This window comes from Rahnella sp. JUb53 (assembly GCF_004346065.1).
GTDB lineage: Bacteria > Pseudomonadota > Gammaproteobacteria > Enterobacterales > Enterobacteriaceae > Rahnella > Rahnella variigena.
This window is the reverse complement of the sequence record NZ_SLYT01000009.1, coordinates 173014-230684: the sequence shown is the minus strand read 5'-3', so window position 1 is coordinate 230684 and position 57671 is coordinate 173014. Positions and strand designations below refer to the sequence as shown.

At 51.6% G+C, this 57671-nt stretch carries 52 protein-coding genes (1 of these 52 running past the window's edge); 19 read left to right on the top strand and 33 right to left on the bottom strand.

From position 1 onward, the window contains the following. The first annotated feature begins 145 nt into the window (after window positions 1-145). The 4 genes from EC840_RS20005 to EC840_RS19990 all read left to right on the top strand — a co-directional run bounded on the left by EC840_RS20005 (window position 146) and on the right by EC840_RS19990 (window position 4483). Entirely contained in the window at window positions 146-367 is a 222-nt protein-coding gene (locus tag EC840_RS20005) for a DNA-binding transcriptional regulator (protein WP_112151099.1), read from the top strand. A gap of 1084 nt (window positions 368-1451) precedes the next feature. Beyond that, on the top strand, window positions 1452-3377 hold the full coding sequence (locus EC840_RS20000) for an autotransporter outer membrane beta-barrel domain-containing protein (RefSeq protein WP_207914776.1): 1926 nt from the start codon (window positions 1452-1454) through the stop codon (window positions 3375-3377). Between the two features lie 342 nt (window positions 3378-3719). Then, on the top strand, window positions 3720-4076 hold the full coding sequence (locus tag EC840_RS19995) for a DUF6516 family protein (RefSeq protein ID WP_181955503.1): 357 nt from the start codon (window positions 3720-3722) through the stop codon (window positions 4074-4076). Window positions 4077-4102: 26 nt separating this feature from the next. Beyond that, window positions 4103-4483 (top strand): MarR family transcriptional regulator, encoded by a 381-nt coding sequence (locus EC840_RS19990; protein ID WP_132966726.1) that lies wholly within the window; start codon window positions 4103-4105, stop codon window positions 4481-4483. Window positions 4484-5215: 732 nt separating this feature from the next. On the opposite strand, the gene tssD is transcribed toward EC840_RS19990, so the two are convergent. The 12 genes from tssD to cueO form a co-directional block, all read right to left on the bottom strand. Beyond that, complete coding sequence (gene tssD / locus EC840_RS19985) at window positions 5216-5707, bottom strand: type VI secretion system tube protein TssD (protein WP_113876379.1); 492 nt, start codon at window positions 5705-5707, stop codon at window positions 5216-5218. Between the two features lies 1 nt (window position 5708). Next, a complete protein-coding gene (locus EC840_RS19980) occupies window positions 5709-6206 on the bottom strand; it encodes a hypothetical protein (protein ID WP_240783369.1) in 498 nt (165 codons plus the stop codon). After that, window positions 6203-6562 carry a tlde1 domain-containing protein gene (locus tag EC840_RS19975; RefSeq protein ID WP_113876378.1) on the bottom strand — a complete coding sequence of 120 codons (360 nt, stop codon included), beginning with the start codon at window positions 6560-6562 and terminating at the stop codon, window positions 6203-6205. The genes EC840_RS19980 and EC840_RS19975 overlap by 4 nt, the downstream gene beginning before the upstream one ends. Before the next feature lie 262 nt (window positions 6563-6824). Next, a complete protein-coding gene (gene hpt / locus EC840_RS19970; RefSeq protein ID WP_101075215.1) occupies window positions 6825-7361 on the bottom strand; it encodes a hypoxanthine phosphoribosyltransferase in 537 nt (178 codons plus the stop codon). 111 nt (window positions 7362-7472) lie between these two features. Then, a complete protein-coding gene (gutQ, locus tag EC840_RS19965; RefSeq protein WP_113876377.1) occupies window positions 7473-8438 on the bottom strand; it encodes an arabinose-5-phosphate isomerase GutQ in 966 nt (321 codons plus the stop codon). Further along, a complete protein-coding gene (locus tag EC840_RS19960) occupies window positions 8431-9204 on the bottom strand; it encodes a DNA-binding transcriptional repressor (RefSeq protein WP_112286898.1) in 774 nt (257 codons plus the stop codon). The genes gutQ and EC840_RS19960 overlap by 8 nt, the downstream gene beginning before the upstream one ends. Before the next feature lie 79 nt (window positions 9205-9283). Next, window positions 9284-9646 (bottom strand): transcriptional regulator GutM, encoded by a 363-nt coding sequence (gene gutM / locus EC840_RS19955; protein ID WP_113876376.1) that lies wholly within the window; start codon window positions 9644-9646, stop codon window positions 9284-9286. An 85-nt stretch (window positions 9647-9731) separates the two neighbouring features. Then, window positions 9732-10511: a sorbitol-6-phosphate dehydrogenase gene (srlD, locus tag EC840_RS19950; RefSeq protein ID WP_113876375.1), complete on the bottom strand. Its 780-nt coding sequence runs from the start codon at window positions 10509-10511 to the stop codon at window positions 9732-9734. Between the two features lie 22 nt (window positions 10512-10533). After that, complete coding sequence (srlB, locus tag EC840_RS19945; protein ID WP_112286901.1) at window positions 10534-10896, bottom strand: PTS glucitol/sorbitol transporter subunit IIA; 363 nt, start codon at window positions 10894-10896, stop codon at window positions 10534-10536. A gap of 9 nt (window positions 10897-10905) precedes the next feature. Then, the gene (locus EC840_RS19940; protein WP_129639743.1) at window positions 10906-11895 is read right to left on the bottom strand and encodes a PTS glucitol/sorbitol transporter subunit IIB; all 990 of its coding nucleotides are present in this window, start codon (window positions 11893-11895) and stop codon (window positions 10906-10908) included. 48 nt (window positions 11896-11943) lie between these two features. Then, a complete protein-coding gene (locus EC840_RS19935) occupies window positions 11944-12492 on the bottom strand; it encodes a PTS glucitol/sorbitol transporter subunit IIC (protein WP_112286903.1) in 549 nt (182 codons plus the stop codon). A 262-nt stretch (window positions 12493-12754) separates the two neighbouring features. Next, on the bottom strand, window positions 12755-14359 hold the full coding sequence (gene cueO / locus EC840_RS19930) for a multicopper oxidase CueO (RefSeq protein ID WP_132966724.1): 1605 nt from the start codon (window positions 14357-14359) through the stop codon (window positions 12755-12757). Between the two features lie 209 nt (window positions 14360-14568). On the opposite strand from cueO, the gene EC840_RS19925 reads away from it, so the two are divergent. The 5 genes from EC840_RS19925 (at window position 14569) to yddG (ending at window position 19101) form a co-directional block, all read left to right on the top strand. Then, window positions 14569-14916, top strand: coding sequence for a YacC family pilotin-like protein (locus EC840_RS19925; RefSeq protein ID WP_095924682.1), 348 nt, complete (start codon window positions 14569-14571; stop codon window positions 14914-14916). 199 nt (window positions 14917-15115) lie between these two features. Further along, window positions 15116-15991, top strand: a complete 876-nt coding sequence (gene speE / locus EC840_RS19920) for a polyamine aminopropyltransferase (RefSeq protein ID WP_112286905.1) — start codon at window positions 15116-15118, stop codon at window positions 15989-15991. 28 nt (window positions 15992-16019) lie between these two features. After that, window positions 16020-16814: an adenosylmethionine decarboxylase gene (gene speD / locus EC840_RS19915; RefSeq protein WP_112286906.1), complete on the top strand. Its 795-nt coding sequence runs from the start codon at window positions 16020-16022 to the stop codon at window positions 16812-16814. Between the two features lie 436 nt (window positions 16815-17250). Next, window positions 17251-18120, top strand: coding sequence for a hypothetical protein (locus tag EC840_RS19910; protein ID WP_243701097.1), 870 nt, complete (start codon window positions 17251-17253; stop codon window positions 18118-18120). A 102-nt stretch (window positions 18121-18222) separates the two neighbouring features. After that, window positions 18223-19101 carry an aromatic amino acid DMT transporter YddG gene (yddG, locus tag EC840_RS19905; RefSeq protein WP_132966720.1) on the top strand — a complete coding sequence of 293 codons (879 nt, stop codon included), beginning with the start codon at window positions 18223-18225 and terminating at the stop codon, window positions 19099-19101. A 22-nt stretch (window positions 19102-19123) separates the two neighbouring features. Here the strand turns inward: yddG and yacL are convergent, their stop codons facing one another. The 7 genes from yacL to acnB form a co-directional block, all read right to left on the bottom strand. Next, complete coding sequence (yacL, locus tag EC840_RS19900) at window positions 19124-19489, bottom strand: protein YacL (RefSeq protein WP_132966718.1); 366 nt, start codon at window positions 19487-19489, stop codon at window positions 19124-19126. A 34-nt stretch (window positions 19490-19523) separates the two neighbouring features. Further along, a complete protein-coding gene (fucR, locus tag EC840_RS19895) occupies window positions 19524-20249 on the bottom strand; it encodes an L-fucose operon activator (protein WP_240783367.1) in 726 nt (241 codons plus the stop codon). A 101-nt stretch (window positions 20250-20350) separates the two neighbouring features. After that, window positions 20351-22141 (bottom strand): L-fucose isomerase, encoded by a 1791-nt coding sequence (locus EC840_RS19890; RefSeq protein WP_132966716.1) that lies wholly within the window; start codon window positions 22139-22141, stop codon window positions 20351-20353. Next, window positions 22138-23478, bottom strand: coding sequence for an APC family permease (locus tag EC840_RS19885; protein ID WP_165353191.1), 1341 nt, complete (start codon window positions 23476-23478; stop codon window positions 22138-22140). The genes EC840_RS19890 and EC840_RS19885 overlap by 4 nt, the downstream gene beginning before the upstream one ends. A 62-nt stretch (window positions 23479-23540) precedes the next feature. Continuing rightward, window positions 23541-24713 (bottom strand): PatB family C-S lyase, encoded by a 1173-nt coding sequence (locus EC840_RS19880; RefSeq protein WP_132966714.1) that lies wholly within the window; start codon window positions 24711-24713, stop codon window positions 23541-23543. 23 nt (window positions 24714-24736) lie between these two features. Beyond that, the gene (locus tag EC840_RS19875) at window positions 24737-25381 is read right to left on the bottom strand and encodes an L-fuculose-phosphate aldolase (protein WP_129639738.1); all 645 of its coding nucleotides are present in this window, start codon (window positions 25379-25381) and stop codon (window positions 24737-24739) included. Between the two features lie 362 nt (window positions 25382-25743). After that, complete coding sequence (gene acnB, locus EC840_RS19870; protein WP_112286910.1) at window positions 25744-28341, bottom strand: bifunctional aconitate hydratase 2/2-methylisocitrate dehydratase; 2598 nt, start codon at window positions 28339-28341, stop codon at window positions 25744-25746. Window positions 28342-28773: 432 nt separating this feature from the next. Here acnB and EC840_RS19865 point away from each other — a divergent pair, with 432 nt between their 5' ends. Then, window positions 28774-29442, top strand: coding sequence for a helix-turn-helix domain-containing protein (locus EC840_RS19865; protein WP_132966712.1), 669 nt, complete (start codon window positions 28774-28776; stop codon window positions 29440-29442). 227 nt (window positions 29443-29669) lie between these two features. After that, window positions 29670-30185: a hypothetical protein gene (locus EC840_RS19860; RefSeq protein WP_113876366.1), complete on the top strand. Its 516-nt coding sequence runs from the start codon at window positions 29670-29672 to the stop codon at window positions 30183-30185. Window positions 30186-30300: 115 nt separating this feature from the next. On the opposite strand, the gene EC840_RS19855 is transcribed toward EC840_RS19860, so the two are convergent. From EC840_RS19855 to EC840_RS19820, 8 genes are all read right to left on the bottom strand, one after another. After that, window positions 30301-31284 carry a fimbrial protein gene (locus EC840_RS19855; protein WP_243701096.1) on the bottom strand — a complete coding sequence of 328 codons (984 nt, stop codon included), beginning with the start codon at window positions 31282-31284 and terminating at the stop codon, window positions 30301-30303. Window positions 31285-31291: 7 nt separating this feature from the next. Further along, window positions 31292-33805, bottom strand: coding sequence for a fimbria/pilus outer membrane usher protein (locus EC840_RS19850; protein ID WP_132966710.1), 2514 nt, complete (start codon window positions 33803-33805; stop codon window positions 31292-31294). An 8-nt stretch (window positions 33806-33813) separates the two neighbouring features. Then, window positions 33814-34527, bottom strand: a complete 714-nt coding sequence (locus tag EC840_RS19845) for a molecular chaperone (protein ID WP_132966708.1) — start codon at window positions 34525-34527, stop codon at window positions 33814-33816. A 96-nt stretch (window positions 34528-34623) separates the two neighbouring features. Further along, window positions 34624-35148: a fimbrial protein gene (locus EC840_RS19840; protein WP_113876363.1), complete on the bottom strand. Its 525-nt coding sequence runs from the start codon at window positions 35146-35148 to the stop codon at window positions 34624-34626. Between the two features lie 262 nt (window positions 35149-35410). After that, the gene (locus EC840_RS19835) at window positions 35411-36499 is read right to left on the bottom strand and encodes an extracellular solute-binding protein (protein WP_132966706.1); all 1089 of its coding nucleotides are present in this window, start codon (window positions 36497-36499) and stop codon (window positions 35411-35413) included. Window positions 36500-36523: 24 nt separating this feature from the next. Next, a complete protein-coding gene (locus tag EC840_RS19830) occupies window positions 36524-37360 on the bottom strand; it encodes an ABC transporter permease (RefSeq protein ID WP_129639733.1) in 837 nt (278 codons plus the stop codon). Next, window positions 37357-38220: an ABC transporter permease gene (locus tag EC840_RS19825; protein WP_113876360.1), complete on the bottom strand. Its 864-nt coding sequence runs from the start codon at window positions 38218-38220 to the stop codon at window positions 37357-37359. The genes EC840_RS19830 and EC840_RS19825 overlap by 4 nt, the downstream gene beginning before the upstream one ends. Beyond that, window positions 38207-39298, bottom strand: a complete 1092-nt coding sequence (locus EC840_RS19820) for an ABC transporter ATP-binding protein (protein ID WP_132966705.1) — start codon at window positions 39296-39298, stop codon at window positions 38207-38209. Before EC840_RS19820 ends, EC840_RS19825 begins: the two co-directional genes overlap by 14 nt. A 227-nt stretch (window positions 39299-39525) precedes the next feature. Here EC840_RS19820 and EC840_RS19815 point away from each other — a divergent pair, with 227 nt between their 5' ends. After that, window positions 39526-40356 (top strand): glycerophosphodiester phosphodiesterase family protein, encoded by an 831-nt coding sequence (locus EC840_RS19815; RefSeq protein ID WP_113876359.1) that lies wholly within the window; start codon window positions 39526-39528, stop codon window positions 40354-40356. A 22-nt stretch (window positions 40357-40378) separates the two neighbouring features. Next, window positions 40379-41491 (top strand): ROK family transcriptional regulator, encoded by a 1113-nt coding sequence (locus EC840_RS19810; RefSeq protein WP_132966703.1) that lies wholly within the window; start codon window positions 40379-40381, stop codon window positions 41489-41491. Window positions 41492-41546: 55 nt separating this feature from the next. On the opposite strand, the gene lpdA is transcribed toward EC840_RS19810, so the two are convergent. The 4 genes from lpdA to pdhR all read right to left on the bottom strand — a co-directional run bounded on the left by lpdA (window position 41547) and on the right by pdhR (window position 48700). Then, on the bottom strand, window positions 41547-42971 hold the full coding sequence (lpdA, locus tag EC840_RS19805; RefSeq protein WP_165353190.1) for a dihydrolipoyl dehydrogenase: 1425 nt from the start codon (window positions 42969-42971) through the stop codon (window positions 41547-41549). Between the two features lie 212 nt (window positions 42972-43183). Further along, the gene (gene aceF, locus EC840_RS19800) at window positions 43184-45091 is read right to left on the bottom strand and encodes a pyruvate dehydrogenase complex dihydrolipoyllysine-residue acetyltransferase (protein ID WP_113876357.1); all 1908 of its coding nucleotides are present in this window, start codon (window positions 45089-45091) and stop codon (window positions 43184-43186) included. A 13-nt stretch (window positions 45092-45104) separates the two neighbouring features. Continuing rightward, window positions 45105-47768, bottom strand: coding sequence for a pyruvate dehydrogenase (acetyl-transferring), homodimeric type (gene aceE / locus EC840_RS19795; RefSeq protein ID WP_112286924.1), 2664 nt, complete (start codon window positions 47766-47768; stop codon window positions 45105-45107). 161 nt (window positions 47769-47929) lie between these two features. After that, the gene (pdhR, locus tag EC840_RS19790; protein ID WP_112286925.1) at window positions 47930-48700 is read right to left on the bottom strand and encodes a pyruvate dehydrogenase complex transcriptional repressor PdhR; all 771 of its coding nucleotides are present in this window, start codon (window positions 48698-48700) and stop codon (window positions 47930-47932) included. Between the two features lie 428 nt (window positions 48701-49128). On the opposite strand from pdhR, the gene aroP reads away from it, so the two are divergent. The 3 genes from aroP to EC840_RS19775 all read left to right on the top strand — a co-directional run bounded on the left by aroP (window position 49129) and on the right by EC840_RS19775 (window position 53125). Then, window positions 49129-50499 carry an aromatic amino acid transporter AroP gene (gene aroP / locus EC840_RS19785; protein ID WP_113876356.1) on the top strand — a complete coding sequence of 457 codons (1371 nt, stop codon included), beginning with the start codon at window positions 49129-49131 and terminating at the stop codon, window positions 50497-50499. 213 nt (window positions 50500-50712) lie between these two features. Then, window positions 50713-52155: an MFS transporter gene (locus EC840_RS19780; RefSeq protein ID WP_132966701.1), complete on the top strand. Its 1443-nt coding sequence runs from the start codon at window positions 50713-50715 to the stop codon at window positions 52153-52155. Further along, window positions 52148-53125, top strand: coding sequence for a family 43 glycosylhydrolase (locus EC840_RS19775; RefSeq protein ID WP_132966699.1), 978 nt, complete (start codon window positions 52148-52150; stop codon window positions 53123-53125). The genes EC840_RS19780 and EC840_RS19775 overlap by 8 nt, the downstream gene beginning before the upstream one ends. Before the next feature lie 70 nt (window positions 53126-53195). Here the strand turns inward: EC840_RS19775 and ampE are convergent, their stop codons facing one another. Both ampE and ampD read right to left on the bottom strand, forming a co-directional pair. Beyond that, window positions 53196-54050, bottom strand: coding sequence for a beta-lactamase regulator AmpE (gene ampE, locus EC840_RS19770; protein WP_113876353.1), 855 nt, complete (start codon window positions 54048-54050; stop codon window positions 53196-53198). Between the two features lie 60 nt (window positions 54051-54110). Continuing rightward, the gene (ampD, locus tag EC840_RS19765; protein WP_129639729.1) at window positions 54111-54683 is read right to left on the bottom strand and encodes a 1,6-anhydro-N-acetylmuramyl-L-alanine amidase AmpD; all 573 of its coding nucleotides are present in this window, start codon (window positions 54681-54683) and stop codon (window positions 54111-54113) included. 94 nt (window positions 54684-54777) lie between these two features. Between ampD and nadC the strand changes: the two genes are divergently transcribed. The 3 genes from nadC to gspE all read left to right on the top strand — a co-directional run. After that, window positions 54778-55671 carry a carboxylating nicotinate-nucleotide diphosphorylase gene (nadC, locus tag EC840_RS19760; RefSeq protein ID WP_132966697.1) on the top strand — a complete coding sequence of 298 codons (894 nt, stop codon included), beginning with the start codon at window positions 54778-54780 and terminating at the stop codon, window positions 55669-55671. Between the two features lie 291 nt (window positions 55672-55962). Continuing rightward, entirely contained in the window at window positions 55963-56412 is a 450-nt protein-coding gene (gene ppdD, locus EC840_RS19755; protein ID WP_112286932.1) for a prepilin peptidase-dependent pilin, read from the top strand. Then, window positions 56409-57671 carry the 5' portion of a type II secretion system protein GspE gene (gene gspE, locus EC840_RS19750; RefSeq protein WP_132966695.1) on the top strand. 231 nt of this gene lie beyond the right edge of the window, so the window shows 1263 of its 1494 coding nt (coding positions 1-1263); it begins with the start codon at window positions 56409-56411; the stop codon falls past the right edge of the window. The genes ppdD and gspE overlap by 4 nt, the downstream gene beginning before the upstream one ends.

The window sequence follows — 57671 nt, the reverse complement described above, 5'->3', positions numbered from 1 at the left end:
CTTTGTATATCGTCCTGATTTGTCATCTCGTCTGCCTTGTGGAATTTGTCACCTGTAATGTAAAACACTGTAATCCCGGATGTATGTTTTGAGCAATAACATACAATGATTGCATCTGATTAAAAATGATTATATGGTGATTATTATGATGCACTGCCCGAAATGCCAGCACGCCGCCCACGCCCGTTCAAGTCGTTACCTGAGCATCAACACCAAAGAACGTTATCACCAGTGCCAGAATATTAATTGCAGCTGCACGTTCAAAACTCATGAGTCGATTGCTGACATCATTGTTGAGCCTGGGACGGTTCACGCCGTGCAGTTGCATCCAGACAAACACAGCCAGCAATCCCTACAGATGCACTAAAGAAAAAACCCCGAATAAACGGGGTTTAGTTGTCGATGTGGTCAATGTGTGGACACTGAAATGAATAAATCCATTTAATTCATGTAGTTAATATCGTTTCCTAAGGCACAAAAATGTGCCTTTTTTACCATTTTTTTTTCCTGCACTTACAACGCGATCACTATAAATCAATGAGTTATATGCGGTGTGTATTTGACGCCAATGCTGGCCTGAGCCGGGCGGGTAAATGACTGCGTCGGTAAAATCAACGATTACCTCCCTGGAATATCGTTATCCCATCCGAAATATAATCAATAGCCTTTTGGCTGGCTATTATCGTTTCCCCGCCTACTATTATCTGTGAGCATTACTTCTGGGGCGGTTCTGCACCCTTTTTGCTCATTATTTTTAATGATTAATTTTTCTGGGGAAGGATATATTTTTGAAAACAAAAATGAAGTTATTTCTCTTTAGTGGGATCGCTGGCAGCTATGGGTTATTTAACCCTGTGAATGCTCTGGCAGCCTGTAGTCCCGCAGCGGGGAATGACGTAAGCATAATCTGTGATGGAATAATAAATACGCAGCAATCCTTTACTGATGCAAGCGGTATCACAGCGACGATTATTCCTCGTACGCAAATTGCTCTTACTGCACAGGATACGCCTGCTTTTTATTTCACTACCTCATCCAGCAGCCTTCAAAACCAGGGCAATATTACAACTGACGCTATCACCAGTGATGGTGTGGCTTTAGAAACCCTCAGTGGGTTCACTTTAATCAACGACGCCTTCGTAGGCACTTCGGGCAGCAATTCCAACGCCGTCCATCTGTCTGGTGTTTTTGATAGCACGATTACCAATAATGGACAGTTAAGTACAACGGGGAACGTCAGTTCAGGGATCCTGTTAGATGCAAACATCGGCAATAGCACCTTAAATAACAATGGAGTTATTACCACTACCGGTGCTCAATCCCATGGTATCTGGGTAACAGGAGAGAGCCGGAACATCACAATTAACAATAGCGGAAGCATCACAGCAAACGGCCCGAGCGGTTCCGGTATCTTCGTTGATACGGCCACAACTACGGCTGACGACGTCGCGGTGGTAAACCGCTCCTCAGGTGTGATCTACTCTGAGACTGACGATGGTATTAACTTTAGCCGTGATTCAACCGGTACCATTGATAACGCTGGGATAATTGAAGCGGCAGACAGTGGCATTTCGTTGCAAGATAACGCGCAAGTTTCACACATTATCAACGATGGGATTATTGCTGCCGGGCGCGGAGGGATTACCCTTGACGATACCAGCGGAACCAATTTACTGCTTAACCGCGGCGTTATTGGTTCAATCGAAGGGGATGCGATCCGTGTCAGCGAAACCAGCACCGTGAATAACGGCATCAATAATGAAGGCATTATTATTGGCAGGGTTGATGCTCCCACAACGAATATGAGCAACAGTGGTCTGTTTGATTTGCTCAATAATAATTCCCCTTCACGAGTCGCCAACTACAGCCAGTCTTCAGATGCCTTCTTAGCTCTGCAGGCTGAGAATGCCACTAATTATGGGCAACTTCAGGTTGGCGGAACGGCATCGCTGGCGGGTAATACCATTGTGGTCACCAATGGTAGCCTGGACTTTAGCAATGGTGATGTATTGAGTGATGTGGTTACCGCCCCGAGTATTGTGGGCACACCGACATCGGTGATTGATGACTCTCTGCGCTTCCAGTTTGTGCAGGAGCTGACGCCCACGAGTTACTCATTACGCATCGTCGATACGGGACTTACCAGCGTAAAAGAAGCGGTCACCACGCAAACCGCCTCACCGACGGCTTCCCGTATCGGTGGCGCTATCGACCAGATTATAGCCAAAACGACTTCCGCTGGCGAAGGCACTGGTTCGGGTACTATTCCCGGCACAACCCCTGAAACCAGTGGCAACGGTAACGAGTCCAGCTATTGCTCTGGCGCGTTAGGAGCGACGGTCTGTGCCATCACGTCCTCATCCAATGCACAACAGGTTTACCGTAACGTGGTGCAGTTAGGGCCGTTGATGAACGGTATGCTGCCCTATGCCGAGTTAAATAATGCGCGTGCCTTTGGCGATATTGTGGACTCTCGTCAGGACTCCGTGCGTGAGTTTGGTCAATACGAAGAGTTTAATCCCGAGAAGTACTTATGGATCAGACCGGTAGGTCGCTGGGATAACCAGGAACAACGTGGTGGTCTGGATGGTTATAAATCTGATACTCGCGGTATCGCCATTGGTGCCGATGTGCCGGTATTAGAACAGCTTCGCGTGGGCGTGGCAGTGGGCACCAGCCGCACCGATGTGAAGGATACTTCAGACGATTTCCGCCATGATGCGCAGATTGAAAGCTGGAATACTTTGCTTTATGGCAGCTTTGACTTCACCCCGGCCACATCTCTGACCTGGAAAGCGGGCTACGGCCGCGACACCGTTGACGGTAATCGTTACCTGAACATCATTAACCCGTCTTCGTCTGACCTGGCTTTTGGCGGTGTGGCGCGTTCCAGCTATGACAGCCATAACGTGCAGGCGGGCCTCGGTTTACAGAGCATCTTCAATCTGACTGACAATTTGACCCTGACGCCGATAGTGCGTGGCGACTACTACAGTATCAAGGACAAAGGTTACACCGAGAAAAATGCCAGCGATCTGAGCCTGGATGTGGATGGGCAGACCCTTGAAGCGATGATTGTTTCCACCAAAGCCAAGCTGGGTTTACAGGTGTCTGACATTGTCAATGTGCATGCGACGGCTGGTGTGGGGTATGACACCATCAATGATCGTAGCGCCAACCGAATCGCATTTACCGGCAGCCCTGATACCCCGATCACCTACCAGAGCATGGAGCAGAGCCCGTGGATTGGGATGGCGGGTGTAGGCGTGACCGCCAAGTTCACTGACCAACTGGACGGCACCGTTCAGTACGATTCAGAGCAACGCTCCAGCTTCTTCAGCCAAAGCGTTGCCGTTAAGGTGCGTTACGCTTTCTGATAACAACCTGAATTCACTGACTCACCTAAGCCACCCGCATCCGCAGGTGGCTTTTTTCTTGCCTTACTCCAGAGGGCTATTATGGGGTCCGCCCGGGAAACGAAGAATATCCTACGCTAAGCCTTCTTTTATGCAGACAGCCCAGGCGAGGTGGGACCAACTCCAGCCCCGCCCCCTCAATGGATTGAAGGAAATTGCGTCCTGCAGGAAGTCCGGAGTATTGAAAGCATATAAATATAATTACTTTAAGAATCAACATATAACGAAACATTTAATTCTCATGACTTGAAAGGTTCCTTTATGCGGCTTATGCTCTGGTCATAAGGGAAAGGAACCATTTTGATGGATCATGATTTAGACACGTTACTTAACATGCATGGTACTAAGTACACATACGATTGCGGCTACTGGTTTGAGATAGTGGCTTATCAGGTAGAAGTCACATCATCCAGACCACATGGGATTCGTTACTCACTGACGTTTCATGATCACCATAATCAACGCATCTATGGGATGGATAACTCTCACGCAGTCGCCCCCACGAAGCAGGGAATGTACCGTGGCAGAATCCAGGAGTGGGATCACCTTCACCAATCCATCAGCGACAAAGGCACTCCATATGAATTTGTTAATGCTGCACAACTGATGGAAGATTTTTTCTCAGCGATTGACAAAATTATCGCCGGAATTTCAGAGTAAATGACATCACGTCACAGAGGTAAATTATGAAAGCACTCATCGGTATTATGCCAGAAAGCATGTTCCGCGAGCGTGTGATGGCTATTGCCAGAGGTCAGTACGTGCCGGCGGAAGGAGAACCTAAAGTATGGTTTTCTTCACTGGTAGCCCTGGGCCAGATCCTGAACAATGACAACATAGCACTGCTCTGCCAGATGGACAGTGAGAAACCGGAAACGATCAGTGAGTTGGCCAAAATCTCAGGCCGCGAAGTTAGCAATCTGTCAACCACCCTTAGTAGCCTTGAAAAACATGGATTTATTAAGAAAGTGAAAAATAAAGGTTCTGTTAAACCAGTGGCTATATTCACAGAGTTTGAGATTAGAACCGAAAGGTTCCCCCCTAAAGAACAGCGGGCGGCAGCATAAGAATACCCCGCTTAGCACTGAGAGATCCCCACAAACTCAGTGCTAATAAACCATCACCATACTTCGGTAGGCTCTGGCCAGGTGGGTAAGAATAGTGTCCAGCACCATTCTTTTTAAAACTAGCCCGCAAAAGAGGAGTTACTTGTCGTTATCTTTGATGTAAACGATGCGGGCAAAATCCATCGATTTCGGTGGGTAGCTCTTTAAGGAGCCAAACATGCATTTTGCGCATGGTTTTGCATGATCCCTAAAGTATCAAAACATTCCTGTTCGCCGTTCAGGCTTGGCTTTGAGGCGTACTAACAGATGCATTAAAAACAGTGAGCCGAGTCGGAAGCGCGTAGCCGGGTAACATTGCGAGCGCCGAGGTTCGAGATGTACATTTCGGGACGTAGATGAGGTTTAAGGCAGATACGTCTTGAACATAAGGATCGCTTCGCATCTTGGCATATAGATGATCCCGTCCGGCTTACCGTTTGGTGCGTAAATGAACAGGTTGCAGCCACCGTCTAATGGTTCACGCTGTTCAGTTGCATCCTGATAAACATCAGCAGCAATCCTTCCTGATGCACTAAAGCAAAAGCCCCGAATAAACGGGGCTTACTTGTCAATGTGACTAGTGTCTGGGCACTAAAATGAAAAAATACATTTAATTCATATTATTAAATTCGATTTTAGGCACAAAGATTATGCGTTTCAGTGAGGTTTTTTACATCATAGGCTGCGCGCTGGCTATGCCGTCGCCCTTTCGTTCCAGGCATCACTGTGTTGAATGTTTCCATCGAGGTAGAGCCAGGTAATCTTCTCATAACGAAATTCTGCGATTTCCATATGATTAAATTTTTCTCTTGCAGGATCTTTGATATCGAACATCACGGGCATCAGGTTAACGACTCTCACGTTTTCCAGCAGAATAGTAAAATATACCACCTCTTGCCCTGCATCGTTGATTCGATAATATTTCAGTTCCACACGCTTCAGCGTTTTCCCCGTAGAAAGCGCTTTGTAGAGATAGAGGGAAGATGAATCGATTTCTTTTTCTATCAGGAATGGCAGGTGCTGGCAGGTTCCGGTGAATTTACCGTTATGGTTATCGGTTGGTATATGTACACTGTGATGCAGTCCTGACACTTCCACACTGTATTCACGGCCTCGAATGTCAACGCCACCCTTAATAATATTGCCGCCATCATCATACAAAAACATATAAACAGGAATGCCCATATTAATTGTCCTCTGCAAATCCGTTTGATTGCCCGATAGCATTCACAATAGTATCGATACACGCTTTGCTGTTCGGAACCTTATAAAGAGCCTGAATTGCATCAACGACATATTGGTTAAATTCCGGTTCTTTGATGCTATAAAAGGGTAAAGCACATACATTATCGGTACTGAAGGGTAAAGCCCCACCTTTAAGAAGGGAGAGCACACCTGCGGGATTATGTGGAATTGCCGTGGCAGCGGCAGTAGCAAGCGACTCCGCTGAATCAGCATCACTACCGGGCGCTAATAATGCAGCCACGTCCAGCCAGTTTTGTTCACCACTGCCTATTTTAGTCAGCACATACAGCCATTGGGATTCGCCATCTTTGTACAAATCGGTGATAACCGCTCTGGCGCCCTGAGTTTTGATCTGCTGAGTTAACTCCACGGATGTTATTTGGGTCGTGGCGGCTGCTGAAAAAGAAAGTAAAAGCAAAAGAGAGAATACAATTTTCATTTGACCACCAAGATCGTGTCACCACTGTTCATGATTTGTTCGCGATTACTTACGCCATCGATGATAATGCAACCATTCGATGCAGTACGCCCCCCACTCCTTGAGCCGCCATGGATACGGAATAGATCTCGCCCATACGTATTAGTCCCCAGAATAGGCTCCAGAATAATAGTGACTGGCGTGACGGTGTTATGCGCACCCGTTATACGATAATACCCTTTTGGGATCGGACCCTGACTATTCACTGACTCCATAGCTGGATTATTTATCCCGGCACCGTGCCCACTATAACCCTGTCTGAAAAGTTGTCCGTTATGTTTCAATTCACCCGTGCTTTGGTTATATTCCCACGTCATAATATTCATCCTTGTAAAATAAGAACGCATTACCTATTCATTTAAAAAACTCACTTACTCATTGAATAATCATCCGCCACTTCAAAAACATACTCTTATAAAATAGCTATTACCACATGAAAAAACGATACTCGTTAATTATTCATGAGTTGAATTAAGTATTTATTTACCACACTGTTCATTGATTAAAAATATATTCGATAATGACATACAAAAACGGCTTCCATTAGGAAGCCGTTGCAAAAATACTCGTTGTGAATCGCTACTCGTCCAGCATCACAACCTTGCCAACATACGGCAGATGACGATAACGCTGGGCGTAGTCGATGCCGTAACCGACAACGAATTCGTCGGGGATCGGGAAGCCGACGTATTCGACTTTAACGTCAACTTCGCGGCGTTCCGGTTTATCCAGCAGGGTGCAGATAGCCAGAGATTTCGGGCCGCGCAATTGCAGGATTTCACGCACTTTGCTCAGCGTATTGCCGGAGTCGATGATGTCTTCGACGATCAACACATCTTTACCACGAATGTCTTCGTCGAGATCTTTAAGGATCTTCACGTCGCGGGTGGTGGACATGCCGTTGCCGTAGCTTGAGGCGGTCATGAAGTCCACTTCGTGCGGTACATCCACGGCGCGACACAGGTCAGCCATGAACATGAACGAACCGCGCAGCAATCCAACCAGCACCATTTCGCTGCCGCTGTCGCGGTAGTGTTCGGTGATTTCACGGCCCAACTCGGCAATTCGGGTTTTGACTTCCTGTTCGGAAATCATGACGTCAACGCGATGTTTCATATAAAGACTAACCACCTGATTTAAGAATATTTATCGCTGCTTTTTAGGAAAGCAGCGACCATATAGTGGAAAGGATTATATCAAAGAACCCGCCGGGGAGTAACGCCGGTGTCAGCCAATACCGGCCTGATGCAGGTCATGCAGGTTGATCGCACCGACCAGCACGCCTTCGCTATCGACCACCGGCGCGGCGCTGATATTTTGCTGATGCAGGGCTTCGAGTGCCTCGCCTGCCCGCCATTGTGCCGGAAGCTGATAACCGGGACGACTCATGGCATCGGCCAGCGGGTCGTGCAGGCTGTGGCCTTTGACCAGCCAGCGACGTAAATCGCCATCGGTGAACACGCCAACCACATGCAGGCTGGCGTCGCATACCGCAATCAGACCCAGGCCGGTGCGGCTCAGTTCCAGCATCGCGTCCATGACATTTTTCTGACTGTCGACCACCGGCAGACGATCGCCGGAACGCATCAGATGATGCACGCGATTCAGCAAACGCGCCCCCAGACTGCCGCCGGGATGTGAACGGGCGAAGTCTTCCGCGCCAAAACCACGGTGTCGCATCAGCGCCATCGCCAGCGCATCGCCCATCATTAAGGTATTTACCGCGCTCGAGGTCGGTGCCAGTCCCATCGGGCAGGCTTCGCGCTCAACGCTGATATCCAGCACACAATCGGCTGCCAGCGCCAGCGGCGAATCTTTGCCGCCGGTGATGGCAATCAGACGAGTTTGGTTTTCTTTTAACAATGGCAGGATCAGATCCAGCTCTTTTGCCCGGCCGGAATAGGAAATAAAAATCATCACGTCTTCACTGCCGATCATGCCCAGATCGCCGTGCAGTGCTTCGGCGGGATGCACAAAGAACGCCGGTGTGCCGGTGCTGGCCAGTGAGGCCGCAATTTTCTTACCGATATGACCGGATTTTCCCATACCGGAAATGACGGCTTTGCCGCTACAGTTCAGCAATAAGCGGCAGGCGCAGAGGAAATTATCATCCAGCCGCGTCAGCAAACGGCGGGCTTCTTCTATTTCAATCTCAAGCGTTTCACGTGCGTAATTTAGTAATGCGTCACTCATCGTCTTCCCCGACTAAAATAATGCGGATCCCCAACTTTTCGATGGCATCACGATATTGCTGGCTTAACCCGCTGTCCGTGATCAGCGTATCGACCTTGCTTAAATGGCACACCACATTCGGGCTTTTACGGCCAAATTTTGACGAATCCACCAGCAGGAAAAGACGTTCAGCCGCTTTACACATCGCCTGACTGACGCCGTGAACTTCGTTGAATGTGGTGACACCGCCATCGAGATCAACGCCATCAGCGCCGATAAACAGCTTATCGAAGTTGAATTTATCAAAGGCACTTTCGGCAAGGCTGCCGTGGAAGGAAGACGATTTTTTGCGGTAGGTGCCGCCCGGCATCAGGATTGTCTGGTCGTTATCCAGCTCCACCAGCGCATTGACGATATGCAGGCTGTTGGTCATGACAGTGATGTTATTGAACTGACTCAGGAAAGGCACCATCTGCATCACGGTACTGCCCGCATCGAAAATCAGCGAGTCGCCGTCCTGAATTTCCTGAATGGCCGCGCGGGCGATGCGCAGTTTTTTGCCGGTATTGATGTGTGTTTTACGATCAATAGGCTGATCACCTTCCTCGCGACTCAGCACCACGCCGCCGTAAGTGCGGATCACTGCGCCCTCTTCTTCCAGCAGGGTGAGATCTTTACGAATAGTGGTGCCGGTTGTGGCGAAATGCGCGGCGAGATCGTCCACCGCCGTCTTTCCAAATTGCTGCAAGTGCTCCAGTATCGCCGCCTGCCGTTGCTTAGGTTTCATCACGATTTTCGCTCAAATTTTAAGATAAATTCACTGCCATCATTCTTTTTGAAAGATAATAGCTTTTAAAGTGAAAATATCATGATTTCGGTTCAATCGCTAATGATAGTGCAGTTTGAATATTCGGATCTTTCGGGAAGATCACACCTGTCATCAATTGTTCCCGGCTCATGCCATTAAGCGATGAAACCGGCTGAGGGCTGGCAAAAATCGTCAGGCCGCGCAGTAAAAATCCGTCACAGACTTTTTCCTGTTGATCGAAAGCCAGCGCCAGCACCACTCTCGGTTTGAAACGTCCGCCGGAACGCCCGACGCCCACATTGCCCTGCAAACACAACTTGTCGAATGCCCGGTTAAAGCGCTGCAACTGCCACCAGCCCAGCGCGATTTGCGCCACCCAGGCCAGCACCGCACAGAGGATTAATGCCGAAGTCGGGGTCATCTTTTCTCCTTAACATGACTTTCTGAGTAACATGATTTGCTCATTAAAATAGTCATCCGCCCCTGCAAAACAGGGGCGGATGGCATCAGAACATCACCTGACCACCGGTGATATTGATCGACTGACCGGTGCAATATGAAGCTTTATCGCTGGCGTAAAACAACAGCATATCCAGTACATCCTGATAGTCGCACCCGCGTTTCAGCGGCACTTTATCAATGTAATATTGCTCGACTTCATCGGCCTTAATGCCAAGCTTTTTGGCGTACTGCGGCAATAATGACTGGAACATCGGCGATTTGAGCAAATTACCCAGCATCAGTGAATGCACTGTGATGCCATATTCCGCCAGATCCAGCGCCAGAGACTGTGTCAGCCCGACGCCGCCGAATTTTGCCGCGCTGTAACCGGCATTATGTTTGCTGCCCACTTTGCCGGATTTAGAGTTGATCTGGATAATCCGTCCCGGAATACGGTCGCGGATCATCAGACGGGAAAACTCACGGGCACAGAGGAAATACCCCACCAGATTGACCTGCAGTGAGAGATCAAAGTCGTTGAGAGCGAAGTCGGTGATCGGCGATGCTTTCGCCATTCCCGCGCTGTACACCAGCAAACTGACCCTGCCAAACGTCTGATCCACCGCTTTCGCCAGTTGCTCTACGCTGGCCTCATTTGTGGCATCGACCGTAAATCCGAATGCCCGATCCTCACCAAACTGCTGGTTAATCTGTTCTGCCACCGACGCGGCATTCTTCTCATTGAGATCCGCCACCGCCACGCGATAGCCGGATTCAGCCAGCCCCTGACAGAGAAATGCGCCCAGCGTCTGTCCCCCGCCGATTACGACTGCAACCTGTTCCATAACTGACTCCTGATTCTGATAGTTAATCGATAAATTTCAATACGCTGCCCAGCGGAATATCGTCGGGCGTGGTGCCTTTTACATGGACGCTGCCGGGGAATTCAGCCTCGGCACTGCCGTCAAAACGCAGGGTGATATGCCCCAGCTCGCGCAGGTTTTGCATCGCCACGTCGCCCACGGCGGTCACCGGATATCGCACATCGGCAAGTTCCATGTAAGCGCCGCGGTGCAATTCCCCTTCGGTTTTCCCGTGCTGATGAATGAAGCAATAATCCTGAATGTCTGCCGGTGCGCCTTCACGGAAGGTGATCAGCATCTGGTCGGTCAGCGCCTCACGCGCGAAGTCGCCGATTTGCGTGATAGTGGTCTGATAAATGGTTTGCACGATGACTCCTTACTGATAGATGAAAGCGGAAGCCGCCCAGGCGATAAGTACCGTCGGTGCGCCGGTCAGAAAACGGCTGACCAGCACCGAGGGCACGCCCACGCGCACGGTGTCCTGTTTGGCTTCGGCCAGCGACAATCCGACGGGAATGAAATCGCAGGCCGCCTGAGCGTTGATGGCGAAAAGTGCAGGCAGCGCCAGATGTGGCGGGATATTGCCCAGCCCGATCTGCACACCCACCAGCACACCGATAACCTGCGCAATGACCGCGCCGGGGCCGAGGAAAGGAGATAGCAGCGGGAAGGAACAGATCAGCGCCAGCATCACCAGCCCGACCGGGCTTTTCGCCAGCGGCGTCAGCCCGTGCGCCACCAGATCCCCCAGCCCGGAGGCCATAATGATGCCGATCAGCGCCGCCACGAACGCCATAAATGGCAGGATGGTTTTGAGCACCGTATCGATGGTGTCGCGCCCGGCCTGGAACAACACGGCGACGCCGGAGCCCATACCCATACCGACTTTCGCCAGCAGGCCGTCGCTCTGTTCGGTGATTTTTTTGGTGGTGTCGTAGTCGCGCCCTGCCGCAGACGCAGCCGGTTTCGGCGTCGTCGTTACCGGTTCCGCGGCGTCTGTGCTTTCAATAACAATGTCATTCTCGCGGACACCGGAAACGTAAATGTCTTCGGTAATAAACTGCGCCAGCGGGCCGGACTTGCCGGTCGAATGGATGTTTATGGTCGGGATGCGCCGTTTAGGATAAATGCCGCAGCGCAGCGTGCCGCCGCAGTCGATGACCGCCACACCGATTTCTTCCGCCGGAGGTTCGCCTTCTTTAAAACCATCCACCGTTTCCCAGCCGGTCAGTTCCGCCAGCTTGTCGACAATCGCCGGGCGCGTGCCCGCCGTGATATACACCACTTTTTTGCCGGGCACCGCGTCAATCAACAGCGGACCACCCCAGCCACCTTCACCCCGGTTAATACGGATCGTAACGCTCATTTTCTGCTCCGGTTTTTAGAATTGGATTTTGAATAGACTGGAACCTGCCTACAGCTGCACCTGACGATCCAGCTGAATGCCCATCTTGCGTTCGAAGATGCGAGTGGTGAGATCCGTTATCCAGCCGCGGAAGAAATTGGTCACCATACCGACCAGGAAATAACTGACGGCCAGCGGTCCGAGCGGCAGTCCCAGCGTGGTCAGCCCGCTGGCAACGCCGAGATACACAAACAGTTCGCCGGGGTTGATGTGCGGGAAGAGACCGTTCATGGAATGGCAGCTGTAAGAGCCAGCGGCGTAATAGCTGGGTTTGTAGATTTCGGGCATAAAGCGCCCGAGGCTGAGGGTCATCGGGTTGCAGAAAACAAAGGTGCCAATCACCGGCAGCAGCAGGTAGCGCGAAATCGGATTGCCAGCACAGCGCTGTGCCAGACGTTCGATTCGCCGTTGTCCGACAAAAACAATCAGCGCGTTCATGACTACCAGCAAACTGATTAAGAGAGGCAGGATGCCGGTGACCATCCCGACAAACACCTCACCGCCTTTTTGAAACAGGCCGATAAACCACTCGGCACCGTGCGTTATTACATCAATCATCATCTTCTCCTGTAGGGGATCGTGGGTTTACGCTTTCATGTTTTGTTACTCCACGCTGAAAATATAATCATTATGAATTTATATTAATTATATATTGATCACATTTTGAAAGTTTAACCTTTCAATTTGAAAGATTGATAATCAAGAGGCATTACAGGAAGAAGAAGGGAGCAGGAAGAAAGAGGGGTGAGACTGACCGGAGGAACGTCTCAGGCCAGCTTATTTTTAGAAACTTTTAAGAAACTACAGAAAGTAAAACCCGTTACGCCGACACCGTAAATCCAAGCATCATGCCGGTATCTTCATGTTCCAGCAGATGACAGTGCGCCATATAAGCATGTTGTTTATTGGCCAGATGGTTGAAGCGGACCAGAACTTCACTGCGGGCACCCTCAACGCGCACGATATCTTTCCAGCCCTGCCGGTGCGGCGGCACAGGCTGACCATTTTCAGAAAGAATACGGAACTGCGTGCCGTGGATATGGAAAGGATGCAGCATCATGTCGCCCTCGCCGGAAATAGTCCATTTTTCGTACTGGCCTTGTTTCACATCGAAAGCGGGCACATTCATGTCATAGGCTTTGCCGTTAATTTTGTTGCCCTGCATGAAGTCGTAACCGGCGGACGATTTGCTCATATCCATACCCGCCATGCTGCCGTGACCCTCATGTTCTGAACCCGACATGCCCGGCATTGCCGCCATATCGCCGCCGCCATGATCCATGCTCATGCCGGCCATTGCCTTGTGACCATAGCGTTTCATCAGCGCCGCCATGCCCTGCTGATCCAGTTGCGGATCCATCATCAGTTGCAGCCAGCGGGTTGGCAGATTATCGACGGACACCAGCGCCGGCAGCGGGACCAGCGTGTCCGGCAGAGAACTGCCGCTTTGCGTCAGCGTCGGCTGAATACGCAGCACCGGCAACGGTTTGTCGAAAGGTGCCAGCGTCATGCCCATCTGTTTCACCGGCAGCGTGACCAGATCAAAGGCTTTGCCGTCGCTGCAATCAATCAGCACTTCAAAACGCTCGCCCATCAGCAAGGATAAATCGCTGACTTTCACCGGTTCAGGCAGGAAACCGCCGTCGCTGGCGATGACGTACATCGGCCGCTGGTCACTGGTGGCGATGTGCAGCGAGCGTGCATTACAGCCATTGAGCAGACGAAAACGCACCCAGCCGCGGGAAATACCGTGCTGCGGATACACCGCGCCGTTGGTCAGCATATGTTGCCCGAACCAGCCGACAGCCGCGGTCATCACGTCCATCTGATAATCAATCTGTCCGGCGTCGTTCAGGCGTTTATCCTGCAAAATGACCGGAATATCATCCACGCCCCAACGTTTAGGGATCTGCAACAGGTCGCTGGCTTCATCTTCAATCAGCACCATACCGGCCAGACCCATCGCCACCTGATAACCGCTGGTCTGATGCGGATGCGGATGGAACCAGCAGGTCGACGCTGGCTGATCGAGTGTGAAACTGACTTTTCTTTTCTGACCTGGAGCGATCAGTGCCTGAGGACCGCCATCGACGTCACCGGGGATTTCCAGCCCGTGCCAGTGAACGGTGCTGGCAACATCCAGACGGTTATTGACGGTGACATCGACCTGTTTGCCGCGACGGATACGCAGCGCCGGGCCGAGAAGATTACCGTTAACGCCCCAGGTTTCGGTGTTTACACCCGGCAGAAACTGGCTCTGACCGCGCTGCAACGTCAGCATAATGGCGTTACGGATATCCGGTTCCAGCATCGCAGGAATGGGTAATGCAGGGCGGTCTGCGGCGAGCGCGAAGCGGCTCCAGCCGGGCAGCGTACTGGCGGCCCCCATCAGGGTTGTCCATTTTACGAAATCACGACGGTTCATTTTTCAGTCCTTATGAGGGCAATTGCCAGACGGATGGCGTAAGCGTGCCATAATAGTACGACAGCCTAACCCTTCCCCTAAGGGGAAGGTCAAGCGGCGCAGCGGGAAAAGAAATTTGGTGCCGCTCAGTGCAAATATGGTAACGTCCTTTTCACTGTTTGTGAGCCAAGTCTTTCTGACTTTCTATCTAAAAGAACAAGAACACGCCGATGAAAAAAACAACATTGTGTTTGCTATTACTGTCGCTGCTTGGCTTCTCCTCCGCCAGTCAGGCGCTGAGTGAATCAGAAGCGGAAGATCTGGCGGATCTGACTGCCGTTTTCGTTTATCTGAAAAACAACTGCGGTTACGAACAGTTGCCGAATACCCAAATCAAACGGGCGATCGTGTTTTTCGCCCAGCAAAACCGCTGGGATCTGAGCAATTACAACAGCTTTAATATGCAGTCGATGGGCGAAGACAGCTACCGCGATCTGAGCGGGATTGCCGTCCCTAAACCGACCAAATGCAAATCTCTGGCGCGTGATTCCTTGAGTCTGCTGGCCTACACCAACTAATTTTTAAGCCTGTTTACGCGCTTTGCGCTCCGTCATTTGGTTGCCGGAGCCGCTTCCCCTTCCCTCTGTTACCCGTACCACGTCTGCCTCAGCTACACTTAACCTAAACGGGTTGGTCTGAAACCGTGCATGGACCGGCAGAGTTAGCTATCATGTGCGCCCATTTTTATGGCTGCGATTGATCAGGAGAAACAACAACATGTCCCAGAGCTCGTCATCCAAAGAAATATGGTATGAGACGCTGCACGCCCATTTTGGCCAGTACTTCAGCGTCGATAAAGAGTTATACCGAGACAAAACCGAGCATCAGGATCTGGTGATTTTCGAGAATGCCGCGCTGGGTCGCGTGATGGCGCTCGACGGCGTGGTGCAAACCACTGAGCGTGATGAATTCATCTATCACGAAATGCTGACCCATGTGCCGTTGTTCGCCCACGGCAACGCGAAAAAGGTGCTGATCATTGGCGGTGGCGACGGCGCAATGCTGCGCGAAGTGTGCCGCCACAAAGGCGTGGAATCGGTGACGATGGTGGAAATTGATGCCGGCGTAGTGGAGTTTTGCCGCCAGTATCTGCCCAACCATAATGCCGGTGCCTATGACGATCCGCGTTTCAACCTGGTGATCGACGACGGTGTGAACTTCGTCAATCAGACCGCTGAAACCTATGATGTGATCATCTCCGACTGCACCGATCCGATCGGCCCCGGAGAAAGTCTGTTTACGTCGGCGTTCTACGAAGGCTGTGCCCGTTGTCTCAAACCGGGCGGCATTTTCGTGGCACAAAATGGCGTGTGCTTCCTCCAGCAGGATGAAGCGGTCAACAGCCACACCAAACTGAGCCACTATTTCAGTGACGTCAGTTTCTATCAGGCCGCGATCCCGACCTATTATGGCGGCATCATGACCTTTGCCTGGGCGACCAACAGCCCGGAATATCGCCAGATCGACAGCGCAACCTTGCAGGCACGCTTTGACGCCGCAGATATCACCTGTCGTTATTACAATCCGGCGATTCATCACGGCAGCTTTGCCCTGCCACAATATTTACTGAATGCCCTGTCAGCCGCGCGCTGATACTGCATCCATAAGGGGGTGAACTAAATTGCAAAAGCTGAAACTGCATGGCTTCAACAACCTGACCAAAAGCCTGAGTTTTTGTATCTACGATATCTGCTACGCCAAAACCGCAGACGATCGTGATGGCTACATTGCCTACATTGACAAAGAATATAACGCTAACCGTTTGACGGAGATCCTCACCGAAACCTGCTCGATCATCGGTGCCAATATCCTCAACGTGGCGCGACAGGATTACGAACCACAGGGCGCCAGCGTCACGATTTTAGTGAGCGAAGAGCCGATGGATCCGCGTGATGTCGATAACACAGAACATCCGGGTCCGTTGCCGAATTCCGTGGTCGCACACCTGGATAAAAGCCATATCTGCGTGCATACCTATCCGGAAAGCCATCCCGAAGGCGGGCTGTGTACTTTCCGCGCTGACATTGAAGTCTCGACCTGTGGCGTAATTTCACCGCTGAAAGCGCTGAACTATCTGATCCATCAGCTCGAATCCGACATCGTCACCATCGATTACCGCGTTCGCGGTTTTACCCGCGACGTGAACGGCGTGAAACACTACATCGACCATTCCATTAACTCGATTCAGAACTTCATGTCGCAGGATATGAAAGCGCTGTACGACATGATGGACGTCAACGTGTATCAGGAAAATATCTTCCACACCAAGATGTTGCTGAAAGAGTTCGATCTCAAACATTATCTTTTCAATGCCAAACCGGATGAACTGAGCGCGCAGGAGCGTAAGGAAATCACCGATTTGCTGTACAAAGAAATGCAGGAAATCTATTACGGCCGCAATCTGCCGTCAGTCTGATCAGGGCTGAATAAAGAAAAGGCCGGACATGAGTAAAATGTCCGGCCTTTTTTTGTATAGACAAATTCTGATAATAAATATTCTCTCCATTCTAAACTCAATAAGCATTACTTAAGTAAAATATCCTGGCATATCTGAAAACCCGCTATACTCCTTAAGACAAATTAATGTTAAATCAGTCATTAAATCCTTATTTAACTCAAATTATTGAACGATCGATCTCAGTATTAAGCCAAATTCCAGAAATAATATACAGGCTATAAATCAAATAAAATTCACGAATAACCAATAATTTAGCTTATGGCAGATCAAAAGATCGCTTTTTTCTTAAAAAGAGATAAATACCTTTATATCTCCCCCTCCGACCATTAGCATCCTCCTATTGCTTACTAAGCAACCAGCTCCATCCACCTGCAAGCAGAAATAAAAAATGACAATGAGTAAATTAAAGACCGTATCCAGCCTGCTGGTCACGAGTTCTTTATTGGTTTCCGGGGTTTCCCGGGCCGGGGAAAGTTTGTTAGGCAGCAATACTGAAGGAATGCGGCACTATGTGAGTTACGGTGCTGAATATTATAAGTGGGACGAATCCGTCGATAATATGGACGGTAAATATGTTGCTGAACATGGCCCGCGCCTGCGTGTTAATTTCGGATCCAATAATTACCTCGATGCCCCCGGCGGATTATTAAAAGCCTGGGACATGAGCGTGATGTTCGGGATCGTCCGGTATAAAGGCAGTACGCTGGACGATCAGGCCAATGTGCCGAACGGATCACTGAAAGGCAAAACCTACTACACCGGTTACAGTGCGGACATGACGCGCGGCTACCGTTACCGGGCATCCGACAGTGTGTCTTTCGATATGAAAGGCGCACTCGGCGGCCAGGCATGGTTGCGAAACATCCGCTCTGACGATGTGTATATTGCCTCGGAAAATACCACCCGCAATTACAACGCGGTGGAAGTCACGCTGCAGCCTTATGCCAAAGCATCCCTGGGTGCGAACTGGCAGATGACCGCAGATTCACGTCTGAGTCTGGAAGGCGGTGCACTGTATCCGATTAAAACCTGGACGCACAGCAATCAGGGTTCAGTCTGGCTGGAGCCGAAATCTAAGCTCTCGCCATTCACCAGCCTGACCTGGAATATCAACAAAGATGTCTTTGTGAAAGCCAGCTATGTGCACCAGAAATACGGCAAGTCGGACGAGAAACAGGGTGACCTGAACGGACGCACCGTCGGCTATTATCAGCCCGCGACCACCACCTCCACGCTGGGATTAGAAGTCGGTTTCTACTTCTGATGATGCCAGCGAATAAGCGCCCTCAAGCGGATTGTTCCGGTGTAAATCACCGGGACAATCGCTTATCTTAAAAGCCTCCTTTTCCCGAGGCTTACCTTTCATATGGATCGTTTCGCAACGCTGGCTGGCGTTCTCGCCATTTTATTGTGGAGCATGAGCGTGGCGCTCACCCGCAGTTTATCTGAATCTCTGGGGCCTTTTGGCGCCGCCGCATCGATTTATACAGTCAGTGGAATTATGGTCTGGATGGTCGGCGGAAAGCCTTCCCTGCGCGGGGAATCGCCCGCTTATCTGATCGTCTGCGGTCTGCTGTTTATCTTTTATATGGTGGCGTTTTCGCTGGCGATTGGTCTGGCGCATACCCGTCAGCAAACGCTGGAACTGGGACTTATCAATTATTTGTGGCCGAGCCTGACGCTGATTTTTGCGGTTCCGCTGCTGAAATTACGCGTACGCTGGTGGATCTGGCCGGGCGTGGTGCTGGCGTTTGCCGGTGTGCTGTGGGCAATCAGCGGCGGGCACGGACTGGATATCCATCAGCTGCTGCGTAATGTGCGTGGCAATCCGGTGGCCTACAGTCTGGCGCTGGGCGCAGCCGTTTCATGGGCGCTGTATTCCAATCTGGTTCGTGTGTTATGTAAAGGCAAAGGCGTGCTGCCGTTGTTTCTGCTGGCGACGGGTGCCGTGCTGTGGGTGTTGTATTTTACCTATTCATCGAACCGCATCAGCCTGACGCTGCCGGCTATTCTCGAACTGCTGTCGATGGGCGCAGTGACGGCCATTTCGTATCAGTGCTGGGATATCGCGATGAAAAAAGGCAATGCCACACTGGTGGCTGCGCTGTCGTATTTCACGCCGCTGTCATCGATTCTGATTGCCGGGTTGTGGCTGCACACGTTGCCGGGCGCCAGTTTCTGGCCGGGCGTGCTGATGGTGGTCGGCGGTTCGCTGCTGTGCTGGACCGCCTCGCGGGGTAAATAAGTTTCAGCGACAGGTCGTAACCTTATCGATAAGTCGTCACGAAAGAACGGTATTTGGCGAGGACTTGCAAAAAGTCCTCGACGCCGCAAAACGCCAGACTCTCTTCGTCGTAATAACTCATGCCTTCTTCAATCTCATCGCCGTCGAAATCCAGCTGATTGGCGCGGATCATCACTTCATCGTCGGCTAACAGCAGCGTGTATTCGTGGCCGACCATTTGCGTCTGGCGCTCGCTGCCTTTCAGCTCAGCCAGTGCGGCTTCAACGGTATCCAGCACGTTCAGGTCGCCCTTCACTTCTTCATTCAGCCAGTGACCGAGCACTTCGTGGCCCATTGAAAAACGCACTTTGACCTCACCGGTGATGTCGCGCAAAAAATCGTAATCCATGGGTTACTCCGCAGGAGGATGAAAAGGGGAATCGTCAACCGGCCGCATTTTGGCGTTCAAACAGCCGTATGTCCACCTCTTCTATGTTGCAAATCGGCGCACCGGCTTTACGCAGGATCTTACTCTTGTCCATCAGTAACAGTGATTGTGCGGCGTATTTGATCAATAGCGCTTTAAAGCGGGCATTTTTGTCATTACTGTCCCAAAGCACGCCTTCGCCGTCTAATCCTTCACAGGAGAAAATAAACAGATCAATCTCCAGTGATCGCAGTAAAGCCAACAGATGCGGGATGTCACTGAGGTACGCCTGATATTTACGGGAAAGCACCCCGCCCGTCGCAATCACCCGGATATTCTCACGTCGCACCAGCGTCTCCATGATACGTACGCTGTTGGTGTAGACCGTCAGAGGGATATTGGGCAGTTTTCTGGCTAAATACCAGCAGGTGGAGCTGGCATCCAGAGCCAGCGTCATATCGTTTTCAATATAGGATAACGCTTGCTGAGCCAACTGATCCTTCGGTGAAATATGACTTTTCGCTCGCTGCGCGAAAGTGATCCCCACATCCTGGGTCTGATTGATGCTTTTTGCACAACCATGCCGGCGAATTATCTCCCCCTGAATTTGTAGCTGCCCGAGATCGCGGCGGATGGTTTCATGACTGACGTGTAAACTGCGGGCGAGCTGACTCACGCTGAGCGCATCCTGCTGTGCCAGGAGTTCAAGAATGCAGAGATGGCGTGCCTGCTTTATCTTCATAAACGGTTCCATAAACCTGAAAGAAGAAGGCCAGCGTAAAGCGTTTAGACAATGAATACCGCGGTGCATCACTGATTCCCGGTCAGCACCGCGTTCGTCATTTATTTGTATAACGGGCCATAGTGCTGACAGGCGCGGTAATCCTGGCCTGCTTTGTCCATCCCAAACGCTGACCACGCAGAAGGACGGAAGAGTTGTACATCCGGCAAATTGTGCAGACAGACAGGAATACGCAACATGGCAGCCAGAGTGATCAGATCCGCACCTACATGACCCGGCGTTAGCACCCCATGATTGGCTCCCCAGCAATTCATCATCGTACTGGCATCGTTAAAGGGTTCCTGTCCGGTCAGTCTCGGCGTAAACCACGTTGTGGGCCAGGTGGAATTAGTACGCTGATCCAGCTGCTGATGTACATCCTCCGGCAATTCCACACTCCAGCCTTCTGCCAATTGCAATACGGGGCCAATGCCCTTGATAAGATTGATCCGGCTGAGGGTGAAAGGCATATCGCCAGGCGTAAGAAAGTTCGAGGAGAAACCGCCTCCGCGAAAATATTCATGCACTGCCGGGCACCAGAGGGTTTGCGCCAGACAACGTTGTGCGTCTTCAGGCGTCACTTGCCAGTGTGGTTTAATGGTCGGCAGCCCCTGCTCATCGCGCTGTGCACCGCTGCCATCAAGCGCGGCAGAACCGGAGTTGATCAGATGGATAATTCCCTGAGCTGCCCTGCCCGCCAGCTGATGTCCCGTCACGCGAAAAACGGCCTGCGGCGACCAACAGGTTCGCATATCGGCAAAGATTTGCGCCTTGCCGGTCAGGTAGTGACCAAACAACATTGAGACCGCATTCAGGCTATCGTTTTCTGTCGCCATCAATATCGGCTGACGGGGTCCATTCCAGTCGAAGCTGCTGTTGAGCAAGGCTTCTGCGATATCCGCATTCGGATAATGATCGGTCCAGTGCCTTTGCCCCTGAAACCCACCGGCAATGGCGTTATAGCCTGTCGCCTCTTCATTAAAGCCGCGCACCGCCAGTTGCGGGTTACCCTGCATCATGTCGCGTAAGCACAACGCCATCGTCAGTGACTCTTGCAAAATCCGCCGCTTATCGCTGTCAGAACGCTGAAATTCTGGCGGATTAACCTCTTCGCCGTACACAAACCCAGCCTCTGCCCAACTTATCGCCAGTGCCAGTTCCTTTTCGTCATAAATACCGCAGTCTATGCGGCGGCGAAGTTCCGTCATATCAACGCTTTGCACCTGCATGCCTAATGTTTCAGCAAAAAAGTGATGATCAACAATCGATCCGGCGATCCCCATTGAGACACTGCCCACTGACAAATAACTTTTGCCACGCAGACTGGCGACGACCAACCCTGCCCGAACGAAACGCAGCAGTTTTTCCTCTACATCCGCAGGAATATGGGTGTCATCGGCATCCTGTACATCCCGTCCGGAGATGCCGAACGCAGGTAATCCCTGCTGATTATGCGCGGCCAGCGCCGCCGCCAGATAGACCACGCCCGGACGTTCAGTGCCGTTAAATCCCCAAATGGCTTTTGGCCGCAGCGGATCGTTGTCAATCGTTTCGTCGCCATAACACCAGCAAGGCGTGACGGTGAGGGTCAGACCGACATTTTCACGACGAAACAGCGCGTCGCAACGCGCCGATTCTGCGCGCCCGGCAATCGTAGTCTCGGCAATCACGCAGCGCAGCGATGAGCCATCGGGATGACGGATACACGATGAGATAAGCTCAGCGGCAGATTCGGCCATCGCCATAGTTTGCGTTTCCAGTGATTCACGCACGCCCATTCTTCGTCCGTCGATAACCGGGCGAATACCAAGTGTAATCGGTTGAGAAATCCAGGATTCAGTCAATGTTTTCATTTTGCGCCCTCACTGGCTAATACGCGGTTGGTGATCACATTCTTACGGCGGACAAAGATCAGAGTGATACCCAGAAGCAGCCAGACCCCCATAACGCTGAGTGTTTTACTGTCGGTATCGCGAAGTAACATCACAATCATGCAGCCAAGAATGGCGATACTTAACGTAGCGGTAATGATGTGTAACGCAGGTGATATACGGAAAGAAGACATCTGATAGGCGGCCGTTTTGCGCACCCGCCACGAGCAGATAATGCAGACGATTTGTGCCGCCAGAAAGGTGATTGCAGCGGCACTGGCAATATTGGACACCGAAATACCGCACAGGATTGGTATCACCCCGATCAGATACAGCAGGGTCAGCAGTAAATACGGCACGCGGGTTTTAAGACTTACACGCCCGAGGCTGCGCGGCAGCCAGCCGTCATCGCAGGCCACCAGCAAACTTTTACTGCCCCACAACATCTGCACATTGGTTATCCCCAGCATGCTGATAATCCCCGCGCCGATACTGAAGAACAGGAAAGATCCCGGTGACATGAAGGATTTTGCGACCACAGTCAGCGGCTGATGTGCCACTTCTGATAGCGGTAAAATTCCGGTTGCGGTGACAGAAACCAGCATATAAATCAGCGCAGCAAACGCCGTGGAACCCATGATCGCCACCGGAATTGCGCGTGCCGGGTTTTTCATTTCACCGGCCAGTTCTGCCACCGTACAGGCACCGTTGGTAACAAACAGCAGCAAGGCCACCGAGGTTGCAAAGGCCGCGAAGCCGTTCGGCAAAAGGGTGGTGAAGTTGTTTATCTGCACCTCCCCTATACCTTCACCGACAAACAGCAACATGCCACATAACATGATAATCGTGAGGATCATACTCAGGCGGGCGCTGAGGGCCGCGCCAAGCAAATTTGCCAGATAAATGACCGTTAATATGACGAAACTGACCGCTGTTTTTGGCAGGTCGGGAAAAAAGGCCATCAGATAATCAGAGCAGGTCAGCGCATATAACGACAGTGAAACGTGAGTCAGTGAGAAAAACCAGAACACCAAAAAACCACATGTCGGGCTAATTAAACGTGAAGGCCAGCTGTATATTCCGCCGGTCACCGGCAAGGTTGCCGCTAATACTGCATAGGGAATACCGGCAAGAACGGTAATTAATGATGCCACTAAGTATGCCAGGGGTGTTCCACCGCCAGTATTGGCAATAATAACGCCAGTCAGTGCAATTACGCCGCCGCCAATAATGGCTTTAATTGCAGCGAAAAAAATTACCGGCGTGCTGAGTGTTTTAACCAGTTTATCCGCATTACGGGAAACCGAAGGTTCGCTCATGATCATTCCTTAATTGAATGAAATAACGCAGCAGAAGATCGAATTAGCGCAGCAAAAAATTATCAGGTCGCAGTGACCATTTGTCTGAGCGCGGACGTTAATAACGTGCGTGAAGTGGCATAGTTCAGGCGAATAAATCCGTCACCGCCCCTGCCAAAATGTGTGCCGGGTTCAATCCACACATCACTTTTTTCAAGGAAAAAATGTTTCAGATCGACCTGCTGCAAACGACGACAGTCGATCCACGCCAGATAAAGTGCGTCGCCACCACATCGCTGCATACCCGAATCTTTGAGTATCAGATCCAGTTGTCTGAGGTTATCGCGCAACGTACTAAGCAACGCGTTCAGCCAGGGCTCACCGTTTCTGTAAGCCGCTTCACAGGCGATAATCCCGGCGATATTCGGGCGCTCAAGCCCGCAGGCCACATAGTGTTGATGTAAACGCTGGCGCAATTGCGGATTAGAAATAATCAGCGTAGAGGTCTGTAATCCGGCCAGATTGAAAGTTTTGCTGGGTGCGGTGCAGGTAATGCTGATGTCGGAAAATTCCGCGCAGAGGCTGGCAAAAGGCAGGTATTTCACCTGTGAATTGATCACTAAATCCTGATGAATTTCATCTGCTATCACCAAAATATTATTGCGCAGACAACACTCACCAAGCAGCAATAATTCTTCGCGACTCCAGACTTTGCCTATCGGATTGTGCGGGTTACTGAGAATGAAAATTTTCACATCAGGGGTAATCGCTGCCTCGAACTTTTCTATATCCAGCACGTAATCCTGCCCCACAAGCTCCAGCTCCACGGGCACAACCCGCCGCTGATTCAGACCGACGCTGTCATGAAAAGGGCCGTATACCGGCATCAGCATCATGACGCCATCACCCGGCGCAGAAAAGGTTTGGATCGTCAGATTCAGTGCGCTGACAATGCCCGGGCTATGCAACATCCATTGCGTTTTTACTGCCCATTGATGGTGAGTATATTGCCAGCCAGCCAGTGCTTCACGCAGGCTTTCAGGCGCGTCGGTGTAACCGTAAATCCCGTGTTCTGCCATCCGGCCCAGTGCCTGATTCACTGCAGGAGGACTGATAAAATCCATGTCAGCGATCCATAGCGGTATCGGCCTTTTGGTCACATTCTCAGGTAGCCAGGGTGAGGGAAAAGCCCATTTCAGCGAGCCGTCTGAAGTACGATCGTGAGGATATTCAAAGCAGTGCTCAATTTCATTCATGACATCACTCCTTGTTATTTTTATTATTCAACTCTCAGCCCGTAATGCTTAAATCGCTCCAATACCACGTTAATCTCCTCCTCTGACAGGACTGGAACAGGATTAACTCGTCCTGATACGGCCAGATACAAGCGCGCCAGAACTTCGACTTCCTGAGCCAGCCAAAGGGCTTTCTCCAGATCCACTTCACAGGCAATCATGCCGTGGTGTTGTAATAAAGTGGCTTTGCGATCGCGTAATGCAGCCGCAACATTCGCGGACAGTTCAACGGAGCCAAAGGTGGCATAAGGAGCACAGGGGATGGTGTTCCCACCGGCGGCGGCAATCATGTAATGAATGGCCGGGATCGGCAGATTGAGAATGGCGACGGCAGTGCAGTGCGGCGCGTGGTTATGGACAACAGCGTTAACGTCTGGCCTGACCTGATAGGCTGCCTGATGAAAACGCCACTCGCTGGAGGGAATTTTACCTTCTTCAGATTCTCCGCTGGCGTTCACATACACAATTTGTCCGGCATTCATCTTTTCATAGGCAATTCCGGAGGGAGTAATTAGCATACCTTCCTGATAACGCACGCTGATATTTCCGGCAGTTCCCTGATTTAACCCCAGACGGCTCATTTCCAGACAGGCATGAATAATGTTTTCGGCTAATGTGCTTCTCGTCATAAGTGGCCTTTTTATTCGTTAGATAACGTCATAAACAGAACCATCATGTTGAGTGCTATTTTATTTCCAGGAGAAAATCTAAATATGAAGTGTGATGGACGTCATCAAAACAGGAAAGAAACCGGGAGGGCATGATACGCAGAAATAAATAAAAGTGACCTTTTTCGTAATTAATAATTCAAATGGTCAAAAATATAAAAATCCATCAGAAGATATTCTGAGTTGACATGTAAATAAATCCCCGGGGAAAATACTGACGTCCCGTTGGATTAACAGCATCGCTGTACTGGTTTGATTATAAAAAATTGATATAAAAAAGGGAGCCGAAGCTCCCTTTTCAACACTGGCGCAAATATAACGATTTAGACTGCGGTTTGGAAGATCACGCCGTCAGCTTTATCCGTATATTCACTCAGCTTGTCGAAGTTCAGATAACGGTAAGTATCCACCGCTGTTTTATCCACTTCAGCCATGTAGCCGAGGTATTCTTCCGGCGTTGGCAGGCGTCCCAGCAGGGACGCAATCGCCGCCAGTTCTGCGGAAGCCAGATAGACATTGGCACCGTTACCCAGACGGTTCGGGAAGTTACGGGTAGAGGTAGACACCACGGTAGAACCGTCGGCCACACGCGCCTGGTTACCCATGCACAGTGAACAGCCTGGAATTTCTACACGCGCACCGCTCTTACCAAAGACGCTGTAATAGCCCTCTTCCGTCAGCTGAGCCGCATCCATTTTAGTCGGTGGCGCAACCCACAAACGGGTTGGCAACGCGCCTTTATGGCTGTCGAGCAGTTTACCTGCCGCACGGAAGTGACCGATGTTGGTCATGCACGAACCGATAAACACTTCGTCGATTTTGCTGTTCTGCACGGAAGACAGCAGACGTGCATCATCCGGATCGTTTGGCGCACAAAGGATTGGCTCTTTGATGTCCGCCAGATCGATTTCGATGATCGCCGCGTATTCCGCGTCGGCATCGGCTTCGAGCAGGTTCGGGTTCGCCAGCCACTCTTCCATACCTTTGATGCGACGCTCGATGGTACGACGATCGCCGTAACCTTCAGAGATCATCCACTTCAGCAGCACGATGTTAGAGCTCAGGTATTCTTTGATCGGCGCCTGATCCAGTTTGATCGTACAACCTGCCGCTGAACGTTCTGCGGACGCATCCGCCAGTTCAAATGCCTGTTCTACTTTCAGTTCCGGCAAGCCTTCGATTTCCAGAATACGGCCAGAGAAGAGGTTTTTCTTACCCTTTTTCTCAACGGTCAGATGACCTTCTTTGATCGCGTAGTAAGGGATCGCATGCACCAGATCACGCAGGGTGATGCCCGGTTGCATTTTGCCTTTGAAGCGCACCAGTACGGATTCCGGCATATCAAGAGGCATCACGCCGGTCGCCGCAGCAAAGGCCACCAGACCGGAACCTGCCGGGAAGGAAATCCCGATCGGGAAACGGGTATGGGAGTCACCGCCGGTGCCGACAGTGTCCGGCAGCAGCATACGGTTCAGCCATGAGTGAATGATGCCATCGCCAGGGCGCAGTGAAACACCGCCGCGGTTCATGATGAAATCAGGCAGCGTGTGGTGCGTGGTCACGTCAACCGGCTTAGGATACGCGGCGGTATGACAGAATGACTGCATCACTAAATCGGCGGAGAAGCCCAGACACGCCAGGTCTTTCAGTTCATCACGGGTCATCGGGCCGGTGGTGTCCTGAGAACCCACGGACGTCATTTTTGGTTCGCAATATTCGTTCGGACGAACACCGGCAACGCCACAGGCGCGACCCACCATTTTCTGCGCCAGCGAGAAACCTTTGTTGCTTGCAGCAACTGGCTTCGCGATACGGAACACTTCGCTCTGAGGCAGTTTCAGTGACTCACGGGCTTTGGTGGTTAAACCACGGCCGATGATCAGCGGAATACGGCCACCGGCGCGCACTTCGTCGAGCAGTACGTCGGTTTTCAGTTCGAAAGTCGCAATCACTTCGTTGGTTTCGTGGTTACGCACTTCGCCTTTGTACGGGTAGATATCGATGACATCGCCCATGTTCAGGTCAGAAACGTCCACTTCGATCGGCAACGCACCGGCATCTTCCATGGTGTTGAAGAAGATTGGCGCGATTTTACCGCCGAGAACCACACCGCCGCCGCGTTTGTTCGGGACATGAGGAATATCATCGCCCATGAACCACAGCACGGAGTTGGTGGCTGATTTACGTGAGGATCCGGTACCGACTACGTCACCTACGTAAGCCAGCGGGAAACCTTTTTTGTTCAGTTCTTCGATTTGCTTGATAGGACCGACGCTGCCAGGTTGATCCGGGTGGATACCTTCGCGTTCGTTTTTCAGCATCGCCAGCGCGTGCAACGGAATATCTGGACGGGACCAGGCATCCGGGGCCGGTGACAAATCATCGGTGTTGGTTTCACCCGTCACTTTAAACACAGTGACGGTGATTTTTTCAGCCAGTTGCGGACGTGACAAATACCATTCGGCATCCGCCCACGACTGCAGGATTTTTTTCGCGTGTTCGTTGCCGGCGTGTGCTTTTTCTTCCACATCGTAGAAGTTATCAAACATCAGCAGCGTATGAGACAGCGCTTTGGCGGCGATGGGCGCCAGCGTTTCGCTATCCAGCGCGTCGATCAGCGGGTGAATGTTATAACCGCCCTGCATGGTACCGAGCAGTTCAACGGCTTTTTCAGGAGTGACCAACGGAGAGGTAGTTTCGCCTTTGGCGACTGCAGCCAGGAATCCGGCTTTAACGTAGGCGGCTTCGTCGACGCCCGGTGGAACACGATTAATCAGCAGGTCTAACAGAGTATCTTCTTCGCCTTGTGGCGGATTCTTCAGGGACTCAACCAACGCTGCCATCTGTGAAGCATCAAGTGGCTTAGGGACGATGCCCTCTGCAGCACGCTCGGCTACGTGCTTACGGTATTCTTCTAGCACGACATTCTCCTCGCTCTCATTGTCATTTATTATGCCTGGCTTCCCTCATCAGACCGCTAGTAATCCTGCAGGGACAGCGGAATATCGGATTGTCTGATGAGTCGGGGACACTGCGGGTATGATTGTTTCTTTGTCGGTTTACGACACTTCCTGAACCGGAGCACAGTGTCCTTTAGCGCCGAAGCAGCATAGCAGGATTTTTGGGGGGTGTTAATCTGTTTACAAAAAAGCAACATTAAATTCTTGCTGAATCGTTAAGGGCAAAATAATCCTTTCCGATATGGCGTTCAGACATCTGCTTACTGCCTTGTGAAGCCAGCAAAGACAAGCGTGTGGAGTAAAAATTTACTGTTTATAATTCATCTGCAAGCTGCTGTTAAACCTGGTCGCATGAAGCGAAGTTCTGCCCCTCTGAAGAGAAACTGATCGCCTATGAAGACAAACAATAATCTCTCAAGCCATGGCAAAAACTCGCCGCTGGGACAGAAGCCTTTGGAAGCCATCACACGTCTGATTGAAGTCTGCTTACCCCACGCCACGCCGGTGGCTACAGACACCCCCAATATCCCCATCACCCTGCGCGCCGAAGACGGTAAGCAGCAAATCATTTTGCTGCTGGAAGGCGAGATAAAAGGCTATCGCGCTTCTGACAACTTGCTGTATGGCATTGCTGAATCGCCCACGATGCTGGGGTTAATGACCTCAGAATACAGCAGCGCCTCTTTTATCTTTAAAGGAAATAAGGATAGTAAGATCAGCGTGCTGCCGCGCGATAAGGCAATCGACCTGATTGCCGAACATGGACTGGTAAGAGAAGTTATCGCCTGTACCACCCGCTTTACCGATTACCGCAACTATCATTCCGACCTGATGATCAACCGCACCGCATATGACATTATTTGCGGTCTGTTACTCGAAATAGAACGGTTACCACAAGAAGTCCGCAGCAAAAGCAGCGTGGTAAACTTTATTCTGGAGCGTTCGAATTTAGCGCGCAGCGGCGTCATGAAGATTCTGGCGGATTTACGGACAGGAGATTATATCGATATTCAGAACGGGAAACTGATCACCATCAATAAGCGTTTTCCAGACGAATACTGACAGGTAACAGGCATTGCTTAAAAAATAAAACTTCGCTATATTTTTTTCGCGCATTAATTTATTTACTAATTACAGGCTTACTTAATTCACGGAAACTATGAAATGAATTAAATTATCGATATTTAATATGAATATTAAGGAAAGTTAAAATGTTGGGATGCAATGGTACAGAACATGAGTTCTGGAAATGCATGGAAAAAACCTTTAAATAACAAGGAACGTTCCGTATGAAGAAAATCCTCCTGGTACTTATCCTCGCGCTGACATTCCCTTGCCTTGCGCATATAAATGAAGATATCGAATACAGCCGTGAAAAATATCTTTTAGCTTACAATAATCTCAACACTAAACTTGAGAAATGCTTGTCAGAAATGAAATCCAGGCCATTTATTACTTCATCTGATATTGAGGGTTTTGATAAACGAACGGTTAACATTGCCGTTGTATACCTTGGCACAGTTCAAATCGATCAATGCACCGGGAATGAGCATCATCAGTATATGATCAGGGCATTCGATTACTACGATGCACTAACAGAAGTCAGCATCTACAGCCAACAAATTAAAACACTTCAGGATAATATTTTTGCTCTTTTACCAGCGGGAAATATAAGATTAGAAAGGGAATATGAGAGCTTTCCCTTAAAAATCAGAACTGAGCTGGAAGCTCGCTTAAAAAATAAAAATCTCAGATCCTATCCCTCATTCCAAAGCGCCCCACAGTATGATTTTGATGACCAATAAGTTAATAACGGCTTAATAACGGCGCTTAATGTGTGATCGGACTAAGACGTCGTCGTCTACATCAGACCGTTTTTTGAAAAATCTCAATTGAGGTCGTCTGTCAGGGCGACCTTTTTCAATAATAGATCATCGTAAACGTCGCTGTGCCGTTCGCACTTCCGCTGCTGAGTGTTTGTCCGTTGAGATAATAGCGGGCAAAAAAGGGAATACTCAGGTTTCCTTCACTGGCCGAGGGTGTGATTGCCCATTCCTGTCCGATGCCCACGGGTGACGTATCACCTTTGAGTATCTGAATCCCCACTCCGGTCGCCTGCCCCTCTGCGCCACTGCTGATTTTGATTACGCCAGCGGCCAGCGAATCATCGGCTGTGCCGTCGATACGGATATTCACATTCGCCCCGGCATCACAATTGAGTTCAATGCTGAAAGGGACATCCGGTGAAACACCGCCCGGGGATGTACTGGAAAATTGTCCCCGAGTCACCGTACCCAGTGGCACATTTATTGTGTTATTCAGCACATCGCAGCTTTCCGTTCTGATATTGATATTGCCGGTGTAGGAAAGCGTGTTGTTGCCCCCGCCTCCGATGCCTGATTTGCCATACACCCCCAATCCGAAACGGGTCTGACTTTGCTGCAGTGCCGTATCCGAAATATCGTTGGCGGTTTTGACTAACGATAATGTCACCGCTATCTGATAGCTGAGACTGCTGTCCAGGCTACCCAGCGAGGTATTACGCGTATCGCAGCCTATCCCGCCTCCGACCACACGTTGCCCGCTGGAGTTGGTCAGGGCTATACCGATGCCCTCGACGCCGGTGGAGTAAACGCCTGGGAAACCGGCTATTTCAGCACCGGTTCCGTAGTAACAGGCGATGATCGGGTCACCGGCAAGTTCGTTACTGCCGCTGGTACCGCAGGTACCGCTCACATTGAAAGTATGCTGACTTCCGGGAATATCCGCGCCAACAGGCAGTGAAGAGGTCACCGCAACCGAACTTAAATCCCAGGACTGTGGCATGGCCGGAGAAGTAGAGCAGGCCGCCCATAATTTGCCGGAAAACAGGACCAGACAGACCAGCAGTATCATCATTTTCATAAATACCTCATCGACATACGCTGGTGGCCTGTGAGACCGCCGCTTTCTGTGTACCGGATAATGTAAACGGTGCTTCGCACTGCCCCCCTTGCCACGTCACCCGGACTGCGCCCTCCTCCGGCAAGCCGCTGAGATAAAGTTGCCCCTTGTCTCCGACAATGGCGTGGTTCTGCTCATCGCCCGCCACAAAGGCTTCTGCACCGAAAGGCACAGGCTGCCCGTGATAGGTCAGATTGAGTAATAACCGGCTGCCTGAGCGCGTAGTAAAAGAGGCCATGACGACAGCACCGGCAGTGGGAACAACGGAAAGGATGTTGTCGTCAATATCAACGTTCTCATCCAGTGATGTGGTATCCAGCGCCACGCGGGTTCGCTTATAAGGGCTGAGATAGTTCACCACGGCGTAGCCGCGCCAGTCGGTATACACGCCGGTGTTATTTTGCAATTTCACTCCCGCCGCTCCCGGTGCGCGGACAATGGCAATGGGGGAGAGATCGCTGGCAAGAGGCTGCGCAAAAGTGACGCCAAAGGGATGGCCCACAATCGCGCCCTGCCAGCCGTAATTGACCTGATGCGTGTCCTGATTGTAGTTGTAGCCTCCGCTAAGCTGAGCGGCGCTGCCGAGATAATTCAGGCTGGCACTGCCGCTGTTTCCCTGCCCGTGAGTGCCATAGCCTTCACTGACAGCATAAGAGAGGTTGTTATCCTCAAGCAGCATGCCGTTGATGCCGGTCTGATAAAGCGTCCGCCCGTGGCTCGCGCTGTTCACGTTAGCCGTGGCCCAGGCGTTGGGCAGCCAGCGCGCCAGGGGAATACTGACATTAAACGCGATCTGTTTATCGCTCTCAGTACCGTAAGTCCGGTTATCCGATACCGATAAGGCGTAATCGATACTGGCAATATTGACGTTGTAACTGATCCCAACACTGCGCTGATTAATTTGCGACTGTCGGTAGTTTTGCTGGTACCAGGAAAGAGAAAGTGATCCCCACTGCCCGTTGTTAATCATCTGGGTCAGGTTAAGACGATACTGTTCCCGTGGCTGACCATAATAAGTCCCGTTGCTTTCGTCCTGACGCCAGTTACTGGCATCACTGAAATGATAAAAATCCCCGGCAAAGCGGATCCCGGCCAGCGACAGCGTGGAGCCGGTAGCAGCAACGCTTTTGGCATATTGCAGCCGGTACGCCACGCCCTTTTCCCGCTGACTGTCAGTCAGCTCGCTGTTGGCCAGCGTGGTATCAAATGACAGAGATCCAAAATCCCCGACCATCGTACCGACACCGGCATTCGCCGCTTTATAGTTCTGCGCCAGCTGACTGCCGCCAAACAGCGTCACGCCATAACCCAGTCCGTAAATCAGTGACCCCTGAAGAAATTCAGGCTCGTCCCCCCCGGACTGATAAGTACGGTACTTCCCCAGCGTCATGGCGTATTTCAACCGGCCTTCGCGCTGCATGATCGGAATAGCGGAAAATGCCTGAGTAAAATGTCGCTCTTCGCCATTACTTTCCCTGACCGTCACATCCAGATCTCCGGAGGCTGAAGTCGGGTATAAATCGTTAATGCTGAAAGCGCCGGGCGGTACATAGGTCTGGTAGATGACCATGCCGTTTTGCCTGATCGTCACCTGCGCGTTGCTTCTGGCAATGCCGCGGATCACCGGCGCGAAGCCGGGGAGGCTGTCCGGCAACATGTTGTCATCCGAAGAGAGCTGTACGCCGCGAAACGAAAAGCTGTCAAAGATATCCGCAGGTGTGGTGCTTTCTCCGGCGATAAATTGCCCTTTAAGCACCGGCACATCGCGCTGGAGAAAGCTGTATGCCGAGTCCCAGTCTTGCTGCGATTGCCCGTCAATGTTGCGGCTGTAACGCCATGTGCTGTAGTTGCGCAGCCGCCAGCCGCCCCAGTTGGCACCGCTTCTCAGGCTCAGAAACTGGCTCTGATCGCTGCCGCCTGAATTTTGCCAGGTACGGGCACCACTGAGGTTGTAATTAAGCAGCAAGGCTGGCGTTCCCTCATCCCATAACTCCGGGCTGACCGCGCCCCTTGCCAGCGTGTCGAGCAATCCCTGAGGGATGGTGATCAGCAGCTTCTGACGCGAAAAGTCAAACTGGCTCACCACACCGGGCATCAGCGGCGTGAAATCCTCAACCGGCTTTTGTGCGGGCCAGTCCCGTAATGCCGGAATGCTGCGGGTTCTGAGCCCCAGATTTTGCCACTGCGTCGGGGTGAAAAGTGGGGAAAGCGTCTGGTCATGCAGGGCAATAAACGTCACATCCTGCCGCCCTTTCGGCACATTGTTCACCAGCACATCCACACGGTAGACACCGGGTGTCTGCCCGCCTGCCCGGGAAAATTGCGATAAATCCACCGGTGCCCCCGGATGTTCTATTTCCAGCGCCTGCACGTTGAAACGGTCATCCGCGCGTGTTTCAGAGGTTCCCAAAACAATCCCGGCCAGAAGCCATGACCGCAAAGTGAAAGACGAAAGATGCGTAACGACATGATTTTTATTCATAACATGCCTCAGCGCAGCCGGGTTTTTTCCACTGAACTGGCACCGCCATAATCATTGACGACCTGCCAGCTGACCTCGCCAGCAACCGCCTCCTGAGGCCAGGGATAACGGGCTTCCCCAAAGGGCGGAACCATTGTGTTGCCTGTCGCCACATGATTGCTGCCGAGGTTCAGCCTGAAAAAGGTGAAGTAATAAGGTGTCGGATTGGTCACCCGCAGGTCTGAGCCCTGACGGGAAAACTGCAACTGCCGCCAGGCGCTTTGCCCTGCGGGTGTGAGCAATGCGGCGGGCCGGTAAAAAAGCTTCAGGCGCGTCTTCACCACGATTTGCAATAAACCGGCGGGAGCGTTTTCAGGCAGACGAGGGATAGATTTGATATTTAGCCAGAACAGGGATTCGCGATCTTCAGGCAGCAGGCCGCCGGTGCGGATAATCCGCAGACTGTTATCTTCCCCGGCATTCAGCCGGAATAAAGGGGGAGTGACGACAAAAGGTACGGGCACGGAGGATTTTTGCGTCCCGTCAGGTCCGTTATTATCTACCCATGACTGGATCAGAAAGGGCTCTGCTTGTGCTCCCTGATTACTGACGGTCAGAGAGGCTTCTTTTTTATTGCCCTGATATATCACCCGCGTGGCTTCTGTAATCACACCCGCATAAACCGTGGGCACAGAGAAGAGAATAAATAACATCCCTGATAAAATAATAAAAAGACGCTGCATAGGTTCCTCTCATATTTCCGTCAATAAAAACAAAAGACGTCCACGTCTGAAGTTCTGGCATCCTTGCCAGTTTAAAGAGATTATTTTTGATTCTTATTATTGATAATTAATAGTGAACTGAGAGGTCCCGTTTGCTTCGCCTTCGCCTACGGTTGCCTCGGTACTTTTATAGCGGGCGATAAAGTTCATATCCACCCCTTCAGCGGTCGCATCAATGGGATAAAAGCGTGAGGCCGTATAAAGCGGAATTGGCGTCCCCTGATTGTCTGCAATTTCAATGCCTACGCCGGTTGCGCCACCGGTCACTTCCAGTAGCTGGTTATCCACTGCATCGGCGGTACCATCGAATTTAACCGCAGCAGCCGTGAAGGTTGTCGGGCAGTTGGTGAGTGAAATCGTAAACGCGGTCGGCGAAGAGGTATCACCGGCTGCCGTAAATGAGGTCGCGGCGACAGTGCCTAAATCCACATTAATGGATGCGGTACTTCCGCCATTCACATCACACGTCGTCGCAACAATTTGTCCGGTGAAATTAATGGTGCCATCGGCTGCGTGTACGACGGTCTGACTGAAACACAACACAGTGCCGAGAAGTAAAATAAAAGAATTACGCTTCTTCATGAAATAATACCTGAGATTAAAATTGAATAAACCCCACCAGATTTATTTATCAAATCTGGCGATATACATTCACTTTAAACAAGCAGGTACATTTGAGGTAATCACATCCCCTCACATTATTTTATCGATAATATTAAGCGGAAGAAAATAAATGAATGAGGATGTAATGAGATAAATGAGAACCGGCACGGAGGGTGCCACCGAGGAAAAAAGGTAAAAAAACCGGAAATGAGAAATATTTCCGGTTTTAGACATTCACGACTTATTGCATAGAAACCTGGCGCACAAACTCCTTTCTGAGCTGCATGCTGTAATCCTTGCCGTAAAACTGCGTGGCAATATCTGGCTGCACCACGTCTGTTTTCACTTGTTTGTTCATCGGCACCGCGCCGAAAGCGACATTCAACGCCCGCTGGGTTTCAGCTTGCGTTAACCAGTTCAGGAACACCGCCGACGCCGCCGGATGTGTGCTGTTTGCGGCAATAGCCGCAATATTGCCCCCGCCCGGCATACCAAAAGCCGGAATATAAAATTTCAGGCGACCGGTAATCGCCCCGGATTTTTGCAAACCCGCCAGATGATCTTCCCAGGCGGGTACCAGCAATAATTCGCCATCATTCAGACGGGTCAGGCTATCTGCACCCGATGCTGTCTGGGTGATTTTTTCTTTATTACCGACAAACCATTCCCAACCTTTTTTCCAGTTTTTAATAATGGCAGGATCAACTTGCGTAGCATCAGCATCAAATGTGCCTGAGGAGAGGGTGACCACGCGCTGAATAAAGGCTTCGCCAGCCCCGCCGTTATTCGGATCGTTGTAACCAAACTTCTTCGGATTCGCATCGATAAAGTGTTGTAAATCATCGAGTGATTGCGGCAAAGGTTGATTGCCCATCTGTTGCGGATCGTAGGCCATACCGGTTTGGTTGCCCCAAAAGGCAACCGCATATCCTTCGGTATTCACGCTTTGCAACTGATGCACCGCATCCCCGTAACCCGGCAGCCAGTCTACCTGCGCCAGGGCATTTGCTTTACGGATGATCGGTAACTGCGCCACCGACAAGGCCACCACGTCCATTTTGCCTTTCTCGCGGCGAGCTTCCGCCAGCAGTTTATTCATGTTGCCATCAATCGACCCTTCCGGAATACGCACTTTAATTCCGTACTGTTTCTCAAAATCAGCCACGAAACTGCGCCATTGCGGTTGTAAATACCAGACGTTGAAGGTGACTGAACCTTCTTTTTTGGCCTGTGCGACGACAAGATCCCAATCTTGTTGTGCCAGTGGCGTGGCGGTCGCTACCCCGCTGAATAACATGCCACTGAGAAATAAAACCGTGCCTGTTTTCATGTTGAATGACTCCCTTATCAAGGATCACGCCTTGCCGGTTGACTGTGACAGATAATTCCCTTTCAGCAGCTTCTCAATAATGACCATCAGGACGACATTCGGGATCACCAGGATCATTGAGACTACCGCCGCATCCGGGCGCACAAAGGAATAGCCGAGAAAGGAATAAAGAATGGTCGGCACGGTAATAAAATCTGGCGCGCCCAGGACGTATGAAATGCTGAACTCTTCTAAACTGCGCACCAGACAAAAAATCAACGCGGCCAGGAAACTGGGCTTGAGCATCGGTAAAAAAGCATTGCAGAACGTTCCCCAATGGCTGGCACCGAGATCGCGACTGGCATCAATCAAATCCTGCGGCACCGCTTTAAACCCTGCGGACATAATGCGGATCGAGTAAGGCAGCGTCAGCACAGTGTGCCCTAACACGATGCTGATAAACGGGTTGCTGATATTCAGATTCATCAGCATGGCGCTGAAGAAGATCCCGATGATCATACCTGGCATAACCAGTGGGATCAGCGTGAGCATTTCTGCGACGGCTTTGCCACGAAAAGTCATGCGCCCAAACGCATAAGCGGTGGGTAACGACAACAGTAAACTCAGCATCGCCACGGCGGGCGCAATGGTGTAGCTGTTAAAGAGGGCTTCTGACAGCGAAGTTTGCTGCCACACCTGTATCCAGCGGTTAATCGACAACACTTGCGGGAATAAGTCCGGATAGCTCCACGGGTGTTGCGGGTCAACCAGCGACCATAAGATAGCCATTGAAAATGGCAGTCCAAGCCAGACCAGATTGACCAGAATAAAGAACAACAGTGAAATCCTGACGATCAGACGTCCATTCGCCGTACGGTTCATTTGACCTCTCCTTTGCGGGTGGCGAGGGGTGTCAGGAGGACGGCGATAAGCAAGGTACCCAATGCTGCCGTCAGCATGATAATCACAGCAATAACCGCAGAGTTATTCCATTCCCCGTATTCCATGGCCGTGGCCTGCATCAGGCGAGCCAGCGAGTAGGTATTGCGCGGGCCAGCGACGGAGAAGAAGGCAAAGTCGCCCAGCGCACCGATAAAAATAAGGATCAGGGACACTTGCACTGCGGGTAACGTCAGGGGAAAGATAACGTCCCGAAAACAGCGCCAGCGGCTGGCACCCAGGTTACTCGCCGCGTCCAGTATATCGGTACGGATTGCGTTAACTGAGCCACCGACCAGAATCAGCGCGAACGGCAGATTCTTCCAGATTTGTAAGATAACGACGCCCCAGCCAAAGTCATCGTTCTGCATACGCAACGGTTGATCGATAACGCCCAGCGCCAGCAACAGCTCATTGATCACGCCGTGATAAGCAATGATATTGATGAACAGAAATGCCGCCACAAGGCCGGGAATAAACATCGGCGCACGCAAAACAGCAACAATACCTTCTTTCGCCACCAGCGGCTGACGGAGCCATAACGCCAGCGGGTAAGAGAGCAGTACGGCACCGAAAGCCCCCAATATTGAGACTTTAACCGAATAGATCAGCGCGCTGTGCAGCACCGGATCCTGTAATACGTTTTGCCAGTATTCGAGCGAAAACTGGCTGTCGCCGGAAAGATTGAAATAGCCGATGCTTTGTACCAGCACCACGTAAAAGGTCGATCCCATCAGCAACACAATGGTGCCCAATCCACTGATCATCATCAGCCAGGCGGTCAGCTCATTACGCCATTTCATCGTGCCCCTCCGCTACCGGCTCGAGGAAGTGAATCGCATCCTCGGGTAAACGGAAGCAAACCCGCGCCCCGCTTTCGGCCTGCGGTTTTTTGATCAGTTGCAGACGCACCGACAATTTACCGTCATCGTTATCGCCCCATGCTTCGGTCAGGTTGCCCATAAACGCCATTTTGCGCAGCGTGAGGAAGAAATGGTTATCGCCGGTTTGTGGCTGCGGCACAAAGCGCGCATCTTCAGGCCGCCAGCAGATATAGCAATGCTCAGCAAGCGGGGGACGCGGAGAACGTACGTAAAACTCACCTAACTGGCAGCGAACCCGATAAAAACCAGGCTGTTCCGCAGGCGTGATGTGGGCGATATCGATATTGGCCGCGCCAATAAAATCGGCGACGAAACGGTTAGCAGGACGGTAATAAATCTCTTCTGGCGGCCCTATTTGCTCCACATTGCCCGCATTGAGCACCACGATCTTATCGGACATGGTCAACGCTTCGGCCTGATCATGGGTGACATAAATGGACGTGAGTTGATATTGCCGCTGTAACTCTTTGATTTCAAAACGCACACTTTCACGCAGTTTCGCATCCAGATTGGACAGCGGCTCGTCAAACAGCACCACATCCGGGCGCGTAACCATCGCTCTGGCCAGTGCCACGCGTTGCTGCTGCCCGCCAGAAAGCTGCACCGGCATTTTCAGGTGCTGATCCTGCAAGCCAACCTGCTTCAAAACCTCTGCCAGCCGCAGTTGCTGCTCGGCAAGAGGTAAGCGTTTTTGCTTCAAACCAAAACAGATGTTGTGCGCCACATTCAGGTGCGGAAACAGCGCGTACGACTGAAAACACATTGCGGTGTTGCGCTTTTCCGGCGGCAAATTATTAACGGATTGCCCGTTAATCAGAATGCGTCCGCTGTCTGGCTGATGAAACCCGCCAATCATTTTGAGTAGCGTGGTTTTACCACATCCGCTCGGGCCAAGCAGGGTGACAAATTCACCTTCCTCGGCGGTAAAGGAGACCTCGCGGGCGGCGTAAAATGCGCCAAATTGCTTTGTAACCTGTTCCAGTGAAAGCGTCGACATAGTGTACAAATCCTGTGTTAAAACTCGTCTATTAAATTTACACACTAAACATAAAATTTATGTGATAAAGATCCTCAAAACCAAAAACAACACAAGAGGTAAAGATAAATACGATTAATATCAACTTATTAACCCGTAAATATTGCCAGGATATAAACTTCTCTTCTCTAATTAAGTTTAAAGAGTAAATTTAATATTCAAACTTTGGAATCACATGAGGAACAACCATGGCGTTTAATTTTCATCAGGCCGCACAAGGCATCGTGCTGGCAAACAGTCACCGCGGCTACTCCAGCCGTTATCCTGAAAACACTCTGCCCGCGTTTATCGGAGCAAAAGAAGCAGGGACGCATTGCATTGAGTTAGATATTCATCTGACCGCAGATAATCATCTGGTGGTCACACACGATCACCGCATTGATCGCGTTTCGACCGGCACCGGTTTTGTCGAGCAAATGACGCTCGCGCAGTTACAGCAATTTGATTTCGGCGTTAAGTACCATGCGCAATTTGCTGGCACGCCGATCCCTTTATTGCAGGATATTCTGCGTTGGGCGGCAGAGAATGGGATGGGCCTGATCGTGGAAGTGAAGCAACGTCGCCGACATGACGAATTTGTGTATCATCTGGTTGCCTTGTTGCAGTCAATGCCAGAGGCGCTGTCACATATTCAGTTACTGGGGTTTAATCATGTGTTGATTAACCGCGTCAAAGCCCTGATCCCAGATTTAGCATTGCAGGTCGTGACGCTGGAGCGTTACAACAATCAACTGGCCGCCGTGCAGCATTCCCATGCCAGTTGCGTCTGTTTTGAATATGAGTTCGCCCATGTTGACGATCTTCGTGCCTATAAACAGGCGGGACTGGGGGTACGCATGTACCTGCATGAAGTGAAAAATGGCATGACGCCACTGGAGCAGTACCAGCACAAATTCGGGTATGATAGTCGCCCCGAGATCATGGGCTGGCTGCGTGAAGGTCTGATCGATATGCTCAGCCATGATGATCTTCCGTACCTGCAGGCGCTGATTGAAGAAGCGGGACTGCGCTGGGCCTGATAACAAAAATGATAGCCATATTATGAATGTAAAACCTGACCGTCTGGAACTGCGCCCTACCCAACGTTTGCTGCTGGAGCTGATCCGTCGCCATGCACCGGTGACACGCGCCGAACTGGCGCGCTATTCAAATCTCACTGCGGGGTCAATCACCCAACAATGCCGGGAGCTTTTATTTTCGGGTCTGGTTATCGAAGGCGAACGCAATATGGGACAGCGCGGACAACCGTCGCTGCCCCTGCGGCTTAATCCTGGCGGCGCGTGTGCAGTCGGGCTGGCTTTCAGCCCTGGCTTTATCGACATGACGCTGGTCGATCTCAGTGGCCGCAAACTGTTGAGTATTTCTGAGCCTCATCAGGAAAATCAGCCGCTTGCCACCACACTAAAACAGATTAAAAACCTGGTAGAGCAGACGCTAAAAAAACGCCAGCTTCAACATGCGCGCATCCTCGGCATGGGTTATGCCGTGCCGGGTTTTCTAAAGCCCGATGGCAAAAAGCGCCACTGTGTGGCCTGGCTTTCAAGCTGGCGCGATGTCGACCTGCAACAGGCGTTTGAGGACAATTTGCCGTGGCCGACATGGGTTGAAAACAACGCCAATGCCTCGGCGATTGGCGAGCTGTATTCAGGTACGTGGAATTCCTATCGTGACATAACGTTTATCGATCTCGGTTACGGGATTGGTGCCGGGGTTATTGCCGATGGCAAACTCCTGCGCGGTGGGTTTCTGAATGCCGGTGAAGTCGGTATGGCATTTCCCGGCGATAAACCGCGTCCATCCTATAAAGATCTGGTCGCGACGCTCACTCAGGCAGGGTTAAGCGAAGCGCAACTACCGGCACTCACCGCAGAACAGCATCCCTTGCTGGAAGTCTGGTTTTCACGCTGTTGCGATCAGGTCGAGCAGAGCATCATGGGATGTCTGCAATGGCTGGATCCACAGTTGATTATTTTAGGCGGGGCTATGCCGAAAACCATCACCGAAAGGCTGGCTGAGGTTTTAACGCAAAAACTCGATGCCAGGCTTGATCCAGACCGCCCGAAAGTGAGGCTGGTGAACTCCCCGATGGGTGCCGAAAGCGCCTCCTGGGGCGCGGCGATGATCCCGTTGTATCAGGTGATTAATCAGGCATAGTCCGCCGGGCAAAAAAAAACGCCTCCGGAGAGGCGTTTATCAGCAAAGGAGAAAATTACTTTTTCTTCGCTTTCGGGTTTGGCAGGTCGGTAATGCTGCCTTCGTAGATTTCTGCTGCCAGACCCACGGACTCATGCAGAGTCGGGTGAGCATGGATGGTCAGCGCGATATCTTCTGCATCACAACCCATTTCGATTGCCAGACCGATTTCGCCCAGCAGCTCGCCGCCGTTAGTACCGACAATCGCACCACCGATAACACGGTGAGATTCTTTATCGAAGATCAGTTTGGTCATGCCGTCTGCACAGTCGGAAGCGATGGCACGGCCTGAAGCTGCCCACGGGAAGGTGGCGGTTTCGTAGCTGATGCCTTTTTCTTTCGCTTCTTTCTCAGTCAGGCCAACCCAGGCAACTTCTGGCTCAGTGTAGGCAATGGATGGAATGACTTTCGGATCGAAGTAGTGTTTCTTGCCGGAGATAACTTCGGCAGCCACGTGGCCTTCGTGAACACCTTTGTGCGCCAGCATTGGCTGACCGACGATGTCGCCGATGGCAAAGATGTGTGGCACGTTGGTGCGCATTTGTTTGTCGACGTGGATGAAACCACGGTCGTCAACTTCAATGCCTGCAGCGCCCGCTTCCAGCAGTTTACCGTTAGGAACACGGCCGATAGCCACCAGCACCGCGTCGTAACGCTGTGGTTCTGCAGGGGCTTTCTTGCCTTCCATTGTGACGTAGATGCCGTCTTCTTTGGCTTCTACCGCGGTCACTTTGGTTTCGAGCATCAGGTTGAATTGCTTGCTGATTTTCTTGGTGAAGACTTTCACCACGTCTTTATCAGCCGCAGGAATCACCTGATCGAACATTTCTACCACGTCAATCTGCGAACCCAGCGCGTGGTAAACGGTGCCCATTTCCAGACCGATGATGCCGCCACCCATCACGAGCAGACGCTCAGGGACGGTTTTCAGTTCCAGTGCATCGGTAGAATCCCAGACACGCGGGTCATCATGTGGAATGAATGGCAGTTTGATTGGACGGGAACCCGCCGCAATGATGGCATTGTCGAAAGTGATGGTCGTAGGACCGTTTTCGCCTTCAACAACCAGAGTATTTGCGCCAGTAAATTTGCCCAAGCCGTTCACGACTTTGACTTTACGGCCTTTCGCCATACCTGCCAGACCACCGGTCAGCTGGTTGATGACTTTTTCTTTCCAGACACGCACTTTGTCGATGTCAGTTTTCGGCTCACCGAAAACAATACCGTGTTCTGCCAGTGCTTTTGCTTCAGAGATCACTTTCGCGACGTGCAGCAGAGCTTTAGAAGGGATACAGCCAACGTTCAGGCACACGCCACCGAGAGTGGAATAACGCTCAACCAGAACGGTTTCAAGACCTAAATCAGCGCAACGGAAAGCAGCAGAATAGCCCGCAGGGCCAGCCCCAAGTACCACGACCTGAGTTTTAATTTCAGTACTCATCATGACCTCTTAATTTATGTCCGGCGGGTCTGACGTCATTTTTATGTCGCAACGCCCATCATCCACCGGGTCGTTCTATCCGCCCGCAGTTTACAAAATTGTTAACAAATTTGAAACAACAAACGGCATACGATTTGTGCTTAGCGCCCGAAAATCCCAAACAGCATGAAGAGATTATCAGAAAAAAGCCGGCCGATTGGCCGGCTTTTCACTTACATCACCAGACGGCGAATGTCAGACAACACGTTGTTGATGATGGTGATGAAGCGCGCACCATCGGCACCGTCAATAACACGGTGGTCGAAGGAGAGCGACATTGGCATCATCAGACGCGGTGTGAACTCTTTACCGTTCCAGACTGGCTCGATAGCAGACTTGGAAACACCGAGGATAGCCACTTCCGGCGCGTTGACGATTGGCGCGAAGTGGGTCGTCCCGATACCACCGAGGCTGGAGATAGTGAAGCAACCGCCCTGCATTTCGCCAGCAGTCAGCTTACCGTCACGGGCTTTCTTGGAGATAGCCATCAGCTCACGGGACAACTCGGCGATGCCTTTCTTGTTCACGTCTTTGAAGACCGGAACAACCAGACCGTTTGGCGTATCGACCGCCACACCGATGTTGATGTATTTTTTCAGTGTCAGTTTCTGACCATCTTCGGACAGGGAACTGTTGAAGCGTGGCATCTGCTCAAGGGCAGCGGCAACGGCTTTCATGATGAAGACCACCGGGGTGAATTTCACGTCCAGTTTGCGTTTAGCGGCTTCATCGTTCTGCTGTTTACGGAACGCTTCCAGCTCAGTGATATCGGTTTTGTCGAAGTGCGTAACGTGCGGGATCATCACCCAGTTACGGCTCAGGTTCGCACCAGAGATTTTCTGGATACGGCCCAGTTCGACTTCTTCAATCTCACCGAACTTGCTGAAGTCCACTTTCGGCCAAGGCAGCATGCCTGGCAGACCGCCACCCGTTGCTGCTGCCGGCGCCGCTTCAGCACGTTTGACCGCATCTTTCACGTAAGTCTGAACGTCTTCGCGCAGGATACGACCTTTACGGCCAGTCCCTTTCACTTTCGCCAGGTTAACGCCGAACTCACGGGCCAGACGACGGATAACCGGCGTGGCGTGAACGTAAGCGTCGTTCTCAGTGAATTCGCCTTTGCTTTCAGCTTTAGCTGCTGCCGGAGCCGCCGCTTTCTGTTCCTGTTTCGCAGGAGCAGCCGCTTCTTCTTTCTTAGCAGCCGGAGCAGCAGGCGCAGCGCCTTCTACTTCGAAGACCATGATCAGAGAGCCGGTGCTGACTTTGTCGCCCGCAGCGATTTTGATTTCTTTCACAGTACCCGCGAACGGCGCCGGGACTTCCATTGAGGCTTTGTCGCCTTCAACGGTGATCAGTGACTGTTCTGCACTGATTTTGTCGCCAACTTTAACCATGATTTCAGTGACTTCAACTTCGTCGCCACCGATATCAGGTACGTTCACTTCTTTGCTGCCGGACTGAGCCGGAGCAGCAGGTGCCGCATCTGATTGGGTTTCTGCAGCAGCGGCAGGTGCGGCTGCACCAGAACCAGCCACTTCGAAGACCATGATCAGAGAACCGGTGCTGACTTTGTCGCCCGCAGCGATTTTGATTTCTTTAACTTTGCCCGCGAACGGCGCAGGGACTTCCATAGAGGCTTTGTCGCCTTCTACGGTGATCAGCGATTGTTCAGCTGTCACGGTGTCGCCTACTTTAACCATGATTTCAGTGACTTCAACTTCGTCGCCACCGATGTCTGGTACGTTCACTTCTTTGCTTTCGCTGGAAGCAGGGGCAGCAGCAGCGCTCTCTTGAACATTAGCTTCTGCTTTGGCTTCCTGTTTCGCAGGTGCTGCATCAGCAGCACCGTCAGCGGCTTCAAAGATCATGATCAGTTTGCCGGTTTCGACGGTATCGCCGACCGCAACTTTAATTTCCTTGACCACGCCAGCTTGTGGAGAAGGCACTTCCATAGAAGCTTTGTCGCCTTCAACGGTGATCAGCGATTGTTCAACTTCAACCTTATCGCCCACCTTCACCATAATTTCGGTGACTTCCACTGCATCTGCACCGATGTCCGGTACGTTAATTTCAATAGCCATCTGTCTTTACCTCTTATGCCAGACGCGGGTTAACTTTTTCTGGGTTGATATCGAATTTCTTAATGGCTTCAGCCACTACAGACGTTTCGATTTCACCGCGTTTAGCCAATTCACCCAGCGCAGCAACCACAACGTAGGACGCATCCACTTCGAAGTGGTGACGCAGGTTTTCGCGGCTGTCTGAACGACCAAAGCCGTCAGTACCCAGTACGCGATAATCGCTGGCCGGAACGTAAGTACGAACCTGTTCAGCAAACAGTTTCATATAGTCGGTGGACGCAACCGCTGGCGCGTCGCTCATCACCTGGGCGATGTACGGAACGCGTGGGGTTTCAGTCGGGTGCAGCATGTTCCAGCGCTCACAGTCCTGACCGTCACGGGCCAGTTCAGTGAAGGACGTTACGCTATAAACGTCAGAACCCACACCGTAGTCTTTGGACAGGATCTCAGCCGCTTCACGTACGTGACGCAGAATAGAACCGGAGCCCAGAAGCTGCACTTTACCTTTGCTGCCTTCCAGCGTATCCAGCTTGTAGATACCCTTACGGATGCCTTCTTCCGCACCTTCCGGCATGGCTGGCATGTGGTAGTTTTCGTTCAGCGTGGTGATGTAGTAATAAATGTTTTCCTGCGCTTCACCGTACATACGCACCAGACCGTCATGCATGATGACAGCAACTTCGTACGCGTAAGACGGATCGTAAGAAATACAGTTAGGGATAGTCAGAGACTGAATATGGCTGTGACCATCTTCGTGCTGCAGACCTTCACCGTTCAGGGTAGTACGACCTGAAGTACCGCCGATCAGGAAGCCACGCGCCTGCTGGTCACCCGCTGCCCAGCACAGGTCGCCGATACGCTGGAAACCGAACATGGAGTAGTAGATGTAGAACGGGATCATTGGCAGATCGTTGGTGCTGTAAGACGTCGCTGCGGCCAGCCATGAAGACGCGGCGCCCAGTTCGTTGATACCTTCCTGCAGGATCTGACCTTTCTCGTCTTCTTTATAGTAAGCAACCTGCTCACGGTCCTGCGGGGTGTACTGCTGGCCGTTCGGGCTGTAAATACCAATCTGACGGAACAGACCTTCCATACCGAATGTACGCGCTTCGTCGGCGATGATCGGGACCAGACGGTCTTTAATGGAGTCGTTTTTCAGCATCACGTTCAGGGCACGGACGAAAGCGATAGTGGTAGAGATCTCTTTCTTCTGCTCTTCCAGCAGTTGTGAGAAGTCTTCCAGTTTCGGCATTTCCAGCTTCTGAGTGAAGTTTGGCAGACGAGTCGGCAGGTAGCCTTTCAGCGCAGCACGACGCTCATGCAGGTATTTGTATTCTGCAGAGTCTTTTTCCAGAGTGATGTACGGCAGTTTTTCCAGATTTTCATCGGTAACAGGCACGCTGAAGCGATCACGGATGTAGCGAACGCCATCCATGTTCATTTTCTTCACCTGGTGAGCAATGTTTTTACCTTCGGCAGCGTCGCCCATGCCATAACCTTTAATGGTATGCGCAAGGATAACGGTCGGCTGGCCTTTGGTGTTCTGTGCTTTGTTCAGTGCAGCGAAGACTTTCTTCGGATCATGACCACCACGGTTCAGCGCCCAGATTTCGTCGTCGGTCATATCTTTGACCAGCGCAGCGGTTTCAGGATATTTGCCGAAGAAGTGCTCACGAACGTATTTGCCGTCACGGGACTTGAAGGTCTGGTAGTCGCCATCCACGGTTTCGTTCATCAGCTGGATCAGTTTACCGCTGGTGTCTTTACGCAGCAGTTCATCCCAACGGTTGCCCCAGATGACTTTGATCACGTTCCAGCCAGCGCCTGCAAAGATGCCGTCCAGTTCGTTGATGATTTTGCCGTTACCGGTGACAGGGCCATCAAGACGCTGCAGGTTACAGTTGATGATGAAGCACAGGTTGTCCAGTTTCTCACGGGTCGCGATGGTGATCGCACCTTTGGATTCTGGTTCGTCCATTTCACCGTCGCCCAGGAATGCGTAAACGCGCTGTGCGGAAGTGTCTTTCAGACCACGGTGTTCCAGATATTTCAGGAACTTAGCCTGGTAGATTGCACCGATCGGGCCCAGACCCATGGATACGGTCGGGAACTGCCAGAATTCAGGCATCAGTTTAGGGTGCGGATAAGACGACAGACCTTTACCGTGAACTTCCTGACGGAAATTGTTCATCTGGTCTTCAGTCAGGCGGCCTTCAAGGAAAGCACGCGCATACACGCCCGGAGAGATGTGGCCCTGGAAGTACACCAGATCGCCGCCGTCTTTCTCGTTGCGCGCACGGAAGAAGTGGTTGAAGCACACTTCGTACACGGTCGCAGAAGACTGGAAGGACGCCATGTGGCCGCCGAGTTCCAGGTCTTTCTTGGACGCACGCAGAACGGTCATGATGGCGTTCCAGCGGATAGCGGTACGAATGTTACGTTCCAGCTCCAGGTTACCCGGGTATTCAGGTTCGTCTTCAACAGCGATGGTATTGACGTAGTTACGGCTGGCTGCACCAGCAGCGACGCTCACGCCGCCCTTACGCGCTTCACTGAGAACCTGGTCGATCAGGAACTGTGCACGCTCAACACCTTCTTCACGGATGACCGATTCGATCGCTTGTAGCCAGTCGCGAGTTTCGATCGGATCCACGTCATTATTTACACGTTCTGACATGGTGCTTTTCCTTATCTGTATCTAATACGTTGGTTTATCTGGAGCCTGTCTTCCTGCGCTCTTTTAAAACGGTCTTCGTGATGAGAAAGCGCACGAAGACAGGCCCGTCATGTAGTTGCCGTGAGCCCTCAAATGAAGACTCTAAAAATTAACCTCGTGGGCTAACTTTCATCTTTTCGTTGCTGGAGCCGTCGTAAAGACCGATCCCGCCGGGTGTGTTCCCTGCTGAGATCCAGCAAAACTTCTTCAATGAACGCCAGGTGACGGTGAGATGCGGCACGCGCTTTTTCTGGTTCCCGTGCAACAATCGCCTCGAAAATACTGGCGCGGTGGTTGCTTACCATCGCCAGCATTTCGCGGCGGGAGTAAAGCAATTCAAAGTTCTGTCGAACATTTTTCTCGAGCATCGGTCCCATACAGCGAACCAGATGCAGCAGCACCACATTATGCGCTGCTTCTGTTACAGCAACCTGATACTGCATTACCGCGTCGGCTTCTGCGTCCAGGTCCCCGCTGTCTTGTGCGGTCTGTATGACCACGTGACAATCGCGAATGCGCTGCAAATCTTCCTCTGTGCCACGAAGCGCCGCGTAATAGGCAGCGATCCCTTCAAGGGCATGGCGTGTTTCAAGGAGATCGAATTGTGATTCAGGATGGTCGGCCAGTAACTCAGCCAGCGGGTCACTCACGCTTTGCCACAAGTTACTTTGTACGAAAGTGCCACCACCCTGACGGCGCAGGAGTAGCCCCTTCCCTTCCAGGCTTTGGATTGCCTCTCTGAGAGAAGGTCGCGATACATCAAACTGTTTGGCCAGTTCGCGCTCTGGCGGAAGCTTTTCCCCGGGCCTCAAAGTGCCTTCGAGGATCAGGAACTCAAGTTGCTGCTCGATCACATCGGATAACTTAGGCTGTCGGATTTTGCTGTAAGCCATATATGTGCTGTTCTCTGCGAGTAGCGACTCTGTAAGTTGCCGGAGTCAATTGGTAATACCAATTTAAAAAACGTGGCCGTAAAGTAACAAAGTATTCACCTTGTGTCCATATGGCTACCCAGTAAATGCGTCGACCCCGCACAATTTAACAAATTTTTATCATTTATGGTTTTTACCCAGTCGCGGATCACATTTTTTAGATCCTGAACAAATTTACAGTCAATTTGGCTATTTGTTATGCAGATGATGCATAAACCCCGTGCAAACTTTTGCGCATAACATTATTCTTGCGCGAACGGTAGATGATCCTGCTTTTTAGGTACAATCCAGCCGTAAATAATTAGATACAAAAAGTGTAATTATCGCCTTACATTCTCTCTAACACACAGAATGTTATGGGTTTTGCCCCAATGACAGAGGACAGGTAAATGGTTGAACAACAACAAGGCGATGAGCTGAAGCGTGGTCTCAAAAACCGCCATATTCAGCTGATTGCACTAGGTGGGGCCGTCGGTACAGGGCTGTTTCTGGGCAGCGCTTCCGTCATTCAGTCTGCGGGGCCGGGGATTATTCTTGGCTACGCAATTGCAGGTTTTATTGCCTTTTTAATCATGCGCCAGTTAGGTGAAATGGTTGTTGAGGAGCCGGTTGCGGGCTCATTCAGCCACTTTGCTTACAAATACTGGGGTGGGTTCGCAGGCTTTGCTTCTGGCTGGAACTACTGGGTTCTGTACGTGCTGGTGGCGATGGCAGAACTGACCGCAGTCGGTAAATACATTCAATTCTGGTGGCCGGAAATTCCTACCTGGGTTTCTGCGGCGGCCTTCTTCGTGCTGATCAACGCCATCAACCTGACTAACGTTAAAGTCTTCGGTGAGATGGAATTCTGGTTTGCGATCATCAAAGTGGTTGCGGTTGTGGCGATGATCCTGTTCGGCGGCTGGTTGCTGTTCAGCGACACAGCCGGTCCGCAGGCGACAGTACGTAACCTGTGGGAGCAAGGCGGATTCCTGCCGCATGGTATGACCGGGCTGGTGATGATGATGGCCATCATTATGTTCTCGTTCGGTGGCCTGGAGCTGGTGGGGATTACAGCGGCAGAAGCCGATAATCCTGAAGTCAGCATTCCTAAAGCGACCAACCAGGTTATCTACCGCATCCTGATTTTCTATGTGGGCTCACTGGCCGTGCTGCTTTCCCTGATGCCGTGGACCCGCGTCGGGCCGGACACCAGCCCGTTCGTCCTTATCTTCCATGAACTGGGTGATGCACTGGTTGCCAACGCACTGAACGTGGTGATCCTGACTGCCGCGCTGTCGGTCTACAACAGCTGTGTTTACTGCAACAGCCGCATGTTGTTTGGTCTGGCGCAGCAAGGCAACGCACCGAAATCCCTGATGAAAGTGGACAAACGCGGCGTGCCGGTGACGTCTATCCTTGTCTCTGCGGCCACTACTGCCCTGTGTGTTCTGATTAACTACCTGATGCCAGCCGAAGCGTTTGGTCTGCTGATGGCGCTGGTGGTTTCTGCACTGGTGATCAACTGGGCGATGATCAGCCTGGCACACATTAAATTCCGTCAGGCGAAGCGTCGTGAAGGCGTGGAACCTAAGTTTAAAGCGCTGCTGTATCCGGTGGGTAACTACATCTGCCTGCTGTTTATGGCGGCAATTCTGGTGATCATGGCGATCACTCCGGGCATGGCGATCTCCGTATGGCTGATCCCTGTCTGGCTGGTAGTTCTGGGCATTGGTTACTGGATCAAGAATCAGCAAAGCGGGAAATCCGTTAACGCTTAAGCAAGAGTAATAATTTAAAATCCTCAGACGCCCCGGTTAAGTCACTTGCCGGGGCGTCCTGTTATACAGGTCACACTTTTTCTGAGATAACTAAATCGTCCATCTTCATGACTCTTACCTCCTGACTCTTATTCCCTTCCTGAGCCAATACTCTGAGCTATCAAACAGTTTTTTAACAACTGTCCTTTTGACATCTATGCGGAGAGAACATCCATGAAGGAAGGCGCGCTGTCGTTCAAAGAGAAAGTGGCGTACGGCATGGGGGATGCAGGCTGCAATATGATTGGCGGCGCCATCATGCTGTTTCTTAATTATTTTTATACGGACGTTTTCGGTTTAGCCCCGGCGCTGGTTGGTGTATTGCTGCTCTCCGTGCGCGTTATCGACGCCGTCACCGACCCGATTATGGGCGCGATTGCCGACCGTACGACCACCCGCTGGGGACGGTTCCGCCCGTATTTGTTATGGGTTTCGGTGCCGTATGTTCTGTTCAGCGTACTGATGTTCACCACGCCGGAATGGAGCTACAACAGCAAGGTTATCTATGCTTTTGTGACTTACTTCCTGATGTCTCTGACTTACACAGCCATTAACATTCCTTATTGCTCGCTCGGTGGCGTCATTACTGCCGATCCGCACGAACGTGTTGCCTGCCAGTCTTACCGCTTCTTTATGGTGGGGATCGCAACACTTATCCTGTCTTCCACCCTGCTGCCAATGGCAGATTTTTTCGGTGGCGCGGACAAAGCCAAGGGCTACCAGATGTCGATGGGCGTAATGGCGATCATTGCGCTGTTTATGTTCCTGTTCTGCTTCAGCTCAGTGAAAGAACGTATCCAGCCAGCGGTGCCGTCTAAACACGCCCTGAAATCTGATCTGAAAGATGTCTGGAAAAATGACCAGTGGGTGCGCATCCTGCTGCTGACGTTCTGTAACGTATGTCCGGGCTTTATCCGTATGGCAGCCACCATGTATTACGTCACCTGGGTCATGGAAAAATCTACGTCATTTGCCAGTATGTTTATCAGCCTCGGTGTGGTCGGCATGATGATCGGCAGCGCGCTGGCAAAACCGCTGACCGATAAATACTGCAAACTGAAAGTGTTCTTCTGGGCCAACATTATCCTGACCATTTTCTCTTGCGGCTTCTATTTCCTCGATCCGCATGCGACAACGCTGATCCTGGTAGCGTACTTCATCCTGAACATCATGCATCAGCTCCCTTCCCCGCTGCACTGGTCGCTGATGGCCGATGTGGATGATTACGGCGAATGGAAAACCGGTAAACGCGTGACCGGCATCAGCTTCTCCGGCAACCTGTTCTTCCTTAAATGCGGACTGGCGGTAGCCGGTGCAATGGTCGGATTCCTGTTGTCAGCTTATGGCTACAACGCCGGAGCAGCGCAGCAAAGTGATCACGCAATCAACGGAATTATGCTGCTGTTCACCATCATTCCGGGCGTGGGATATCTGATTACTGCCGGTGTGGTGCGTTTACTGAAAGTGGATCGCGAAACCATGCGTACCATTCAGGCTGATCTCGAAATTCGCCGCCGTAATTACCACGAACTGAATGAATATCACGATGCGAAAAATACACAGGGCGCGGATATCGCCAGCGTCCCACTGAACAGCAAGGAGCTGAAACATGAGTAATTACCCTAATCCGCTGATTGAGCAACGGGCAGACCCGCATATCTGGCTGCACAGCGACGGAAATTATTACTTTATCGCGTCGGTTCCTGAATACGACCGGCTGGAGATCCGCCGCTCGCCAACGCTGAGCGGACTTGCCAATGCGCCAGCCACCATCGTCTGGCATAAACCTGAAACCGGCCCGATGAGCGCACTGATCTGGGCGCCGGAACTGCATTTTATCGACGGGAAATGGGTTATCTATTACGCCGCTGCACCATCGCAGGAGATTGTGGACGGATTATTCCAGCACCGGATGTATGCGCTGGTGTGCGAAGAAGCAGATCCGCTCACGGGGAAATGGCAGGAGAAAGGCCGGATCCAGACCCCGATCGACAGCTTCTCGCTGGATGCCACGCACTTTGAGCATCAGGGCAAAAACTATTATCTGTGGGCGCAGAAAGATCCGGCAATTCGCGGAAACTCGAATCTGTATCTGGCTGAAATGGAAAACCCGTGGACACTGAAATCTCCGCCGGTCATGCTCAGCAAGCCGGAGCTGGACTGGGAAATCATCGGTTTTTGGGTTAACGAAGGCCCGGCCGTGATCACGCATGGCGATAAGATTTTCATCACTTATTCCGCCAGCGCCACCGATGAAAATTACTGTATCGGCTTGCTTTGGGCAGATCTCAGCAGCAACCTGATGGATCCGGCGAGCTGGCATAAATCTCCGCATCCGGTGTTCACTACCCAGGCGCAGAACAAACAGTTCGGCCCCGGCCACAACAGCTTTACCCGCAACGAACAAGGCGAAGATGCGCTGGTATACCACGCCAGAAATTACACAGAAATTGAAGGCGATCCGCTGTATGACCCGAACCGGCATACGCGCATCAAAACCTTTCGCTGGGATGAAAATGGCCTGCCTGACTTCGGTGAACCCGCCGCCGATAACCGTCCGCTGACCTTACAAAAGCAGCGCGGATAAAAAGCAAAAAGCCCGGACATGTAAATGTACCGGGCTTTTTTAATTGGCGGTCTCAGCAACAAAAGTCTCGTTAAATCAGCGTGCCGTAAATCGTCAGCAGCGCCACAACCACCAGAATAATCATCGTCACTTTACGCGCCAGACCGACGGCTGCACGAGGCGTTTGTACCGGATCGGTGTGCGGATCACGCGCCAGCGAGAACTGTGCCAGACGGGTTAATACCTGATACTGCGACGAGTGAATATCACCCAGCGAAGCAAACCAGGCCGGCAGAGCCTTCTCGCCGTGCCCCAGCAAGGCATAAGCCACACCGGCCAGACGAACCGGGATCCAGTCCAGAATATGTAACAGGGAATCAACGCCGGACTGAGCACGTTTCAAAGGCGTCATGTGGCGCGCCAGCCAGGTCTGATAACCGCGTAAAGCCGCGTATCCGCCTAAAGCTATCGGTCCGCAGGGACCACACACCACAAACCAGAATAAAGGGCCGAGATAGTAGCGGTAGTTAATCCATAGCAGCGCATTTTGCAGTTCCCGCAAACGGGCTTCTTCTGTGCAATCCGTTGGCAGACCGTGGATCAGCGCCAGCTCTTCGGCCATTTCCTTACAAGCGTCGGCATCCCCCTGACGGGCTGACTTAAGATAAGCGCGATAATGCTTACGTTTAATCCCCGCGCCAATGCACAGCAGACACAAAATCACCCATAAAATCAGTGTCGGTACGCCAAAGAATATCCCCTGTAGCGCTCGCAGGACGACCCAGATCACCGCCATCCAGATGACCATGATAGCCAGAGTTTTCACTAAGGAAGTCTGCCGCCCTCGGCGGAATATCACTTCGAACCGATGGTCCAGCTGCCAGTGTTCACCCAGTTTGAACAGCCGTTCCCAAGCCAGCACCAGCAGCAAAGTAAATAACGTCATCGATTGTCACTCTCTCTCAACACATCACATGCTTAAACACGCACCAGAGACCGCGTTAACTCACTGGTCAGAAGCGCTATTCTGCCCTACTGGCAGGGCTATCAGCTTGCGATAAAATGCCCAGTCAAATTCAGGGCCGGGATCGGTCTTACGCCCCGGAGCAATATCACTGTGTCCGGTAATGGCATCAAGATTAATGGGATAGTGCTTAATTAACAACTCAGTAACAGCGGCCAGGCTGCGATATTGCGCGTCAGTAAACGGCTCAAAATCCGTGCCTTCCAGCTCGATGCCGATTGAGAAATCATTACAGCGCTCGCGACCCTGCCAGCTGGAAACACCCGCATGCCAGGCGCGTTTATCAAAAGGAACATATTGAACAATTTCGCCATCGCGGCGGATCAGGCAATGTGCCGCCACACGCAACTGGTGGATACCTTCAAAATAAGGATCGTCCTGCGGATTCAGCGTACCGGTAAAGAGTTGATCAATATAGGGACCACCGAATTTCCCGGGCGGCAAACTGATGTTGTGGATAACCAGCAACGAGGGGATTTCATCGTCAGGACGGAGATCAAAATGGGGAGAAACAACCCGCCGGGCTTCAGCTATCCAGCCTTCTTCTAAGTGCATCAAAGACCTCAATGATGTGCTTGTGTGGTACTTATCACAGCAACAGGGTAGCATGTTTTTTTGTCCTTCTTATCCGCCATTTCGGAGTATTTGTATGTCTACCCGCAGCTACAGCCCTGAAAGTCGCCGCGCACAGTTACTCGAACGTATCCAGAATGATATTCCTGCTCTTGTCACTCAAGCCCTGGGCGAAGACCTCGGCGGAGAAGCTAATGCTAACAATGACTTAACGGCACAATTATTGCCACAGGATAAAAACGCGACCGCCACCATCATCACCCGTGAACCCGGTATTTTTTGCGGGCAACGCTGGCTGGATGAAGTCTTTAAGCAACTGGCCGGGGATAAAATCACCGTTAAATGGCATGTAAAAGACGGTGATACAGTTTCTGAAAACCAGACCTTATGCGAACTTTCCGGCTCTGCCCGGATGTTGCTGACCGGCGAACGCACCGCCCTGAATTTTGTGCAAACCCTCTCGGGTGTGGCAACCGAAGTGAATCACTATGTGAAAATTCTGCAGGGCACCAAAACTCAGTTGCTGGACACCCGCAAAACCTTGCCGGGTCTGCGTACTGCACTGAAATATGCCGTGCTCTGCGGTGGCGGAAGCAATCATCGTCTGGGTCTGGCTGATGCATTTCTTATTAAAGAAAACCACATCATCGCCTGTGGCTCAATCAAAGCGGCCGTGGAGCGCGCGTTGTGGATCCATGCCGACGTTCCTGTAGAAGTGGAGGTCGAATCCATTGATGAACTTCAGCAGGCGCTGGATGCCAAAGCTGACATTATCATGCTCGATAACTTTACCGTGCCGATGATGCGTGATGCCGTTGCGCTGACTGCCGGCCAAGCACTGCTGGAAGTCTCCGGTAACGTCACGGAAAAAACACTGCGTGAATTCGCAGAGACCGGCGTGGATTACATTTCCGTCGGCGCGCTCACCAAACATGTCAGAGCCATGGATCTCTCCATGCGCTTTAGCTAATCGCAACGCTGTTGCCCCTGACTTCCTTTTCAGGGGCAACACGACTTCTTTCGGTCTATTTCATCTTGCCGCATTACCCTCTCATTCTCCCGGTCTGACTGCCATCCCCTTTTTCATTTCATCTTCATTGTTGCGGCGCATCGCGCAAAAGTTTTGCCAACCTGACTGACATACATATTTATCCTGGAAGACATCCTGGAGAAGCCAACAATGGGGCTGGAGTCTGGTTATTTCTGCGTTTAGTTTGCTGCACGAGCTTTACCCACGCAGTTTTACAAAACGGAGAACGCCATGCACCGGCAACAAGGATTTACCCTCATTGAACTGATGGTAGTGATCGCGATTATTGCGATCCTCAGTGCCATCGGTATACCCGCTTACCAGAGTTATATCCAGAAGGCCGCCATGACCGACATGCTGCAAACCATGGTGCCGTATAAAACCGGCGTCGAATTGTGTGTGATTGATTCCGGCACTCTGACGGGTTGCGATGCAGGCACTCAGGGAATACCCGCAGCAGCCAGCAGCCGTTACGTCAGCCAGGTGCAAGTCAGCACAGGCGTCATCTCGCTCACCGGACAACAGGCGCTGGAAGGGCTCAGCGTTGTCATGACGCCGGTTGTCGATAATGTGGCCGGAGGGATTGTCTGGAATCGCAGTTGTACGAATGCCGCTAACACGTCGATGGTTGAGGCCTGCGAAAGCGTATTCCGCTTTGACAGTCAGGGAGCAACACAATGACCGATACTCCACTGGTTCCTGTTTCGCCGGTACACAGCGAAAGGCAGCAAAGCGAAGCATCGCTTGAAGCCCTGTGCCAGCGATATAAAGCCGTCATTTTGCATCGTGATCCGCAGATAATTCGCGTTGCCTGCCATGAAAGTGAGGCGGACACGGAATCCCTGAGCAACGTGCTGCGTTTCGCCACCGGATTAAAAGTCCAGCTTGAACGCTGGCCACAGGCGCGGCTGGAACAGGTGATGGAAAAAGGCCATTCAGGATCGCCACAACTTGTCGCGCAGGAAGAGCTCACCCCTTCTGTACCTCGTGATGAGAATGAACTGGATGCCCAAAGCGATGCGCCAGTGATCAATGTACTTAATCAGATCCTCAGGCACGCTATCACCCGCCGCGCATCGGATATTCACTTTGAACCTTTTGAGCACAGTTTCCGGGTTCGCGTCCGGATTGATGGCGTACTACAAGAAATCCCCGGCCCTGAATTTGCAATGGCCGCCGGTATCTGTGCACGTCTGAAAATCATGGGACAGCTCAACGTGGCAGAACGCAGACTGCCGCAGGACGGGCAGCTTTCGGTGATGTTACAAAATCAGCGATATTCCATGCGGGTCTCGTCCCTGCCAACGCTGCACGGCGAAAAAATTGTGCTGCGGATACTCCATATGACGCAGCAGGATCTGTCGATGTCACAGCTGGGATTCACGCCGCGTGATCTCGATTATTTCAAGGCCGCGCTTAAACATCCGCAAGGATTGATTCTGGTCACAGGTCCGACAGGGAGCGGAAAAACAGTCACGCTCTACACAGGTCTGCGACATCTGAATGCCATTACCCGCAATATCTGCAGCGTCGAAGACCCGATTGAGATCCCGGTCAGCGGCATTAATCAGACGCAGATCAACAGCAAAACAGATCTGAGTTTTGCCGGTGTCCTGCGGGCATTATTACGTCAGGATCCTGACGTGATTATGGTCGGTGAAATCCGGGATAAAGAAACTGCTGAGATTGCCGTAAAAGCGGCGCAGACCGGGCATATGGTGCTTTCCACCCTGCATACCAATTCCACCTGCGAGACCCTGACACGTCTCAGGCAAATGGGGATCGAGAGTTTTCATATTGCAGCCAGTTTACGTCTGGTCATTGCACAGCGGCTGGTTCGAAAGCTCTGCCCGCATTGTCGCAAAGCGCATATGTCACTGGTCGAAAAAGGCCCGGATGGCCGCAGCGGTACGTTGCCACTTTGGCTGGCCGCGGGTTGC

Bases quoted from the DNA above. Each gene is read 5' to 3' on its own strand.
- EC840_RS20005 (WP_112151099.1), top strand. From the start codon at position 146: ATGATGCACTGCCCGAAATGCCAGCACGCCGCCCACGCCCGTTCAAGT.
- EC840_RS19995 (WP_181955503.1), top strand. From the start codon at position 3,720: ATGGATCATGATTTAGACACGTTACTTAACATGCATGGTACTAAGTAC.
- EC840_RS19990 (WP_132966726.1), top strand. From the start codon at position 4,103: ATGAAAGCACTCATCGGTATTATGCCAGAAAGCATGTTCCGCGAGCGT.
- tssD (WP_113876379.1), bottom strand. From the start codon at position 5,707: ATGGGCATTCCTGTTTATATGTTTTTGTATGATGATGGCGGCAATATT.
- EC840_RS19980 (WP_240783369.1), bottom strand. From the start codon at position 6,206: ATGAAAATTGTATTCTCTCTTTTGCTTTTACTTTCTTTTTCAGCAGCC.
- EC840_RS19975 (WP_113876378.1), bottom strand. From the start codon at position 6,562: ATGACGTGGGAATATAACCAAAGCACGGGTGAATTGAAACATAACGGA.
- hpt (WP_101075215.1), bottom strand. From the start codon at position 7,361: ATGAAACATCGCGTTGACGTCATGATTTCCGAACAGGAAGTCAAAACC.
- gutQ (WP_113876377.1), bottom strand. From the start codon at position 8,438: ATGAGTGACGCATTACTAAATTACGCACGTGAAACGCTTGAGATTGAA.
- EC840_RS19960 (WP_112286898.1), bottom strand. From the start codon at position 9,204: ATGAAACCTAAGCAACGGCAGGCGGCGATACTGGAGCACTTGCAGCAA.
- gutM (WP_113876376.1), bottom strand. From the start codon at position 9,646: ATGACCCCGACTTCGGCATTAATCCTCTGTGCGGTGCTGGCCTGGGTG.
- srlD (WP_113876375.1), bottom strand. From the start codon at position 10,511: ATGGAACAGGTTGCAGTCGTAATCGGCGGGGGACAGACGCTGGGCGCA.
- EC840_RS19940 (WP_129639743.1), bottom strand. From the start codon at position 11,895: ATGAGCGTTACGATCCGTATTAACCGGGGTGAAGGTGGCTGGGGTGGT.
- EC840_RS19935 (WP_112286903.1), bottom strand. From the start codon at position 12,492: ATGATTGATGTAATAACGCACGGTGCCGAGTGGTTTATCGGCCTGTTT.
- cueO (WP_132966724.1), bottom strand. From the start codon at position 14,359: ATGAACCGTCGTGATTTCGTAAAATGGACAACCCTGATGGGGGCCGCC.
- EC840_RS19925 (WP_095924682.1), top strand. From the start codon at position 14,569: ATGAAAAAAACAACATTGTGTTTGCTATTACTGTCGCTGCTTGGCTTC.
- speE (WP_112286905.1), top strand. From the start codon at position 15,116: ATGTCCCAGAGCTCGTCATCCAAAGAAATATGGTATGAGACGCTGCAC.
- EC840_RS19910 (WP_243701097.1), top strand. From the start codon at position 17,251: ATGAGTAAATTAAAGACCGTATCCAGCCTGCTGGTCACGAGTTCTTTA.
- yddG (WP_132966720.1), top strand. From the start codon at position 18,223: ATGGATCGTTTCGCAACGCTGGCTGGCGTTCTCGCCATTTTATTGTGG.
- yacL (WP_132966718.1), bottom strand. From the start codon at position 19,489: ATGGATTACGATTTTTTGCGCGACATCACCGGTGAGGTCAAAGTGCGT.
- fucR (WP_240783367.1), bottom strand. From the start codon at position 20,249: ATGAAGATAAAGCAGGCACGCCATCTCTGCATTCTTGAACTCCTGGCA.
- EC840_RS19890 (WP_132966716.1), bottom strand. From the start codon at position 22,141: ATGAAAACATTGACTGAATCCTGGATTTCTCAACCGATTACACTTGGT.
- EC840_RS19885 (WP_165353191.1), bottom strand. From the start codon at position 23,478: ATGAGCGAACCTTCGGTTTCCCGTAATGCGGATAAACTGGTTAAAACA.
- EC840_RS19880 (WP_132966714.1), bottom strand. From the start codon at position 24,713: ATGAATGAAATTGAGCACTGCTTTGAATATCCTCACGATCGTACTTCA.
- EC840_RS19875 (WP_129639738.1), bottom strand. From the start codon at position 25,381: ATGACGAGAAGCACATTAGCCGAAAACATTATTCATGCCTGTCTGGAA.
- EC840_RS19865 (WP_132966712.1), top strand. From the start codon at position 28,774: ATGAAGACAAACAATAATCTCTCAAGCCATGGCAAAAACTCGCCGCTG.
- EC840_RS19860 (WP_113876366.1), top strand. From the start codon at position 29,670: ATGAAGAAAATCCTCCTGGTACTTATCCTCGCGCTGACATTCCCTTGC.
- EC840_RS19855 (WP_243701096.1), bottom strand. From the start codon at position 31,284: ATGAAAATGATGATACTGCTGGTCTGTCTGGTCCTGTTTTCCGGCAAA.
- EC840_RS19850 (WP_132966710.1), bottom strand. From the start codon at position 33,805: ATGAATAAAAATCATGTCGTTACGCATCTTTCGTCTTTCACTTTGCGG.
- EC840_RS19845 (WP_132966708.1), bottom strand. From the start codon at position 34,527: ATGCAGCGTCTTTTTATTATTTTATCAGGGATGTTATTTATTCTCTTC.
- EC840_RS19840 (WP_113876363.1), bottom strand. From the start codon at position 35,148: ATGAAGAAGCGTAATTCTTTTATTTTACTTCTCGGCACTGTGTTGTGT.
- EC840_RS19835 (WP_132966706.1), bottom strand. From the start codon at position 36,499: ATGAAAACAGGCACGGTTTTATTTCTCAGTGGCATGTTATTCAGCGGG.
- EC840_RS19830 (WP_129639733.1), bottom strand. From the start codon at position 37,360: ATGAACCGTACGGCGAATGGACGTCTGATCGTCAGGATTTCACTGTTG.
- EC840_RS19825 (WP_113876360.1), bottom strand. From the start codon at position 38,220: ATGAAATGGCGTAATGAGCTGACCGCCTGGCTGATGATGATCAGTGGA.
- EC840_RS19820 (WP_132966705.1), bottom strand. From the start codon at position 39,298: ATGTCGACGCTTTCACTGGAACAGGTTACAAAGCAATTTGGCGCATTT.
- EC840_RS19815 (WP_113876359.1), top strand. From the start codon at position 39,526: ATGGCGTTTAATTTTCATCAGGCCGCACAAGGCATCGTGCTGGCAAAC.
- EC840_RS19810 (WP_132966703.1), top strand. From the start codon at position 40,379: ATGAATGTAAAACCTGACCGTCTGGAACTGCGCCCTACCCAACGTTTG.
- lpdA (WP_165353190.1), bottom strand. From the start codon at position 42,971: ATGAGTACTGAAATTAAAACTCAGGTCGTGGTACTTGGGGCTGGCCCT.
- aceF (WP_113876357.1), bottom strand. From the start codon at position 45,091: ATGGCTATTGAAATTAACGTACCGGACATCGGTGCAGATGCAGTGGAA.
- aceE (WP_112286924.1), bottom strand. From the start codon at position 47,768: ATGTCAGAACGTGTAAATAATGACGTGGATCCGATCGAAACTCGCGAC.
- pdhR (WP_112286925.1), bottom strand. From the start codon at position 48,700: ATGGCTTACAGCAAAATCCGACAGCCTAAGTTATCCGATGTGATCGAG.
- aroP (WP_113876356.1), top strand. From the start codon at position 49,129: ATGGTTGAACAACAACAAGGCGATGAGCTGAAGCGTGGTCTCAAAAAC.
- EC840_RS19780 (WP_132966701.1), top strand. From the start codon at position 50,713: ATGAAGGAAGGCGCGCTGTCGTTCAAAGAGAAAGTGGCGTACGGCATG.
- EC840_RS19775 (WP_132966699.1), top strand. From the start codon at position 52,148: ATGAGTAATTACCCTAATCCGCTGATTGAGCAACGGGCAGACCCGCAT.
- ampE (WP_113876353.1), bottom strand. From the start codon at position 54,050: ATGACGTTATTTACTTTGCTGCTGGTGCTGGCTTGGGAACGGCTGTTC.
- ampD (WP_129639729.1), bottom strand. From the start codon at position 54,683: ATGCACTTAGAAGAAGGCTGGATAGCTGAAGCCCGGCGGGTTGTTTCT.
- nadC (WP_132966697.1), top strand. From the start codon at position 54,778: ATGTCTACCCGCAGCTACAGCCCTGAAAGTCGCCGCGCACAGTTACTC.
- ppdD (WP_112286932.1), top strand. From the start codon at position 55,963: ATGCACCGGCAACAAGGATTTACCCTCATTGAACTGATGGTAGTGATC.